Origin of the sequence: Streptomyces yangpuensis (assembly GCF_001005295.1) — a bacterium.
Classification (GTDB): domain Bacteria; phylum Actinomycetota; class Actinomycetes; order Streptomycetales; family Streptomycetaceae; genus Streptomyces; species Streptomyces yangpuensis.
Map to the genome: position 1 here is coordinate 1099128 of NZ_LBMK01000002.1, position 57671 is coordinate 1156798.

The window sequence follows — 57671 nt, forward strand, 5'->3', positions numbered from 1 at the left end:
CCGTGCGGTGTCCGTGTTCCGCTTCGCCGCGGAGGAGGCCCGTCGCTTCAACGGCGGCGAGGCCCAGCGCCTCGACACCGACGCCGGTGGCGTCGGCCGCCTCGCGCTGACCCGTCGCTTCGTCAAGGGCCCGGTCCTCGGCATCGCGCCGTTCAACTTCCCGCTGAACCTGTGCGCCCACAAGGTGGCCCCGGCCATCGCCGTCGGCGCGCCGATCATCCTCAAGCCGGCCCCGGCCACGCCGCTGTCCGGCCTGATCCTCGGTGAGCTGCTCGCCGAGACCGACCTCCCGGCCGGCTCCTGGTCGGTCCTGCCGGTCGCGAACGACAAGATGCCCGCCCTGGTCAAGGACGAGCGCCTGCCCGTCATCTCCTTCACCGGCTCCGACACCGTCGGCTACGCCATCCAGCAGTCGGTGCCCCACAAGCACTGCACCCTGGAACTCGGCGGCAACGCCGCGGCCGTGGTCCTGGACGACTGGTCCTCCGACGCCGACCTCGACTGGGCCGCGACCCGCATCGCGACCTTCTCGAACTACCAGGCCGGCCAGTCCTGCATCTCCGTGCAGCGCGTGATCGCCGACGCCTCCGTCTACGACCGCCTCGTCGAGAAGGTCGTCGCGAAGGTCCAGGCCCAGGTCACCGGTGACCCGAACGACGACGCCACCGACGTCGGCCCGCTCGTCTCCGAGGCCGCCGCCCAGCGCGTCGAGTCCTGGGTCGACGAGGCCGTGTCCGCCGGCGCCAAGCTGCTCACCGGCGGCAAGCGTGAGGGTGCCTCGTACGAGCCCACCGTCCTCGCGCACGTCCCCGAGGGCGTCAAGCTCGCCACCGAGGAGGTCTTCGGCCCGGTCCTGACCCTGCTGCGGGTCGAGAACACCGACGAGGCCTTCGCCGCGGTGAACGACTCCAAGTTCGGTCTGCAGACCGGCGTCTTCACCCGCAACGTCCAGACCGCGTTCCGCGCCCACCGCGAGCTCGAGGTCGGCGGCGTGATCATCGGCGACGCGCCGTCCTACCGCGCCGACCAGATGCCCTACGGCGGCGTCAAGCAGTCCGGTGTGGGCCGCGAGGGCGTCCGCTACGCGATGGACGACTACACCTACGAGCGGGTCCTGGTCCTGACCGGCCTCGACATCTGATCTCGTACGGCCCACAAAGCCGACGGCCGGAGCCCACTGTGCGGGGGCTCCGGCCGTCTTTTGCATGTGTGGCCTGACCTGCGAGAAACCTCCAGATCACGGCTGTTTCTCATGGACGCACGGGAACACCGGCGCCAGGTTTGCGCCTCGGCGGACCACGGCGTTTCTGCTTGCTGCTAAAAGTGGTCGGGGAGCCAGGGTTCGAGGTCGGTCGTGGTCCGGATGAGAACCGACAGGGCTTCCTCAGCCACGGAGTGGACCCCGGCCATGCGGGCGGACGTGGTGGTGCGGTAGCCGCCCGCGTACCAGACCGCCAGATGCCGCCGGGTCAGGGTGACCTTCCCTTCGGTGGACGTAGGGGCGAGTTCGGCAGCGCCGTCCTGGATGTGGAGCACCCAGCGGTCCCAGCTGTCGCCGGTCGCGCTCTCGATCTCGAGGGGGACCGTGGTGGTGAGGCTGGTCGGCCAGCCGCGGAGTCGGATGGCTTCCGGGGCGTCGAGGATGCGGAGCATCCAGGGGTGCCAGGACTCGGCGGTGGTCCGGTGGTGTCGGAGCCCGTGGAGGAGGGTGGGGTAAGGCGGGAGGGTGCCGCGACGGAACTCGATCGTGCGGGCTCGCGTGTTGTGGCGGCCGAGGAAGGTGAGCATGGCCGCGGCGGTGGGTTGGCTGGCTGCCCAGAAGTCATGGACGACCAGGCTCATGCCGTGGCGCTCGTGCCGCTTGGCGGCGAGGGTGAGCAGGCCGGCGGTGGGGTGGCCGGGGCGGTTGAACCGATAGGCGGTGAGGCCGCTCTTGGCCTCCTTCCATTTCGTCCACCAGTTGGGCCGGTGGACGGGGCCGTTCCACTGCCGGGCGAGGTCACGCTGAAGGTCCTGGGCGTCGTCGGTGAGACCGTGCTCGACCTCGAAGTCGTCGCTGGTGAAGGACTGCCTGAGGTCGTCGGTGGCGACGGCCCAGGCGAGAACGGGGACGGGGGCTTCCCAGCCGAGGCGGCGGGCGTAGCCGGTGGAGGAGGTGGTGATGGCTGAGATGACCGCCCCGCGCTCGATCAGGGGGCGGAGCCGCTCGGCTGTCATGGCGGTGGCCAGGTGGTCGCCGCGTTCTTCGGGTGCCACGCAGCCGTCGCCGAGGCAGGCGCTGGGGACGGGGGCGCCGCCGAAGAACTGGTCGACGAGGAGACCGAGGCCGCCCGCGACGACGCGGCCGCCGCGGACGGCGACTTGGAGGTCGGCGTGGTCGCGGAGGTGGGTGATGTCGTGGACAAAGTGGCCATAGGCGCGGGTGGCGAGCTGGTCGTACTGCTGCCAGAGGACGCTGTCGGCCGGGCGGAAGGTCAACTGTTCGCTCATGGTCGCTTCTAGTAGTTGGTGGCGTCGCGGGCGGCGTCGGCGTCCAGGGGGATCAGGAAGACTCGGATGAAGGTCACCACGGTGGCCCCTGTCTGGTTGTGGCCGGTGGTGTGGCAGGTGATGACCCCTTCACCGGGCTGGCTCTGGGAGGGGCGGCGGGTGAGGATCTTCGTCTGCGCGTACAGGGTGTCGCCGATATGGACGGGGGCGGTGAAGCGGACGCGGTCGAGGGAGAGGTTGGCGGTGGTCAGGCCGCTGACGCTGCGTACGGTCATGCCGCCCACGAGGCTGAGGGTGACGCCCGAGCACACCAGGAGTCGGCTGCTGTGGTGGGTGTCGGTGTGGATGGGGGCGACGTTGCCGCTCAGGGCGGCGCCCAGGAGGCTGTCGGTCTCGGTGACGGTCCGGCCGGGCCGGTGCTCGATGACCAGCCCGGGGGTGAGGTCGTCGTAGGCCAGTCCGACGGTCTCGCGGATCCGGTCCTGGCCGAGCGTGCGGTAGCCGTACGGGAGCCCGGGGCTCACGGGGTGCCGTCCACGTCGGCGACGAGCTTGCGGGCGCGGGTGAAGAAGGGGTTGCCGACCATCCGTCCGTCGACGGAGGTGACGCCGCCGCAGCTGGCCTCGGCCGCGGCGACGATCGCGCGGGCGTAGGCGATCTCCTTCTCGGTGGGGGTGAACACGCCGTTGATCACGTCGATGTGGCGGGGGTGGACGCAGCCCTTGCCGTAGAAGCCGAGTTCCTTGGCCCGCTCGGCGTCGCGGCGCAGGGTGTCGGGGTCGTCGAGTTCCCAGGTCGGGGCGTCGATGACGGGGATGTTCGCGGCGGTGGCGGCGTTGATGAGAGCGCTGCGGGCGAAGTGGAGGGCGTCCCAGCCGGTGCTGCAGCGGACGGTGGCGGCGTAGTCGGCGGAACCGAAGATGACGCCGCCGAGCCGGGGCGCTGCCATGATCACGGGGAGGTGGTCGAAGGCCCGGGGGCTTTCGACCAGGGCCCAGATGTCGGGGGTGTAGCCGTCGCTGTCGAGGACGGCGGCGACGAGTTCGATGTCGCGGGGGGATTCGACCTTGGGGACCACGATCAGGTCGGGCCGGGCGGTGTAGGCAGCGAGGGCGACGAGGTCCTTGGTGCCGTCGAGGGTGAGGGGGGAGTTGATGCGGATGCCGAGGGTGCACGGTGGGTCGGGCTGGGCGAAGAACCCTTCCGCGGCGGTGCGGGCGGCCTGCTTGTTGGCAACCGCGACGGAGTCCTCGATGTCGACGACGGCGACGCCGGCGCCGGAGGTCTGCGCGGTGGTGAACCGCTCCGGGCGCCAGCCGGGGGTGATGATCCAGGCCCGTCCGGGCCGACGGTGGCTGGTGTTCATCGGGGTGTTCACCTTCCGGTGCGCTTGGTGTGGATGAGGAGGTCGAGCTGGCCGAGGTTGGCGGCCTCCTTGATCTCGCTGTCGCTGATGTCGAGGCCGTAGCGGTCGGTGAGGAGGACGGACAGCTCGACTATGGCGAGCGAGTCGAAGCCGGCCTGGTCGAGGCTGGCGTCGTCGGTGAGCTGGTCCGTGGGCAGTTTGAGTTCGTCGCGCAGGATGCTGACGAAGTCACCGGTCATACGGAGGTCCCCTTTCCGGGGTGTCGGGGTGGGGTGAGGCCGGGCCAGGTGAGGGTGGTGGCGCCCCAGGTCAGGCCGGCGCCGAACGCGGTGAGCAGGACGCGGTGTCCGGGGCGTAAGCGGCCGTCGGCGGTGGCGTGGGCCAGGAGCAGGGGGATTGAAGCGGCGCCGGTGTTTCCGACGTGCTCGATGTTGGTGAGCTGCCGGTCGCTGGGAATGCCGAGACGTCGGGCGACGAAGGTGGTGATGCGGGCGTTGGCCTGGTGCGGGACCAGGCGGTCGATGTCGTCCAGGTCCCAGCCGGCCGCGCGGGCGGCCGTGGTGGAGGCGGTGCACATGCGGTCCACCGCGTGGCGGAAGACGTCGGCGCCGTCCAGGTGCAGGGTGCCGGGGTGGTGGGCGTGGATCAGGTCGGCTCCGGTGCCGTCGCTGCCCAGGGCCATTGGGCCGAGCGCTCCGTGTTCGTCGGGGTGGCCGCGGCGTAGGAGCACGGCTGCGGCGGCGTCGCCGAAGAGGGGGACCGTCGTCCGGTCGTCGGGGTCGGGAAGGCTGGCGAGCCGGTCCGCGCCGATGACCATGACCGTCTCGGCGGTGGCGGCCGCGAGGTGTCCGGCGGCGGTCGCGAGCGCGTAGAGGAAGCCGGTGCAGCCGGCGGCGAGGTCGTGGGCGGGGATGCCGGTGAGGCCGAGCCGGGAGGCGACGGCGGGCGCGGTGGCCGGGCAGCAGCGGTCCGGGGTGGTGGTGGCCACCACCAGCGCGTCCACGGTCACCGGCGCTCCGGTGGCCAGGGCCTGGCGGGCGGCCCCCACGGCGAGGTCAGCGGTGGAGGCCTCGGCGCCCGCGATGTGGCGGCAGGCGATGCCGGTCCGCGAGCGGATCCACTCATCCGAGGTGTCGAGTCGGCCGGTGAGGTCGGCGTTCGTCACGACGTGCGGGGGCAGGGATGCGCCGACCCCGCACACGACCGCGGCCCGCCCCGGGGCGGTGGCGGTCATCGGGCGGCCGCCTTGAGCTGACGGGTGACGTCGCCGATCAGGTCCTCCTGCCCGGCCACCACCTGGCGCTCGCCGAGTGCGAGGAACAGGTCGACGGGATCCACGCCCGCGCGGAGCGCGGCCTGGAGCACCGGCTTCTTGAAGCCGGAGAACACCCCGGCCACCCCGCTGGCCACGCTGATGGAGTCGATGCGCGGCGGGGCCTCCATCAGCCGCTCCTGGGCAAGGTCGGCCGCCGCCAGAATTGCCCGCAGCCCGATCCCGGTGTCGAAGCCCCGTCGTTCGAGGACGGCCACGAGGACTTCGAGCTGGGTGTTGCCCGCCCCGGCGCCGAAGCCGCGGGCGGTGGCGTCGATGATGGTCGCCCCGGCCTCTGCGGCGGCGAGCGAGTTCGCTACCGCCAGGCCCAGGTTGTTGTGGCCGTGGAAGATCACCGGTACGTCCACTGCTTCGGTGATGGCGTGGATGCGTTCGATGACGTCGGCAGGGAGGTAGTGGCCGGCGGAGTCCATGATGCCGACCGCCTGCGCGCCGAACTTCACCAGCAGGGCGCACTGTTCGGCGAGCCGGTCGGGGCGGGCCATGTGGCTCATGAGCAGGACGCCTTGGGCTTCGGCGCCGAGATCGCGTACGACGCCGAGGTGGCGCTCGGTGACGTCGGCTTCTGTGCAGTGCGCGGCGATGCGGACCACGTCCGCGCCGCGGTCGACGGCGGCGCGCAGGTCGTCGGCGGTGCCCCAGCCGGGCGCCATGAAGACGCCCATCTTCGATGTGGTGAGCGCCTCGCGGACGGTGGTGAGCATGACGGGGTCGGGGAGCTTGGCCCGGCCGATCTGGAGGCTGGAGGCGCCCAGGCCGTTGCCGTGGCCGACCTCCACCACCGGCACGCCGGCGGCGTTCGCGGCGGTGGCGTAGGCGCGGAGTTGGTCGGCGTCGAGCCGGTGGGCGACCGCGTGGTGGCCGTCGCGCAGCGTCGGGTCATGGAGGAGGATCCGGGGCCGCTGGATGGTGTTGGTGTCCATGTGAGGGTTCTCCGATGTCAGCGCGCGGCCGCGTACTGCTCGGCGAGCAGGACGGCGGCGCCGTTGATGATGTCGACGCTTCCGGCGTGGCGGGGCAGTCGGCCACCGGTAGCGGTGACCTCCACCGCGAGGGCGATCCGGCCCGCGTCTACGACGAGGGAGGTCACCTTGAAACCGGGCGCGTACGCGCGTACGGCGTCGGCTGCCGCCGCGATGGTGGTGCGGACCGGTGCCGGGCGGATGCCGTCGGCCAAGAGGGTCATGGCCACCCGGAACGGCGGCTCCGGCCGGGCGGGCGAGAGGTTGACCATCACCTTCGCGTCCCGGGTGCCGGTGAATGTGCGGATCGCGGCTGAGGTGGTGGCGATGTACTGGTCCAGGTTGAGCCGGGTGGCCCGGCCGGCGCTCGCGCTCGCTCCGGTGGAGACCAACTCGATGTAGGAGGGGGCGCAGCGCTGCGAGATCGCGTGCAATAGCGGGATGGCGGCCTGGCCCCCGCAGCTGACCAGGTTCAGGTGCTGATGGGCGGGCGCCTGGGCGCCGTTGACGGTCGGCACGATCACCTTTCCCACCCCGGTGGGAGTCAGGTCGATCAGGGCCGTGCCGGTGCCTCGCAGGGCGGCCCAGTGCTCGGCGTGGCTGTCGGCGTTCGTGGCGTCGAAGACCACATCGAGCGGACCGGCCGCCAGCACGGCGGCGATTCCGTCGGGACTGGTCGCGTATCCCATGTCGGCGGCCCGGTGCAGGCCCAGACTGTCCCGACTGCGGCCCGCCACCAGGGCGAGTTCCAGCTCCGCCGACCGGCTGGCCTTCTCGGCGAGGTCGAGACCGATCAGGCCTGCGCCGAGCACCGCGACACGCAGGCGTCGTTCATCAGCAGCCATCGGCCGCTCCTTCGTCAAAGAGGGGGAGGGATACATCCGCTGCCGACCGGACCGAGCCGGGGCGGGTGCCGGGGCTACAGCACGTGGAGCTCGACCGGCGGCAGGTGCGGGGAGCGGGCGCGCACGGTGGTGCCCGCTTCCAGCGGGAGGCTGGCGTGCACAGCCCCGGCCAGGACCAGCTGCCCGGCCCGCAGGCGGTCTCCGGAGCGGTGAAGCCGCTGCGCAAGCCAGACCAGTGGGCGGAAAGGGTCGTCGAGCACCGCCCGCCCCTCCCCCGTGGCCACCGCCATGCCGTTGACGCTGACCACCACCGGCTCCGCAGCCGGGTCCACATCGGTGCTCAGCGCGACCATGGGGCCGGTGACGACCCGCGAGCAGCTGGCGTTGTCGGCGATGCTGTCCGCGAGCGCGAGCCGCCAGTTGGTGAAGCGGGTGTCGATCACCTCCAGGGCGAGGAGCACCTCCTTGACCGCCGCGCGGGCGGCCGCGGTGTCCACGTCCGGGCCCGCCAGGTCGCAGCCGAGCACGAACGCGATCTCCGCCTCCACACGCGGCTGCAACAGCTCCCTGCGGTGCAGTCGGCTGCCGCTGGGCAGCACCATGTCGTCCAGGAGGACACCGGAATCCGGCTCGCTGACGCCCATCTGCTGCTGCATGGCCTTCGAGGTCAGACCGGCCTTGTGACCGACGACGCGGGCGCCGCTCGCGATCCTCCGCGCCACCGCCGCGGCCTGCACGCGGTAGGCGTCCTCCAGGGACAGGCCCGGCGACCGCACGGTCAGCGCGGTCAGCGGGGCCCGCTGGCGTTCCGCTGCCAGAAGGGCATCCGCCGTATCGGCGATCCACTGATCTTCCCGCTCATCCATAGAGATTCCTCCCAGGGCATGCGGAACCGGGGCCTCGGTTCGCAGAAGTTGGCACCGGAGCAGATCCGGGCCGATGGCTGACGCCGACCGGCCGGGCTCGGGCCTGATGAAGAGTCAACCGCGAGGCCTGTCCCAGCGGTACGGTGGCGGGCAGGCCAAGCGGTATATCGGGTATATCCGGGCAGGTGCTCATGACCACGCGCACGCCGAACGTCCAGCTCAGCGGCCTTGTCGCCGAATCGGGCCTCACTTATGAGGCCCTTGGCAAGGTGGTCTGCGCCGTCGCTGCCGAATGCGGCACGCGCTTACGCACGAACAAGTCCAACGTGGAGCACTGGCTCTCCGGCTCCGTACCCCGCGGGGACACCCCCCCGCTACCTCGCCGTCGTGCTCTCCCGACGCCTGGGCCGGCTCCTGACCCCTGCCGACCTCGGATTCCCTTCCGCGTCCGGGGCCGAAAGTGACACCATCGGACTGTCCCTCGGGAACGACCCGCTGGACACGCTGCTGCCGATGTGGAGGTACGAGTTGGACCGCCGCCGCTTCCTGACGGCCTCCGCCTACTCCGTGGCCGCCGCCGCCCTACCCCTCACACACGTCCACGACATCGCCGCCCGCACCGCCGCCGCCCGCACCGGCCACACCGTCGGGATGGCCGAAGTCTCTGCCGTCCGCGACATGATCAACGCGTTCTCCGAGATGGACGAACGCCACGGCGGGCAGCACGGCCGCAGCGCCCTGGTCACCTACCTCCGCGACGACGTCGCCCCGCTGTGCCGGGCCCGCTTCCGCACCGACGACGTACGCCAGCAGATGCTGTCCGCCGCCAGCCGCGGCGTGCACCTGCTGGGCTGGAAGAGCTACGACGCCGGCCAGCAGGGACTGGCTCAGCGCTACTACCTCCAGTCGTACGCCCTGGCCGCCGAGTCCGGCCTGCGCGGACACGACGGGTTCGTGATGCGCACCATGGCCATGCAAAGCCTCAAGCTCCACCGCCCCGAGCACTGCCTGGGTCTGGCCGAGACCGGCCTCAACCGCGCCAAGGGGCACATCGACGCCCAGACCGAAGCCCTCTTCCGCGTCGTCCACGCCCACACCCTGGCCAAGAGCGGCAAACACCGCGCAGCCCTGGCCGAAGCCGACCACGCACGCGCCCTGCTGACCGCAGCCCCGGGCGACGATGTGCCGTTCTGGGCCCTGGCCTGGGGTCCGCCGGCCGCTTCGGTGTACTCGCGTACGGCCAAGGTCCACGAAACCCTGGGCGACCACCAGACGGCCGCAGAGCAGTACGCGCTGGCCGCCACCGCCCGCCCGGCTAACACCTACGCACGGATCGTTGCCCTGGACCTGGTCGCCGGCGCCGAGATGCACCTCAAGCGCGGCAGCATCGAGCAGGCATGCGCCACCTGGCACCATGCGATCGATCACATGGACGGCGTCCGCTCCGTCCGCACCCGAAAGGCCGTCTCCCGCATGCGCAGCGACCTCGCCCGCTTCCGGGCTCGCGGCCTGCGCTGCGTAGCCGAGCTCGACGAACGCGGCCGCGAATTCCTCACCGGCGCCTGAGTCAGGTGCCAGGCCCCAGCGTGGCCGCGGCGTACCGGCGGAGGATTGGTTCCAAGTAGTCCGCGTGCGGACGCGCCAGGTCGGCCAGCTCATGCGGGGAACGCATCAGTTCGATTACATCGAGCTCGGGTTCGCGGCCCGCCGCGCGCTCTGCCGTGACCACTGTGGCGAACCTCTGTCGCAGCTTTGACTCCGGCAGGGCCGGGGCAAGAAAGGTGAGTCCGACGCTGGAGTTCTCGCCCTGGGTGGCCGCCCAGAGTCTCAGCTCGTCCGGCTTGGCTTCCACGCCGATCTCCTCGGCCAGCTCCCGCGCTGCCTGCCCTCTCAGCCCGCCCTCATCCAGCATTCCGCCCTCCCGGGGCGGTTCCACCGAGCCGCCCGGGAGCTGCCACCGACCAGGCGCAGCCGTCGCGGATGACATGCGCGCCACGAGGACCCTGCCATCGTCCGTCGGCTGAACCACGTTCACGAACAACGACGGCAATGCCTCACCGCCCGGAACCCGGCGCAGGGCGTAGTGGCGGTAGGTCACCGCAGCCCAGCGCAGGAACAACGTGTCCGGCTCTTCCCACCGGAGTTCCGCGCACCCCCCCCCCGGCCCGTCGAACAGCGTCGGATTGGCCGCAACCGCCATCTCCCACACCTGGTCCCGCGCCGCTTCGTGCTCTGCGGACAGCGTGGGTGCTTCGCCTTCGACCAGGCGGAGGCGGTGAACGTCGAAGAGCTCCATGCCTGCAGGCAGCGTCCCGGTCACCGGCCCATCGTAAAGGAGCCCGTCTGCCAGGTGGTCCCGGAGCGTGTTCCCACGGGAACACGGGCGGGGGTGGATGAGGGTTGATGCGGCCGGATGAGGGAAGATGCGGGCCAAAGCGCCGGGGCGTTCACGCAGGTGAGGGAGAAACCGCAGGTCAGAACCCTTGTCGAGGGGCCACTGTGCGGGGGCTCCGGCCGTCCCCTTTTCCCGGGCCGGGTCCGGCCCGGGAGCCGGCCCCCGGTTCAGGCCCCCGCGCCCGGTGATTCCCCCGACTGGTCCGTCCCGGCTTTTCCCGCGGAGCCGGGCGGGGTACGACTCACAGGTAGCACCGGCCAGTAGGCCGGTACACCGACTCCGGCGGCGAGGTGAGCCCCCTCATGTCCGCAACACAGCCCGTACAGCCCAACGGCACGCAGCCCAAGGTGACCGAGCGCGAGGCACGACAGGTCGCGGAAGCGGCCCGGGAACAGGACTGGCGCAAACCCAGTTTCGCCAAGGAGCTCTTCCTGGGACGGTTCCGGCTCGACCTGATCCATCCCCACCCGCTCCCCGCCGACGAGGACGTCCGCCGGGGCGAGGCCTTCCTCGCCCGGCTGCGCGAGTTCTGTGAGACCCGTATCGACGGCGCCCTCATCGAGCGCGAGGCGAAGATCCCCGACGAGACCGTGCGCGGCCTCAAGGAGCTCGGCGCCCTCGGCATGAAGATCGACCCCAAGTACGGTGGCCTCGGCCTCACCCAGGTCTACTACAACAAGGCGCTCGCCCTCGTCGGCTCGGTCAGCCCGGCCATCGGGGCCCTGCTCTCCGCCCACCAGTCGATCGGCGTGCCCCAGCCGCTCAAGATGTTCGGCACGCAGGCCCAGAAGGACGCCTACCTGCCGCGCTGCGCCACCACCGCCATCAGCGCCTTCCTGCTCACCGAACCCGACGTGGGCTCCGACCCGGCGCGCCTGGCCACCACCGCGGTCCCGGACGGGGACGACGCCTACGTCCTCGACGGCGTGAAGCTGTGGACCACCAACGGGGTCGTCGCGGACCTGCTCGTGGTCATGGCCCGGGTCCCCAAATCGGAGAACCACCGCGGCGGGATCACCGCCTTCGTCGTCGAGGCCGACTCGCCCGGCATCACCGTCGAGCACCGCAACGCCTTCATGGGCCTGCGCGGCCTGGAGAACGGCGTCACCCGCTTCCACCAAGTACGCGTCCCCGCCGACCAGCGCATCGGCGCCGAGGGCGCCGGCCTGAAGATCGCCCTCACCACGCTCAACACCGGGCGGCTCTCCCTGCCCGCCATGTGCGTCGGCGCCGGCAAGTGGTGCCTGAAGATCGCCCGCGAGTGGTCCGGCGTACGCGAGCAGTGGGGCCGGCCGGTCGCCCAGCACGAGGCGGTCGGCGCCAAGATCTCCTTCATCGCCGCCACCACCTTCGCCCTCGAAGCGGTCGTCGACCTCGCCTCCCAGATGGCCGACGAGGACCGCAACGACATCCGCATCGAAGCCGCCCTCGCCAAGCTCTACGGCTCCGAGATGGCCTGTCTGATGGCCGACGAACTGGTCCAGATCCGCGGCGGGCGCGGCTTCGAGACCGCCGAGTCCCTGGCCGCCCGCGGCGAGCGCGCCGTCCCCGCCGAGCAGATGCTGCGCGACCTGCGCATCAACCGGATCTTCGAGGGCTCGACGGAGATCATGCACCTGCTGATCGCCCGTGAGGCCGTCGACGCCCACCTGTCGGTGGCCGGCGACCTCATCGACCCCGAGAAGGCTCTCGGCGACAAGGCCAGGGCCGGCGCCCGTGCCGCCGGGTTCTACGCCCGCTGGCTGCCCAGGCTGGCCACCGGCCCCGGCCAGGTCCCCGGCACCTACCGGGCCTTCCACCCAGGCGGCCATCCCGACCTCTCCGCCCACCTGCGCTATGTGGAACGCAGCGCCCGCAAACTCGCCCGGTCCACCTTCTACGCGATGTCCCGCTGGCAGGGCCGCATGGAGACCAAACAGGGCTTCCTCGGCCGGATCGTCGACATCGGCGCCGAACTCTTCGCGATGAGCGCGGCCTGCGTCCGCGCCGAGCACCTGCGTGCCTCCGGCGAGCACGGCCGCGAGGCGTACCAGCTCGCCGACGCCTTCTGCGAGCAGTCCCGGCTGCGCGTCGAGGAGCTGTTCGGCCGGCTCTGGTCCAACACCGACGACCTCGACCGCAAGGTGGTCGCCGGAGTCCTGTCCGGGACCTACGCCTGGCTGGAGGAGGGCGTCCTCGACCCCTCCGGCGACGGCCCCTGGATCGCGGACGCCGCACCCGGACCCTCGAACCGGAAAAACGTGCACCGCCCCATCCGCTGACCTGCGATCATCGCCGCACGTCGGACAGACGTACGAAGATGAGTCACGCGTGCGGATCCGGCACGCGGACGAGCACAGCGCGAGGCGGACGAGAACGATGCCGACGGCCGAGCAGGACCGCACCAGCCGACGGCTGGCCTGGTGCGTGGCGCACCTGCTGCGCCACGCACCGGACCACGTCGTCATCGACACGACCCGCCGGCTCGACCGGCCGACCCTCAAGTACCTCTGCCGCGACGAATGGCTGGCGGCCTCCACCGTCACCCTGCTGCTGCGCCACGGGACCGAGGCCGACCGCGGCTACATCGCCCGCAACCCCCGCGTCGTGGGCCGGCCGCTGCCCGGCCTGCCCGGACCTGCCCGCTACGCCCGCCGCCGCACCCCGCCCGAGCTGCTGCCCGTGCTCCGCGCCGAGCTCGGCCGGGCCCCCGGGGCGCAACCTCTCACCACCGCCGAGCTGATCGCCCTGCTGCGCCGCCACGGCCGCCGCGGACCACGCGTCCCCCTGGACGTCCTGGCGCTGCCCCACGCGGCGGATCCCACGCTGCTGCTCGCCGAGCACACCCGCCGTCCGCTGCCCGCCGGCTCCGTCGAGGCCCTGCTGCTCGCCGCCGGCCTGCCCCGGGAGACCGTCCACGGGCTGCTCGCCACCGCCGCGGCGCCGGCCGACGGCCGCACCTGGCACCGGCCCGCCGTCCGCGCCGTACGGATGGGCCGCCTCACGCACGAGGAACTCGTCGCCCACGTCGCCCCCGCCCGCCACACCCTGCTCCTCGGCCACCTTCCCGGGCGCCGCTCCCTGCGCTGGACCCTGCCCGAACAGGCCGGCATGCAGACCGCCGTGATGCGGGCCCTGCGCCCGCTGGGCGACGACCCGCGCCTGTGGGCGGAGCTGCTGCGGCACGCCCCCGGCCACCCCGGCCCGCTGCCCGCACTGGTGGCCGGCGTCGTCGACGGGACCCTGCCCGCACCGGACGCCGGAGGGGAGCCGGACCCCGAGCTCGCGCGGGCCGTGCGCCGGCTCGCCCCGACCGCGGCCGAGCCCTGCGGGGGCGTGGAGCGCGAACTGGCCATCGCGAGCCTCGCCGTGCCCATGGAGAGCGTCGAGGAGGACATCCGCTGGGTGCGCGACTGCCTCGACCGCGGCCTGATCACCGGCGTCGACGTCATCCGGCACAAGCTGCCTGCCTGCTGGGCCCTCGACGAGGACCACTGGCTCGGCGACGTGGACCACCCCGACCGGCACGACCACCCGGACGCCGTGCTCGCCGCCCACGCCGAGGCGTACCGGCTGCTCACCGTCGCCCTCGGAGAGGACCCGGAGGCATGGTGGCGCACCGCCCGCACGCTCCCCGACTTCGCCGGAACGCTCCCGCACCTCCTTCTGCGGGTCACGGAAGGGGGCTCCCTGTCGGGCCGCCCCTGACTTGCGGCAACAATGGGGGCATGAGCGACCGTCCAGCCCCCCTCGCCGACCCGCACCTCCTCTTCGATGCCGCGGCCGGCCGCCGGGACATCGTGATCCTCGGGTCCACCGGCTCCATCGGCACCCAGGCCATCGACCTCGCGCTGCGCAACCCGGACCGGTTCCGGGTCACCGCCCTGTCCGCCGCCGGCGGCCGGGTGGCGCTGCTGGCCGAACAGGCCCGGCTGCTGCGCGTGGAGAAGGTGGCCGTCGCCCGCGAGGACGCCGTACCGGCCCTGAAGGAGGCGCTGAGCGCCCAGTACGGTCCGGGCGAGACGCTGCCCGAGATCCTCGCCGGGCCGGACGCCGCGACCGAACTCGCCGCCTCCCCGTGCCACACCGTCCTCAACGGCATCACCGGCTCCATCGGCCTCGCGCCGACCCTCGCCGCCCTCCGGGCCGGCCGCACCCTGGCACTGGCCAACAAGGAGTCGCTGATCGTCGGCGGCCCGCTGGTCAAGGCCCTCGCACAGCCCGGCCAGATCATCCCCGTGGACTCCGAGCACGCGGCGCTCTTCCAGGCGCTGGCCGCCGGCACCCGCGCCGACGTGCGCAAGCTCGTGGTGACCGCCTCCGGCGGCCCCTTCCGCGGCCGCACCCGCGCCGAGCTGGCCGAGGTCACCGTCCAGGACGCGCTCGCCCACCCCACCTGGGCCATGGGCCCGGTGATCACCGTCAACTCGGCGACGCTCGTCAACAAGGGTCTGGAGGTCATCGAGGCCCACCTGCTCTACGACATCCCGTTCGAGCAGATCGAGGTCGTGGTCCACCCCCAGTCGTACGTGCACTCGATGGTGGAGTTCACCGACGGCTCCACGCTCGCCCAGGCCACCCCGCCGGACATGCGCGGCCCGATCGCGGTCGGCCTCGGCTGGCCCCGGCGGATCCCCGACGCGGCCCCCGCCTTCGACTGGACCAAGGCCTCCACCTGGGAGTTCTTCCCGCTGGACACCGAGGCCTTCCCCGCCGTGGGCATCGCCCGGCACGTGGGCGCCCTCGGCGGCACCGCCCCGGCCGTGTTCAACGCCGCGAACGAGGAGTGCGTAGAGGCGTTCCTGGCCGGTCGGCTGCCGTTCACGGCAATCATGGATACGGTCTCTGCCGTGGTCGATGAACACGGGACGCCGGAGTCGGGAACCTCCCTGACCGTCCAGGACGTCCTTGAAGCAGAGGCCTGGGCCAGGGCCCGGGCGCGGGAGATGGCGGCTCGGGCCGCCGCGGAGGCGCGCGCATGACACTTCTGATGACGGTGCTCGGAATCGTGATCTTCGCGGTCGGCCTGCTGGTCTCCATCGCGTGGCACGAGCTGGGACACCTCTCCACGGCCAAGCTGTTCGGCATTCGCGTGCCGCAGTACATGGTGGGCTTCGGCCCGACCATCTGGTCGCGGAGGAAGGGCGAGACCGAGTACGGGATCAAGGCCATCCCCATGGGCGGCTACATCCGCATGATCGGGATGTTCCCGCCCGGCGAGGACGGCAGGGTCACCGCCCGGTCCACCTCGCCCTTCCGGTCGATGATCGAGGACGCGCGCTCGGCGGCGTACGAGGAGCTCCAGCCCGGCGACGAGGCCCGGCTCTTCTACACGCGCAAGCCGTGGAAGCGCGTGATCGTGATGTTCGCCGGCCCGTTCATGAACCTGGTCCTGGCCGTGGCGATCTTCCTCACCACGCTGATGACCTTCGGGCTGAACACCCAGACCACCTCGGTCGCCACCGTCTCGGACTGCGTCATCCAGCAGAGCGAGAAGCGCGACAAGTGCCTGCCGGGTGACCCGGCCGCACCCGCCAGGGCCGCCGGCCTCAAGGCGGGCGACAAGATCGTCGCCTTCAACGGCCGCCCCGTCGACGACTGGTCCGCCCTCCAGAAGGACATCCGGGCCACCGTCGGGCCCGCCACGATCACCGTGGTCCGGGCCGGCGAGCGCCTCGACCTCACGGCGAACCTGATCGAGAACAAGGTCGCCAAGACGGACGGCAGCGGCAGGTACGTCAAGGACGAGTACGTCACCGCCGGCTTCCTCGGCTTCGCGCCCGCCTCCGGCTACGTACCGCAGTCCTTCGGCCAGTCCGCCGAGCGCATGGGCGAGATGATGGAGGCCGGCGTGCAGTCGCTGGTCGCCCTGCCGTCGAAGGTCCCGGACCTGTGGGACGCGGCCTTCAACGGGGCCGAGCGCAAGCAGGACAGCCCGATGGGCGTCGTCGGCGCGGCGCGCGTCAGCGGTGAGATCTTCACCCTCGACATCCCCGCCCAGCACCAGCTGGTGTTCTTCCTCAACCTGCTGGCCGGCTTCAACCTCTCGCTGTTCCTGTTCAACATGCTGCCGCTGCTCCCGCTCGACGGCGGGCACATCGCCGGCGCCCTGTGGGAGTCGCTGCGGCGGGGCGTGGCACGGATCTTCCGCCGCCCCGACCCCGGCCCGTTCGACGTGGCGAAGCTGATGCCCGTCGCGTATGTGGTCGCGGGCCTGTTCATCTGCTTCACCCTGCTGGTGATGGTCGCGGACGTGGTGAACCCGATCAAGATCACCTAGCGCGCGGGGGGCGTACCTCAGTCGTATCGGAGCCGGGCACGGATCGTGCCCGGCTCCCTACGTTCGGGTGGCACACCCCCTCGGATGCACGGCCCGCCCCCGGGTTGGCGTAATCTCGAAGCCTGGAGCCCGCCGATCTCGGGACCTTGATCCACACCTTGGGGTTGCACAGCAGATGACTGCCATCTCTCTCGGAATGCCGGCCGTGCCGACGAAGCTTGCCGACCGCAGGGTCAGCCGCAAGATCCAGGTCGGCAAGGTGGCCGTCGGCGGCGACTCACAGATCTCCGTGCAGTCGATGACCACCACCAGGACCTCCGACATCGGGGCGACGCTCCAGCAGATCGCCGAGCTCACCGCCTCCGGCTGCGACATCGTCCGCGTGGCGTGCCCGACACAGGACGACGCCGACGCGCTCGCCGTGATCGCCAAGAAGTCGCAGATCCCGGTCATCGCCGACATCCACTTCCAGCCGAAGTACGTGTTCGCCGCGATCGACGCCGGCTGCGCCGCGGTCCGCGTGAACCCGGGCAACATCAAGCAGTTCGACGACAAGGTCAAGGAGATCGCGAAGGCGGCCAGCGACGCGGGCACCCCGATCCGCATCGGCGTCAACGCCGGCTCCCTCGACGCCCGCCTGCTGAAGAAGTACGGCAAGGCCACCCCCGAGGCGCTGGTCGAGTCCGCGCTGTGGGAGGCCTCCCTCTTCGAGGAGCACGGCTTCGGCGACATCAAGATCTCGGTCAAGCACAACGACCCGGTCGTCATGGTCAACGCCTACCGCCAGCTCGCCGCGGCCTGCGACTACCCGCTGCACCTGGGCGTCACCGAGGCCGGACCGGCCTTCCAGGGCACCATCAAGTCCGCCGTCGCCTTCGGCGCCCTGCTCTCCGAGGGCATCGGCGACACCATCCGCGTCTCCCTCTCCGCCCCGCCGGCGGAGGAGGTCAAGGTCGGCATCCAGATCCTGGAGTCGCTGAACCTCAAGCCGCGCCGCCTGGAGATCGTCTCCTGCCCCTCCTGCGGCCGCGCCCAGGTCGACGTCTACAAGCTGGCCGAAGAGGTCACCGCGGGCCTGGAGGGCATGGAGGTCCCGCTGCGCGTCGCCGTCATGGGCTGCGTCGTCAACGGCCCCGGCGAGGCCCGGGAGGCCGACCTCGGCGTCGCCTCCGGCAACGGCAAGGGCCAGATCTTCGTGAAGGGCGAGGTCATCAAGACCGTCCCCGAGTCGAAGATCGTCGAGACCCTCATCGAAGAGGCGATGAAGATCGCGGCCCAGATGGAGGCCGACGGCATCACCAGCGGCGAGCCGACCGTCGCCATCGGAGTCTGACTCCTTTCTCGGGCTCGCCTCGCGCGGGCGCCGGGAATACCGACAGCGGTCTCTGCCGAGCGCGCCGCAGGCGTCCGGCCCCGGCCCCGTTCCCGCAGTTCGGGAGCGGGGCCGGGGCCTTTTCGTGACCTGCAGACGCGGCATCGCAGGGCGCCGCCGGGTACAGTGCGGAGATCAGCAGACTTGCACGGTGAGGCCCCAGTGTTGACGCAGACCACCACCCGGGTCCTTGAGCCCAGTGATCTCGACGCCGCGCTCGACATCCTCGGACGCGAGCCGGTCGAGAACGCCTTCGTCACCTCCCGGGTCCAGGTCGCCGGACTCGACCCGTGGCGCCTGGGCGGCGAGATGTGGGGCTGGTACGCCGACGGCGAGCTCCGCTCCCTCTGCTACGCCGGAGCCAACCTCGTCCCCGTCTGCGCCGAGCCCGACGCCGTACGCGCCTTCGCCGACCGGGCCCGCCGCACCGGCCGCCGCTGCTCCTCCATCGTCGGCCCGGCCGAGCCCACCCGGCTGCTGTGGCAGCTCCTCGAACCCAGCTGGGGCCCCGCCCGCGAGGTCCGCGCCCACCAGCCCCTCATGGTCATCGACCGTCCGTCCACCACGGTCGCGGCGGACCCGCAGGTCCGCCGGATCCGCAAGAACGAGATGGACCTGATCATGCCCGCCTGCGTGGCCATGTTCACCGAGGAGGTCGGCGTCTCGCCGATGGCCGGCGACGGCGGCCTGCTGTACCAGGCCCGCGTCGCCGAGCTCGTCGCCGGCGGCCGCTCCTTCGCCCGCGTCGAGGACGGCAAGATCGTCTTCAAGGCGGAGATCGGCGCCGCCACCTCCCGCGCCTGCCAGATCCAGGGCGTCTGGGTGGCCCCCGAGTTCCGTGGCCGCGGGCACTCCGAGACCGGGATGGCCGCCGTCGTCGAGTACGCGCTGCGCGACGTGGCGCCCGTGGTCAGCCTCTATGTCAATGACTTCAACACCGCGGCGCGGGCGGCCTACCGGCGCGTGGGCTTCCGTGAGGTCGGCGCGTTCATGAGCGTGCTGTTCTGAACCACCAGGAGACTCGGGCTGCGGCATTCCGGCGCACCCTTACCGCGAAGTAGGGTCAGCGCATGCTGCCTTCCGGAGTCCGTATCGGCCCCCTCGACCTCGCCGGCCGCGTGGACGAGGCCCTGCGCGTGCAGGCCGTTGCCTTCGGCCTCAGCGAGGAGGAGGTCGGCATCCGGCGCTACATCGTCCAGCGCCACATGACCTGCAAGGGCGCCCGCGCCCTCGGGGCCTTCGCCGAGGACGGCGCGCTCACCGGATTCGTGTACGGGATGCCGAACGACCGCACCCACTGGTGGTCCACCATCGTCGAGCCCTACCTGCGGGCCGGCGGGCACGAGGACTGGCTCGACGGGTCCTTCGTCATCACCGAACTGCACGTCCACCCCGGCTTCCAGGGCCACGGCGTCGGCCGCGCCCTGATCACCACCCTCACCGACGCGGCGTCCGAGCCCCGGTCGATCCTTTCCGCCATCGACACCGAGAGTCCCGCCCGCGGCCTCTACCGGGCCCTCGGCTACGTCGACCTCGCCCGCCAGGTGCACTTCCCGAGCGCGAGCCTCCCGTACGCCGTCATGGGCGCCCCGCTGCCGCTGACCAGGCCCTGAAACGGGTTACCGGGGGCCGACGGTGCCCCGGTAACCTCCGGGCATGTCCACACATCACGTACAGCGCATGTCCCGCCTCATGGCCAAGACCCTCCGCGAGGACCCGGCCGACGCCGAAACCCTCAGCCACCGGCTCCTGGTCCGGGCCGGATACGTCCGGCGCAGCTCGGCCGGCGTGTGGACATGGCTGCCGCTCGGCAAGCGGGTCCTGGACAACGTCAGCCGTGTCGTCCGCGAGGAGATGGACGCCATCGGCGCCCAGGAGGTGCTGCTGCCGGCCCTGCTGCCGAAGGAACCGTACGAGGTCAGCGGACGCTGGTCGGAATACGGAGACCTGCTGTTCCGGCTCAGGGACCGCAAGGGTGCGGACTACCTGCTCGGCCCCACCCACGAGGAGATCTTCACCCTGGTGGTGAAGGACCAGTGCACCTCGTACAAGGACCTGCCGGTCATGCTGTACCAGATCCAGACGAAGTACCGCGACGAGGCCCGGCCCCGGTCCGGCGTGCTGCGCGGCCGCGAGTTCCAGATGAAGGACTCCTACTCCTTCGACGTGTCCGACGAGGGGCTGGAGGAGTCCTACCGGCTCCACCGCGAGGCCTACGTCCGCATCTTCGAGCGGCTGGGCCTGGACCACCGGATCGTCTCCGCGGTGTCGGGGGCGATGGGCGGGTCGGCGTCCGAGGAGTTCCTGGCGCCGGCCGAAGCGGGCGAGGACACCTTCGTGGACTGCCCCTCCTGCGACTACGCCGCCAACACGGAGGCCGTGACCTTCGCGCTGACCCCCGTCTCCGCGGAGCACCCGCCGCTGGAGGAGGTCGACACCCCCGACACCCCGACGATCGAGACCCTGGCGGCGCACCTCAAGGTCCCCGCCTCGGCGACGCTGAAGAACCTCCTGGTCAAGGTCGACGGCGAGATCGTCGCCGTGGGCGTGCCCGGGGACCGGGAGGTGGACCTCGGCAAACTGGGCGAGCACCTGGCCCCGGCGGTCGTCGAGCTGGTCACGGCCGAGGACTTCACGGACCGGCCCGACCTCGTACGCGGCTACGTGGGCCCGCAGGGCCTGGGGAAGGTCCGCTACCTGGCCGACCCGCGGGTCGCGCCGGGCACCGCCTGGGTGACCGGGGCCAACAAGGCCGACACGCACGCCCGCAACGTGGTCTGCGGCCGCGACTTCGAGGTGGACCAGTACCTGGACGTGGTCGTCGTGGAGCCGGGCGACCCCTGCCCCTCCTGCGGCGCGGGCCTGCGGCTCGACCGGGCCATCGAGATCGGCCACATCTTCCAGCTCGGCCGCAAGTACGCGGACGCCTTCGGGCTGGACGTGCTGGGCCGCGAGGGCAAGCCGGTCCGGGTCACCATGGGCTCCTACGGCATCGGCGTCTCCCGCGCAGTCGCGGCCCTCGCCGAACAGACCGCCGACGAGCGCGGTCTGTGCTGGCCGGCGGCGGTGGCCCCGGCCGACGTCCACGTGGTGGCCGCGGGCAAGGCGGTACCGCTGGCCCTGGCGGAGGATGCGGCCGCGGCCCTCGCGGGCTCCGGCCTCCGGGTCCTGCTGGACGACCGCCCGGGCCTCTCCCCGGGCGTGAAGCTCACGGACGCGGAGCTGATCGGCGTCCCGTGGATCCTGGTGGCCGGCCGCCGCTCGGCCGACGGCGTGGTCGAACTCCAGAACCGCGCCACCGGCACCCGCGAAGAACTCCCCCTCCCCGAGGCCCTCACCCGCCTCTCCGGCCCCGCAGGCGTTTGAGGCGGCCCGCTCCCTCGGCCCCGCCGGCGGGTGAGGCGCGGGGTCCGGGGCGGCGCCCGGGGAACGGTGGAGGGCGGGGCGGGGCGAAAGCCCCGCGCAGCGGCTGCGACGGCTACGGCGGGGACTCGTCCGGGAACGGCGTCGGCTCCGCGGCCCCGAGGGCCGGCTCCGCCGCCGCCCGGTCGAGAGCCGCCGCCCCGTCCATGCCCGCGGTGTCGACCTCGGCCGGCCCGGGGCCTTCGGAAGCCGGGCCGGCCGAGGCCGGGTCCTCCCGCGCTGCCGCCGCCGGAGGCGGTGGCGCGGCGCGCTCCAGGAAGCGCAGCAGCTCCACCGGGAACGGCAGCACCAGCGTGGAGTTCTTCTCGGCGGCGACGGCCACGATCGTGTGCAGCAGGCGCAGCTGGAGCGCCGCGGGCTGCTCCGACATGACCTCCGCCGCCTCGGCGAGCTTGTGCGAGGCCTGCAGCTCCGCGTCCGCGTTGATCACGCGGGCCCGGCGCTCGCGGTCGGCCTCCGCCTGCCGGGCCATCGACCGCTTCATCGTCTCCGGCAGGGAGACGTCCTTGATCTCGACCCGGTCGATCTGCACCCCCCAGCCCACCGCCGGGCTGTCGATCATCAGCTCCAGGCCCTGGTTGAGCATCTCCCGGTTGGACAGCAGGTCGTCCAGGTCGGACTTGCCGATGATGGACCTCAGCGAGGTCTGCGCCATCTGCGAGACGGCGAAGCGGTAGTCCTCCACCGCCACGACCGCGCTCGCCGGGTCGACGACCTTGAAGTAGACGACCGCGTCCACCCGCACGGTGACGTTGTCCCGGGTGATGCCCTCCTGCGCCGGCACCGGCAGCGTCACGATCTGCATGTTCACCTTGTGGAGCCGGTCGATCACGGGAACGATCACCGTGAAGCCAGGAGGCCGTATCTCCTCCCGCAGCCTGCCGAAGCGGAAAACCAGGCCACGCTCGTACTGCTTCACCACCCGGGCCGCGGCGCCCATGTAGACCAGGGCGCCCACACCCGCGGCGACCACCGCTGTCAGCAGTTCCTCGACCATGACGGCCCCCTGCCGGACATACCTTCCTACCTACGGTATGCCCTACAGCCAGGCCGCGAACTCCAGGAGCAGCTCCGCGTCCCGGCGGCGTCCCGCGGCCAGGGCCCGGTTGCCCGACTCCACCGCCCGGAAGAGCGTCCAGCCCCGCAGCCGCTCCCGGTCCACGTCCAGCGCGTCCGCCAGCTTGTTCACCCGGCGCCGGGCGCCCGCCGCACCCGCCGAGGAGGCCACCTGGTCCTCAAGCCGGTCCCGGACCAGCCGCGCCAGGTCGTACGCCCGCTCGCCGACCAGCGGATCGGGGCCCACCGTCAGCCACGGCGCCCGCTCACCGGCCAGCACCTTGCCCTGCCGGAAGTTCCCGTGGAGCAGCAGTTCCTCCGGCGGGGCCGCCACCAGCTCCGCCCGCAGCGCCAGAGCGGTCTCGGCCAGCGCCCGGGCCTCCGCCGGAGCCGCCCGCAGGGCCTGCGACTGGTGCCCGGTCCGCTCGGCCACCGTCTCCCAGTCGTGCCCGGCCGGCGGGGCCACCCACAGCCGGCGCAGCGTGCCGCTCGCCTCCAGCAGCGCCTTCGCCTCCGGCAGGGACCGCAGCGACACCTCCGGGTGCAGCCGTTCCAGCAGCAGCGCCCCGTCCTCCTCGTGGTGCCGTGTGTCGAGGACCCGTACGGCGCCGAAACCGCCCCAGTGCGCCAGCGCGGCCAGTTCCCGGTCGGGCCGGGCGTGCGGGGGCGCCAGTTTCAGCGCGGCCGGGGTGCCGTCCGCGTAGGTGACGATGACGACCAGACTGCTGCGGCCGCCCGGGGCCTGCACCCGCTGGGCCCGTACGCCCCGCCGGGACAGCGCGGCCTCGGTGAGCCCGGGCAACCGCCCCAGCCAGTCCGCGTCCTGCGCCGTCTCCGGCATCTCGCCGAGCGCCCGTACAAGCCGCTCCGGCGGTTCGAAAGCCATGCGTGCGTGGTCCCTTTCAGCTGGTGAGGGCTCGCTATGCGCGTTCGGTGAGCCCAGGGAAGGCTACGCCGACACCACGCCAGCGCGCCGCGCGCACGGCCGCGGCGCTCAGCGCGTCGGCAGCCTCGCGGCGCAGCGGGCCCTCCGCAGCCCGCACCAGATCGGAGTACGCGCCGGCCACCCGGTCCTCGATCACCGCGGCCAGCCGCTCGGCGTCGGCCGGGGTGCGCACCTCGAACGGCAGGGCGTAGGCGGCCTCCGAGGGCCGGGGCGTACCGCCCAGCTCCCGCACGGTCCGGGCCAGCGCGTCCCGGCGCGCGAGGTGGCCACCGTACGCCTCCCGGGCCTCCGTGGCGCGGGCGCCTGTGCTCCGCGCACCGACCACCCCGTACCCGTACGCGGCCGCGTGCTCGGCGGCGAGAGCGGCCTGGGCGGCCTCCAGGGCCCGTCCGACGGGGGAGGGTTCGGGCTTCACGGCTTGGCTCCGGGGGTCGAGGTCAGCAGGTACACGTGCACGGCGCCGCAGGCGGCCACCGAGGCCAGCATCCGGGCCAGCTCCGCCGGCGCCCCGGCCAGGTCGATGGTCCGGGCCTCGGACAGGCTCCGCTCGGCGTCGGCGAGTGCGGTCAGGGCCTCCTCGGGCTTCGCGGGCACCGGCTCGGCGCTCGCCGCGGGCGCGGCGGCCCCCGTACCGCCGGACGGCGACGCCGAGGGGGACGGCGCGCCCGGGGCGGCGGGGGACAGGGCGGAGACGTGCGCGGCGACGGCGGCGCGCAGCGGGGCGAGCCGTCCGGCCAGGGCCGGATGGGCGGCGGTGGTGCTGTCGTAACGTTCCAGCAGCCGGGCGCTGTCACGAACGGCCGCCTCCCGCATCCGCCGTTCGAGTGAAAACGCCGGATCGGTCGCCTTCGGGCGGCCGTCGGTGCACCCGGTCAGCAGCACGGCACCGGCCGCGCCGGCGGCCCCGGCGAGCAGGCTCCTGCGCGAAGGTCTCGGAGGTCTCGAAGGCAGGGTCCAGGGCACGGCGACGACCTCCGGGGTGATGACGGGGCTGGTGAGCGGGGCAGGGCCTGATCACGGTACCCGGGGCTCTCCTCGCAGGGCGGACGGCAACACCCTCCGACACCGGATACCCTTTGACCTGACACACGACGGAAACCACAACAGCACACGCGGCCGAGGAGTCACCCGGATGAGCACCACCCAGAGCGACAGGCTGCGCGGACTGCTGGAGCCGCTCGTCGCCGCCAAGGGCCTGGACCTCGAAGAGATCGAGCTGTCCCGCGCGGGCAAGCGCCGGATGCTGCGGATCATCGTGGACTCCGACGAGGGCGTGGAACTGGACGCGTGTGCCGAGCTGAGCCGTGAGGTCTCCGACAAGCTCGACGAATCCGACGTGATGGGCGAGGACGAGTACGTTCTCGAGGTGAGTTCGCCGGGCGCGGACCGCCCGCTGACCGAGCACCGCCACTACGTGCGGGCCATCGGCCGTCTCGTGAAGTTCCAGCTGTCCGCCGAGGACGCGAAGGGTGCCGGGGAACTGGTCGCCCGCATCCTCGACGTCGACGACGAGGGCATGGACCTCGAAGTACCGGGCGTGAAGGGCCGCAAGGCGACCGCCCGCCGCATTGCTTTCACCGACATCGCCAAGGCGCGTGTCGAGATCGAGTTCAACCGCAAGGACAAGAAGGAAGAGGAGGCGTAGCCGTGGACATCGACATGAGTGCCCTGCGGGGTCTGGTCCGGGAGAAGGAGATCTCCTTCGACCTGCTCGTCGAGGCGATCGAGTCGGCCCTCCTCATCGCGTACCACCGGACCGAGGGGAGCTTCCGCCGCGCCCGCGTCGTGCTGGACCGCACCAACGGTCACGTGGTCGTGTGGGCGACGGAAGACCCGAGGGATCTCGAAGAGGGCCAGGAGCCCAAGGAGTTCGACGACACGCCGTCGGACTTCGGCCGGATCGCCGCGACGACCGCCAAGCAGGTGATCCTCCAGCGTCTGCGCGACGCCGAGGACGACCTGACCTTCGGCGAGTTCGCCGGCCGTGAGGGCGACGTCATCACCGGCGTCGTGCAGCAGGGCAAGGACCCCAAGAACGTCCTCGTCGACATCGGCAAGCTGGAGGCCATCCTGCCGGTGCAGGAGCAGGTCCCCGGCGAGGAGTACCCGCACGGGCTGCGCCTGAAGGCGTACGTCGTGCGCGTGGCGAAGGGTGTCCGCGGCCCGTCCGTGACCCTTTCGCGCACCCACCCGAACCTGGTGAAGAAGCTGTTCTCGCTGGAGGTCCCGGAGATCGCCGACGGCAGCGTCGAGATCTCGGCCATCGCCCGTGAGGCCGGTCACCGCACCAAGATCGCCGTCCGGTCCACCCGTTCGGGCCTGAACCCCAAGGGCGCCTGCATCGGCCCGATGGGCAGCCGCGTGCGCAACGTGATGGCCGAACTGCACGGCGAGAAGATCGACATCGTCGACTGGTCGGACGACCCGGCGGAGATGGTCGCGAACGCGCTGTCACCCGCCCGGGTGAGCAAGGTCGAGGTCGTCGACTGGGACTCCCGTTCGGCCCGGGTGACCGTGCCCGACTACCAGCTGTCCCTGGCCATCGGCAAGGAGGGCCAGAACGCCCGCCTCGCCGCGCGGCTCACCGGCTGGCGCATCGACATCCGTCCCGACACGGAGGCGTCCCCGGACGCGGACCGTGACCGGGGCGGGGAATAAACCGGTACCGGCCGGGGCTTCCCCGACGGTAGACAGGTTCCACACGGCCGCTGTCCAGGCAGCGGATCAAGACAACACGACAGCCGTTCGATTTTTCCCCCGGCACTCGCCGGGGGAGAGGTCGGTGCGGGGAGGTAGACTTAGGCGTGTCTGGCCGGACGCAAGCCCGCGCATGCCCCGAACGCACCTGTGTGGGGTGTCGGGAGCGAGCGGCCAAGAGCGATCTGCTGCGGATCGTGGCGATCGAGGACGAATGCGTCCCCGATCCTCGCGGTACGCTGCCCGGCCGGGGTGCGTACCTGCACCCTGCCGTGGTCTGCCTCGACCAGGCAGTCCGCCGCCGGGCGTTCCCCCGGGCCCTACGGTCCGCCGGAGCGCTCGACACGACGGATCTGCGCAATGCCGTGGCCGGGAAAGCCGGGACCACAGCGTAAAGAAGTAGTACGGCACGGATACCCCGTGCGGTCAGGTACCTCGCGAGTTGGAAGTAGGTCGAGATTGCGATGAGCACTCGATGAGTACGCGATGAGTACGCCCATGAAGTAGCGACGGTCCGGCGTAACCCGGACCTAAAAGGAGCGAAGTGGCTAAGGTCCGGGTATACGAACTCGCCAAGGAGTTCGGGGTGGAGAGCAAGGTCGTCATGGCCAAGCTCCAAGAACTCGGTGAATTCGTCCGTTCGGCGTCCTCGACGATCGAGGCGCCGGTTGTACGCAAGTTGACTGACGCACTGCAGGGGCCCGGCGGCAACGCCGGCAAGTCCGCTGCAAAGCCCGGCGCGCCCCGCAAGGCCGCGCCCGCCAAGCCCGCAGCGCCGTCCCCGGCCGCTGCGGCACGTCCTGCTGCCCCGAAGCCCGGCGCACCGGCCCCCAAGCCGGCCGCTGCCGAGGCCCCGGCCGCAGCCCCCGTGACGCCGGCCTCCCCCGGCCCGCGTCCCGGCCCGAAGGCTCCGGCCGCCCCGAAGCCCGCTCCGGCGGCGCCCGTGGCGACCGAGTTCTCCGCGCCTCCGGCGGCCCCGGCCGCCCCGGCGCGTCCCGCCGCGTCCCCCGGTCCCCGTCCGGCGCAGCAGCGTCCGGCGGCCCCGGGTCAGGGCGGTGCCCGTCCCGGCGCCCCGCGCCCGGCCGGTGCCACCCCCGGCGCCCCGGCGCGTCCCGCCGGCACCCCCGGTGCCCAGGCCCCGCGTCCGCAGGGTGCCCGTCCGGCCGGTCCCCGTCCGGGCAACAACCCGTTCACCTCCGGCGGCTCCACCGGCATGGCGCGCCCGCAGGCGCCCCGTCCGGCCGGCGCCCCGCGTCCCGGCGCCCCCGGCGCCGGCGGCCAGGGTGCTCCCCGTCCGCAGGGCGGTCCCGGCGGCGCTCCGCGTCCGCAGGGTCCCGGCGGCGCCCGTCCGACCCCGGGCGGCATGCCCCGTCCGCAGGGCGGCGCTCCGCGTCCGGCTCCGGGCGGCAACCGTCCGAACCCGGGCATGATGCCGCAGCGTCCCGCTGCCGGTGGTCCCGGTCCCCGTCCCGGCGGCGGCCCCGGTGGCCGTGGTCCCGGTGCGGGCGGTCCCCGTCCCGGTGGTGCCGGTCGTCCCGGCGGCGGCGGCTTCGCCGGCCGTCCGGCCGGTCCCGGCTCGCGTCCCGCGGGCGGCGGCTTCGGCGGCCCCCGTCCGGGTGGCGGCGGCTTCGGCGGCGGCCCGGCCGGCGCCGGTGGCGGCGGTCGTCCCGGCTTCGGCGGTCGTCCCGGCGGCCCCGGTGCCCGTGGCGGTACGCAGGGTGCCTTCGGCCGTCCCGGAGGTCCGGCCCGTCGCGGCCGCAAGTCGAAGCGTCAGAGGCGCCAGGAGTACGAGGCCATGCAGGCCCCGTCCGTGGGCGGCGTGATGCTGCCCCGCGGCAACGGCGAGACCGTTCGCCTGTCGCGCGGTGCGTCCCTCACCGACTTCGCGGAGAAGATCAACGCCAACCCGGCGTCGCTGGTCGCGGTCATGATGAACCTCGGCGAGATGGTCACTGCCACGCAGTCCGTCTCCGACGAGACCCTCCAGCTCCTCGCGGGCGAGATGAACTACCAGGTTCAGATCGTCAGCCCGGAGGAGGAGGACCGCGAGCTCCTCGAGACCTTCGACATCGAGTTCGGCGAGGACGAGGGCGGCGAGGAGTACCTGCTGCCGCGTCCGCCGGTCGTGACCGTCATGGGTCACGTCGACCACGGTAAGACCCGACTGCTCGACGCCATCCGCAAGACGAACGTCGTCGCGGGCGAGGCCGGCGGCATCACGCAGCACATCGGTGCGTACCAGGTCTCCACCGAGGTCAACGACGAAGAGCGTCGCATCACCTTCATCGACACCCCGGGTCACGAGGCGTTCACCGCCATGCGTGCCCGCGGTGCGAAGTCGACCGACATCGCGATCCTCGTGGTCGCGGCCAACGACGGCGTCATGCCGCAGACGATCGAGGCGCTCAACCACGCCAAGGCCGCCGGCGTCCCGATCGTCGTCGCGGTCAACAAGATCGACGTCGAGGGTGCCGACCCGACCAAGGTCCGCGGTCAGCTCACCGAGTTCGGTCTGGTCGCCGAGGAGTACGGCGGCGACACGATGTTCGTCGACATCTCCGCCAAGCAGGGTCTGCACATCGACTCCCTGCTGGAGGCCGTCGTCCTCACCGCCGACGCCTCGCTCGACCTGCGTGCCAACCCGGAGCAGGACGCTCAGGGTATTGCGATCGAGTCCCACCTCGACCGCGGCCGCGGCGCCGTCGCCACCGTCCTCGTCCAGCGCGGTACCCTCCGCGTCGGCGACACGATGGTCGTGGGCGACGCCTACGGCCGCGTGCGCGCCATGCTCGACGACAAGGGCAACAACGTCGAGGAAGCGGGTCCGTCGACCCCCGTCCTGGTCCTGGGTCTCACCAACGTCCCCGGCGCCGGCGACAACTTCCTCGTCGTCGACGAGGACCGCACGGCCCGCCAGATCGCCGAGAAGCGTGCTGCGCGCGAGCGCAACGCCAACTTCGCCAAGCGCGTCCGTCGCGTGTCCCTCGAGGACCTCGACTCCGTGCTCAAGGCCGGTCTGGTCCAGGAACTCAACCTCATCATCAAGGGCGACGCGTCCGGTGCGGTCGAGGCTCTCGAGTCCTCGCTGCTCCAGCTCGACGTCGGTGAAGAGGTCGACATCCGGGTCCTGCACCGCGGTGTGGGTGCGGTCACCGAGTCCGACATCGCCCTGGCGATGGGCTCCGACGCCATCGTCATCGGCTACAACGTCCGTGCTGCCGGCCGCGCCGCGCAGATGGCGGACCGCGAGGGCGTCGACGTCCGCTACTACTCGGTGATCTACCAGGCCATCGAGGAGATCGAGGCGGCCCTGAAGGGTCTCCTCAAGCCGGAGTACGAAGAGGTCGAGCTCGGTACGGCGGAGGTCCGCGAGATCTTCCGCTCGTCCAAGCTGGGCAACATCGCCGGTGTCCTCATCCGGTCCGGCGAGGTCAAGCGCAACACCAAGGCGCGCCTGCTGCGCGATGGCAAGGTCATCGCGGAGAACCTCACCATCTCCGGTCTGCGCCGCTTCAAGGACGACGTCACCGAGATCCGCGAGGGCTTCGAGGGTGGTATCAACCTCGGTTCCTTCAACGACATCAAGATCGACGACGTCATCGCGACGTACGAGATGCGCGAGAAGCCCCGCGCGTAAGCGCGAGGCGGTTCGCACCGTGTCGTAACTCGGCAGCGACGCTGCGGGGGCCGGGGCCGGTCGGCGGAATATCCGTCGATCGGCCCCGGCCGTTGCGTGTACGGTTCTGGTGACCCGGCCGCGCGAGCGCCGGGTGACCCTGCCGGGCGACGGCCCGGCAGGCCACCGAACCCGCACCGGCGGGATATCCGGCAACTGCATGTACGTGGGGACTCTGTCCTTCGACCTGCTCCTCGGCGACGTCCACTCGCTGAAGGAGAAACGCTCCGTCGTCCGGCCCATCGTCGCCGAGCTCCAGCGGAAGTTCTCCGTGAGCGCGGCAGAGGTGGGCGACCAGGATCTGCACCGCAGGGCCCGCATAGGGGTCGCGCTGGTGAGTGGGGACGCGGGGTTCCTCTCGGACGTACTGGACCGCTGCGAGCGGCTGGTCGCGGCACGTCCGGAAGTGGAGCTGCTGTCCGTACGACGGCGCCTCCACGGTGATGAAGACTGATTGCTTGTCTGCAAGAAAAGAAGGAGACGGACCAGTGGCCGACAATGCGCGGGCGAAGAAGCTGGCGGACCTCATCCGGGAGGTGGTGGCGGAGAAGCTGCAGCGCGGTGTCAAGGACCCCCGCCTCGGTACGCACGTGACCATCACGGACACCCGGGTCACCGGCGACCTGCGGGAGGCCACGGTCTTCTACACGGTCTACGGCGACGACGAGGACCGCGCCAGCGCGGCAGCCGGCCTGGAGAGCGCCAAGGGTGTCCTGCGCTCCGCGGTCGGCCGGGCTGCGGGGACCAAGTTCACCCCCACCCTGACCTTCGTCGCCGACGCCCTCCCGGAGAACGCCAAGACCATCGAGGACCTCCTCGACAAGGCGCGCGCCTCCGACGCCCAGGTGCGCGAGGTCTCCTCCGGCGCGCAGTACGCCGGCGACGCCGACCCGTACAAGAAGCCGGGCGACGACGACGAGGACGCAGCGGCGGAATGAGCACCAACGCAGGGAAGACTCCGGACGGCCTTGTCATCGTCGACAAGCCGTCCGGCTTCACTTCGCACGACGTGGTCGCCAAGATGCGCGGGATCGCCAGGACCCGCCGCGTCGGCCACGCCGGCACCCTCGACCCGATGGCGACGGGCGTGCTGGTCCTCGGCGTGGAGAAGGCCACCAAGCTCCTCGGCCACCTCGCGCTCACGGAGAAGGAGTACCTCGGCACGATCCGCCTGGGCCAGAACACCCTGACGGACGACGCCGAAGGCGAGATCACCACCTCCACGGACGCCACCGGGGTCACCCGGGAAGCCGTGGACGCGGGCGTCGCCAAGCTGTCCGGCGACATCATGCAGGTCCCGTCCAAGGTCAGCGCCATCAAGATCAAGGGCGTGCGTTCCTACAAGCGCGCCCGCGACGGCGAGGACTTCGAGATCCCGGCCCGGCCGGTCACCATCTCGTCGTTCCAGGTGTACGACATGCGGGAGGCGGAGGCCGAGGACGGCACCAAGGTCGTCGACCTCGTCGTCTCCGTGGTCTGCTCCAGCGGTACGTACATCCGCGCTCTCGCCCGCGACCTCGGCGCCGACCTCGGCGTCGGCGGACACCTGACCGCGCTGCGCCGCACCCGGGTGGGCCCGTACAAGCTCGACCGCGCGCGGACCCTGGACCAGCTCCAGGAGGAGCTGACCGTCATGCCGATCGGCGAGGCGGCCGCCGCGGCCTTCCCCCGCTGGGACCTCGACGCCCGGCGGGCCTCGCTGCTCGCCAACGGCGTGCGGATCGACATGCCGGAGGAGTACGAGGCCGGCCGTACGGTCGCGGTCTTCGGGCCGCAGGGCCAGCTCCTCGGGCTCGTCGAGAGCAAGAACGGAAAGGCGAAGTCCCTCGCGGTCTTCGTCTGATCGTTGACGTGGAGCGGTGAGCGCACATGCCGTGCCGCTCACCGCTCCACGACCCCCCTCGGGTAGGTCTCTATCCACCCGGACGCTGCTATTCACCCGTCCGAGCAGGCGCTCGGAGTGAATGGAGGGAGCGTAAGGGGGCGCGTTCGCCACGTGTGCTTTTCGTGCTGATCTTCACCTGCCTACCGTCGTGAGCACGGGGCGTTGCGGGTGGGCGTTGCGGCCATGGCGGAGCTCGTCACCGCACCGCCCGGCCTGGCGCCGGCCCTCATCCGCACCGACGGCCTCGGGATCCGGCCGCTGCCGGTGGCCCGGCGCGAGTCCATCGAACCCGGGACCTACGCAGGGCGCCGAACGCACCGCTGCCCCGCCGCCTATGCGCCACGCCGCTGCGGCCCTGCCGGGACGCCGCGGGCCGGGTGGAACGGTGATCCGGTGCCGAGCCGCAGGGCCTGCGTGGCACAGCGAGTCGGTGCCCGGCTCGGGTGCGACTGGTCCGCTTGCCCGGGGCATCGGGCCGATGACGGGTCTTGGCGGCTCCGCCGGGGCCGGGTGTGTGCCGGGGCGATCCCCGCAGGGCGCCGAACGCACCGCTGCCACACTTTCCGGCCCCGAGAACCGTTCGGTGTCCGAGGAGACGCCCCGGCGCGGACCCGGCCCCACCGGACCCCGCCGCCGGAGCTCGCCCACCGCCTCGGGCCGGGGACCGAGGCCACCAACGCGTGGCTGAGCGGCACCGGGGCCCGGCCGGTCGTCGCCGCGCGCCCCGAGTACTGGGAGTGGGCCGGCGCCCTGCACCGGCCCGAGGCCCGCCGGTCCCGTCCGGCCCGGACGCCGATGCGTGGCACCGGCCCCCGGCATGGCAGTCTTAGACCTGCAATCGGCAATCAGTTCAAGGACCAACCGGGTTCGGGCGAGGAGCGGTCACAGTGCAGCGCTGGCGTGGCTTGGAGGACATCCCCCAGGACTGGGGACGCAGCGTCGTCACCATCGGCTCCTACGACGGCGTGCACCGGGGACATCAGCTGATCATCGGACGGGCCGTGGCCACCGCGCGCGAGCTCGGCGTGCCGTCCGTCGTTGTCACCTTCGACCCGCACCCGAGCGAGGTCGTCCGCCCCGGCAGCCACCCGCCGATCCTGGCCCCGTACGACCGGCGCGCTGAGCTGATGGCCGGGCTGGGCGTGGACGCGCTGCTGATCCTCCCCTTCACCGCGGAGTTCTCGCAGCTGTCCCCGGCCGACTTCATCGTCAAGGTGCTCGCCGACAAGCTGCACGCCCTGGCCGTCATCGAGGGCCCGAACTTCCGCTTCGGCCACCGTGCCGCGGGGAACGTCGACTTCCTGCGCGAACTGGGTTCCACCTACGACTACCGCGTCGAGGTCGTGGACCTTGTGGAGCGCGGCGAGGCGGGCGGCGGCGTGCCGTTCTCCTCGACCCTGGCGCGCAGGCTGGTGGCCGAGGGCGACATGGACGGCGCGGCCGAGGTCCTGGGGCGCCCCCACCGGGTCGAGGGCGTGGTGGTGCGCGGAGCGCAGCGCGGCCGTGAGCTCGGCTACCCGACGGCGAACGTGGAGACGAGGCCGCACACCGCGATCCCGGCGGACGGGGTCTACGCGGGCTGGCTGACGGCGGACGGCGAGCGGATGCCCGCGGCGATCTCGGTGGGGACGAACGTGCAGTTCGACGCGACCGAGCGGACGGTCGAGGCATACGCGATCGACCGGGTCGGGCTGGACCTGTACGGCAAGCACGTGGCGGTCGACTTCCTCGCGTACGTGCGGGGGATGGCGAAGTTCGAGTCGCTGGACGGGCTGCTGGAGGCGATCGCCGACGACGTGAAGCGGGCGCGGGTGCTGACCGACGCGTACGACCTGAAGCGCTGACGCGGAACGGGCGAGGGCCCGTACCGCCCCGTGATCCGACCGGATCCGGGGTGGTACGGGCCCTTCCTGTTGTGCGGGGTGCGGCGCGTTGTGCGGCGCGGCAGGTCAGCCGAGACGCGGATCGCGCGGCGGCTGCTGCGGCTGGGGCTGCTGGGGCGGGGCGGCCGGGGGCTGCTGCCAGGGCTGGCCGGGCTGCGGCTGCTGCGGGTAGGGCTGGCCATAGGGGCCCGGCTGCTGCGGCGGCTGCTGGTACGGGGGCGGGCCCTGGGGCTGGCCGTACGGCTGCGGCTGCGGCGGCTGCTGAGGGTGGGGCTGGTGCTGGTGGGGCGGCGGCGCTCCCCAGTGGTTCTGCGGGGCCTGCTGCTGGGCCCGGAGGAAGTCCTCGGCCACGAGGGCGGAGAGGTTGAAGTACGCCTCACGAGTCTTGGGCCGCATCATGTCGAGGTCGACCTCGGCACCGGCCGCGAGGTGCTCGTCGAAGGGCACCACGACGACACCGCGGCAGCGGGTCTCGAAGTGCTGCACGATGTCCTCGATCTTGATCATCTTGGCGGTCTCGCGGACCCCCGAGATGACGGTGATCGAGCGGGAGACGAGGTCCGCGTACCCGTGGGCGGAGAGCCAGTCGAGGGTGGTGCTGGCGCTGCTGGCGCCGTCCACGGACGGGGTCGAGATGATGATCAGCTGATCGGCCAGGTCCAGGACGCCGCGCATGGCGGAGTAGAGGAGGCCGGTGCCCGAGTCGGTGAGGATGATCGGGTACTGGCGGCCCAGCGTCTCGATGACGCGGCGGTAGTCCTCGTCGTTGAAGGTCGTGGAGACCGCCGGGTCCACGTCGTTGGCGATGATCTCCAGACCGGAGGGCGCCTGCGAGGTGAAGCGGCGGATGTCCATGTACGAGTTCAGGTACGGGATCGCCTGGACCAGGTCCCGGATCGTCGCGCCCGTCTCGCGGCGGACACGGCGGCCGAGCGTGCCGGCGTCGGGGTTCGCGTCGATGGCAAGGATCTTGTCCTGGCGCTCGGTGGCGAGGGTGGCGCCGAGCGCGGTGGTGGTCGTGGTCTTGCCGACGCCGCCCTTGAGGCTGATCACGGCGATGCGGTAGCAGGACATGACCGGGGTGCGGATCAGCTCCAGCTTGCGGCGGCGCTCCGCTTCGGCCGCCTTGCCGCCGAAGCGGAAGAGGCCGCCGCCCCCGCCGCCGTTGTTGTTGCTCTTGGGCTTCTGCTTGTTGCGCAGCAGCCGGTCCGAGGACAGCTCGACGGCGGCGGTGTAGCCGAGCGGCGCGCCGCCACCGGTGGGGCCGGCCGCGTACCGGGGGTCGTGCGGCTGCGGCTGTGGCTGGGGCTGCGGCGGCTGCTGACCGGGGCCTACGGGCCACTGGCCGGAGGCGCGGGGGTCGTACGTGGGCTGGGGCTGCGGCTGAGGGGCCTGCGGCTGCTGGGGCTGCTGCGGGGCGGGCGCGGGGGCCGGCTGCGGGAAGCCGTAGGAGCTCTGCGGGGCGGGCGCGGGCGTCGGCTGCGGGAAGCCGTAGGAGCCCTGCGTCGCGAACGAGGGCGGCAGCGGCGGCAGTTCACCCTGAGGCGCCCCGTACGGGCTGTCCCCGGCGGCCGAGGGCGCTACGGGCACCCCCTCGACGGGGGTGGCTCGCGGGCCGCCCCATCCTCCGGAGGCGGCCTCGTTCCCGGCCGGCGGCAGGTCCGCGAACGGCGCGGGCACGGCGTCGGCCGGCTCCGGGCCGGCCTCCTCCGCCGGGGCCGCGGCGGGAGCCGAGTGCGGCGGCGCCCCGTCGGCCGAGGCCGCGGCAGGAGCCGAGTGCGGCGCCTCGGGCGCGGGCGCCGGAGCCGGGAGTGCCGGAGGGACGGCCTCGACGGGAGCCGGGGCCGGGGCCGAGAACGGCAGGTCGGGAGTGACGATCGCCTCGGGAGCCGAGTGCGGCGGCACCCCGTCGGCCGGGGCCGTGGCGGGAGCCGAGTCCGGCAGCTCGGGAGCCACCGTCGGCTCGGGAGCCTGCACCGGAGCCGGAGCCGGAGCCTGCACCGGAGCCGGAGGGGCTGCCTCGACCGGTGCCGGTGCCGGGGCCGAGAACGGCAGGTCGGGAGCCACGATCGGCTCGGGAGCCGAGGGCAGAGGTGCGTCGGCCGGGGCGCCCGCGAACGGCAGGTCGGGAGCCACGATCGCCTCGGGCGCCGCGTACGGCGGTTCCGGGGCCGAGATCGGCTCCGGCGGCGGCGCGTCGGCCCCGAAGGGCCGGGCCGGACCCGAGCCGTCGGACGGGGGCCGCGGCGCCGGCGGAGCGATCCGCATCGTGGAGGGCGACTCCACGTCCGACGGACGGTGCGGCTCGAAGCCGCTCCCCTCGGGGAGCCCCGGCACCTGCGACGCCGCGGCCGGCGGCGCGCTCTGCGTGTACCAGGCCGGCGGTGTGTAGTCGATGGTGAACTCGCCCGTCATCTCGGGCTCCGCGTCGGACTGATCGTCCGTCGGGACGTCCCACGTCCCGCCGCGCCTCTCGTTCCGATCGCCGCTCACTGGTCCTCCTGGTCTGTCGAACACTGCTCCGGCGCCCACCCACGCCGCGCCGGCGTCCAGCCTAATCGGGGCACGTCGCCCCTGTCCGCCGTGCCCCGCTCCACGGGGAGGGCGGGCGGTCCGCCCACCGGGGCGCGCCGCGCATCAGTCGATGCGGCGCGCCGCACCGAGCAGACCGGTCTCCGCCTCGGTCCCCTGGGTCATCACGAACTGCCGGTCCCGCGGGGTGCACCACAGGGTCACCCCGTCGCCCAGGGTCGGCAGGGAGGCCACGGCCTGACGCGGCAGTCGCATCAGGCGGCCGATCTGCTCCGCCTCGTCCGGGGAAACCCGCTGCACACCCACCAGCGACGCCTGCTGCAGCAACCGCGGCGCCGTCGGGCTCAGATACGGCAGCAGGGTCAGTACCGACTGCCACGGCCCGGCCACCACGCGACCGCGCGGCGGCCGCATCCCGCAGTCGCGGATCACCAGCACCGGGCTGCCCGCGGACGCGCCCTGCGGCGGGATCCGGCCCACCTCGTGCAGGGTCACGCACTGCTGCCCGCCACCGGCCGCCTGGGCCAGCCCGGACCACACCTGCCCGCGCCCGGTCTCCACCGCGACGCGCGCACCCGTGGCCGCCGCGCGCAGCGCCAGCACCTGCGCCGTCCACAGACCGCCGATCAGCGTCACCTCGTACGGCGTCGGCCGGTTGATGCCGAGCACCGCCGGCCGCCCCTCGGCGTCCACACCGATGACGACCCCGTCGTCCCCGACGGGCACCGCCAGCACGTCCAGGTCCGTCGCGGGCACCACATGCCGCTCCCGCCGCGGGCCGACCAGCCCGAAACCACCCCTCATCGCGCGCCTCCCAGTGGCAGCGAAGCCAGCAGCCCCGGCACCTGTTCGCGGTCGAGCCGGACCAGCCCGGTCTTCACGCCCCGCGCCGTCCTCTCCAACTCCCGCCGTGCCGCGACCAGTTCCTCGTCGCTGCGCCCTGTCACCCGTACGTGTCCGGTCAGGGTCACGCCCTGCCGCTCCGCCGGGGCCATCGTCAGGCTGAAGTTCGTGGCGAGCGCGGGCAGCGAGGTCAGCAGCGCCACGAACTGCGGCAGCGCCGCCGCCCCGGAGCCGCCCAGCTGCGGCCAGCGGCCTATCCAGTACGTCGTGTGCCGGCGGTCGTCGCAGCGCCAGGTCCGCGAGGTCTCCTCGGTGCGCCGCCCGGTGCTGGCCGACCGGCCGGCCTGGGTGATCGCCATCGGGTTCGCGCACGAGGACGTGGCCAGCGCCGCCGTCAGTTCCTGCTCGGTCAGCACGGTGGCCCTGAACCCGGCCCCGGCCAGCCGGCTCGCCAGCTGGTCCGCCGCCCGCACCACGCACCGCTGCGCGCCGGCCAGTCCGCCGCCGCGGGCGGTGACCGCCTCGGGGCACAGCTCCGGGTCGAGCTTGAGCGCGATCCAGGTCAGCCGTACCGCGGGGGTGCCCGTCCGGGCCTGGAGCGGTGCGTAGTTGAGCGTGGCCGTCGACCGGGCCGGCAGATGCGGGGCCGGCGCCGGCTGGGTGTGCTGCACCAGCTGCGCGGACTCCAGCCGGATGCCGTCCACTTCGAGGACGTCCCGTACGACGGCGAGCGGCAGCGGCCGTGCCGCCCGGTCCGGCCGCAGCGCGGTGGCGTCCGTGTCCACCTGGACGACCGCGGTCAGGAAGGTTCCGTCGCCGACCATCCCCACGGGACGCCGGTCGCGGTCGCTGAACGTCAGGGTGCGCAGGGCCGGATCGGCCTCGACCAGCGGCGCCAGCCCCGGTTCGGTGCCCGCCGGTACGGCGCAGGACGCGGCCCGGCGGCGCCGTGCGCGCAGCGCGAGCACGCTGCCGATCCACTCGGGCAGGGAGCGCTGGTGGCGGCGTACGACCGCGAGCACCACCAGCACGAGCGCGAGCACGCCGACGGGCGCCAGGAGCAGCGGCTCGACCACCCAGGCCACGAGCAGCCCCGCCGCAGCGACCTGGAGCAGCACGAGTTGTTGCAGTCGGAACGGACCGAAGCGGCCCGGGCTCGACTTCGGGTGTGGCGTCACCCCGCCGCGTGCGGGTGCGGGCGCGCCGGTCTGCGGCTCCGTCGCCGTGGCCATCACTCGCGCACTTCCCCTCTCATGGGCTGGACCTCACGAGTTCCGGCGCTGCGCGACACCCGTCGCGGGGCCCCGGAATCTCCCCAATCCACCCCAACAAGCCCTGATTACCCCGGTGTGGAAGGCCCTGAGGGGCCGCCTCACCCTACCCGGCCCCTGCATACCGTCCGTCAAGAGGCATAGTAGGTGCCCGGTCCGACTATCGAGGCCCGGGGACCGTACTCACCGGCCGGGCCGTGCGGGGAGAAGCAGACGGTCATGGCATCACGACGTGATGAGCTCAACGCGTACACCTTTGCGAAGCGGCGGACGGTGGCCGCGTTCCTCCAGCCCTCCGCCACGGGTACCGAGGAGGGGGCGCCCCGCCCCCTGCGCGCCGTCCTGCCCGGGGTGATCGTCGGAGCCCTCGTGCTCGCCGGATTCGGTGCCTGGGGCATGTTCAAGCCGACCGCCCCCAAGGGATGGGACGAGCCCGGTACGAGGGTCATCGTCGGCAAGGACTCGACGACCCGGTACGTGGTCCTGACGACGAAGGTGGGCGGCAAGAACCAGACGCGTCTGCACCCGGTGCTGAACCTCGCCTCCGCCCGACTCCTGCTGGATCCGCAGAAGTTCAAGGTGGTGCAGGTCGAGGACAAGGTCCTCGACGCGGGCAAGCCGCCCCGCGGCCCCATCATCGGCATCCCGTACGCCCCCGACCGGCTCCCCTCCAAGGCCGAGGCCGGCAAGGCCAAGCGGTGGGCCGTCTGCCAGCAGCCCGGCGGCAACGGCCGCGGCGTGCAGGCCGCCACCTTCGTCCTCGCCGACCGCGAGGCGTCCGTGACGGACGACGCCCGCCGGCTCACCGACACCCAGTCGCTGTACGTGGAGAGCACCGGCCCGGGCAAGGAGCGCTACCTCGTCGACGCCACCGGCGCCAAGTACAAGTTCCCCGAGGGGACCCCGGCCGCCGGAACGATGACCAACGCCCTGGTCGGCACCGGAGCCACCCCGCAGCAGGTCAGCCCGGAATGGCTGGGGACCCTCAACTCCGGTGACGACCTGGCCTTCCCGTCGATCCCCGGCAAGGCCGGGGCGGGCGCCGACGTCAAGGGCCTGAGCACCGCCGACAACAAGGTCGGCATGGTGCTGAAGGCCCAGACCGGCTCCGGGACGCAGCACTACGTGGTCCTCCCCGGCAAGGTCGCCCCGGTCTCCGACTTCGTCGCCTGGCTGCTGATCTCGGCGCCGGCCACCGACGGCCTCAACATGCACGGCAAGGCCCGCGAGGTCGACCTCCAGTCGCTCGACCCGGACGCCACGCCCTTCGCCGGCGACGTCAGGTGGCCGCAGAAGAAGACCGAGCGGATCAACCAGACGACGCCGCCCGCCGGTGCGCGGGCCGGCAGTCCCGACAACCGCGACACCGTCTGCAACGTCCTGCGCTCCGTCGACGGCCAGGGCAACCAGACGCTGAGCACCTGGGCCGGCACCGGCTACCCCGTCGACATCACCGCCAGCGGCACGAGCGCATACGTCACCCCCGGCTCCGGCCTGCTCTACACCCAGGTCCAGGGCAAGCAGACCACGGCCGGCGGCTCCCTCTTCCTGGTCACCGACACCGGCCTGCGCTACGCCGTCCAGACCAACGGCGACAGCGACTCCGAGCAGTCCAAGATCGGCGCCCCCGACCCGACCAAGGCGGGCGGGGACGGCCGTCCCGAGGCCAGCCAGGCCCAGGTCAGGCTCGGCTACGGCGGCGTCACCCCGGCCATGGTGCCCATCGCCTGGTCGGAGTTCCTCTCCAAGGGACCCCGACTGGACACCAACTCCGCCCGTCAGCCGCAGGGTTCGTGAGGAAGCCGCCGATGCCCCAGAACCGTATGCCCCGGCGCGCGATCCTCGCCGGCGCCTTCGCCCTCACCCTGACCGCCGGCGGCGGGACGGGAACGGCCGCCGCCGCCACCGCGGCCGGGGCCGCCCCGGCCGCCGCCGTGCCGCACCCCCCGTACGCCCTGCGCCTCGACGGCGCGGGGGAGTGCACCTTCCCCATGAAGAAGCAGATCGAGGACCGGCCCTGGGCCCTCCAGCGGCTGCTCCTCGACGAGCTCTGGGCGCAGACCAAGGGCAAGGACAAGAGCGGCGCGAGCGTCCGCGTCGCCGTCATCGACACCGGTGTCGACCGGGCGAACCCGCAGCTCAGCGGCGCCATCGACGTCGGCGCGGGCAAGGACTTCGTCGACCCCAAGGGCGGTGACGGCACCACCGACACCGTCGGCCACGGCACCAAGGTCGCCGGGCTGATCGCGGCACGCCCCCAGCAGGGCACCGGCTTCGTGGGCCTCGCCCCGGACGCCACGATCATCCCCATCCGGCAGAACGACGGCCAGGGCAAGGGCAACGCCCTCTCCCTGAGCCAGGCGATCGACCACGCGGTGGCCAAGGGCGCCCAGGTCATCAACATCTCGCAGGACACCGACGTCCCGCTGTCCGCGGACTCGGAGCTCGGCAAGTCCGTCCAGAAGGCCGTGGCCGCCAACATCGTCGTCGTGGCCTCGGCGGGCAACGACGGCATGAGCGGCCAGAAGCGCAAGACGTATCCGGCCGCCTTCCCCGGGGTCCTCGCGGTGGGTGCCTCGGACCGCAACAACGAGCGCGCCGCCTTCTCCCAGCCCGGCGACTTCATCGGGGTCGCCGCGCCCGGCGTCGACATGGTCTCCACCGTCCCCGGCTTCGGCCAGTGCATCGACAACGGCACCAGCTTCTCCGCGCCCTACGTCGCCGGCGTCGCCGCCCTGCTGCGCGCCGAGCACGGCGACTGGTCGGCGCAGCAGATCGTCTGGCAGATCCAGAACACCGCCGAGCGCACCGTCAACGGCCGTGACGACTACGTAGGTTGGGGGGTCGTCGACCCGGTGCGCGCCCTCAGCCAGGACCAGCAGGCCCCGAAGGCCCCCGTACCGGACCCGGGTCCGCCCCCGGCGACCGCGCCGCAGGCGGCGGCCCTCCAGCTCACCGAGACGGCCCAGGAACGTCAGGAGCGCTACGGCACGTACGCTCTCGGTATCGGCGCCGTCCTGATCGCCGTCATCGCGGGCACGGCGACGGTCGTCCGGGATGCCCGGAGCCGCCGACGTCGTTTGCAGTGAACAGTCACAGTTCGTCTACGGATGCGGCCCACCGGTGTTGGGACTGCTCCACGAACTGGCTAGAGTGGCACCAGGCTTCACGAGTGTGATCGGGGGATCGCGTGAAGCGGAGGGGGACGATCCGGAGCGCGTGACTGACATCCGCGCCAGGTACGCCCGCCCCGCTGCGCAATCCGCCGGTTCTGCCGGCGAATTGAGAAGTGAGGAGCTTCGATGAGCACGAACACCTTCGGACTTGCGGACGATCCGGTCGTCCAGGCGAAGAACAAGATCCAGGAGACGGGAACCGCCGTCTCCAAGCAGGCCCGTGAGCTGGCCGACATCATCGCCACCGTGAGCGCCGGCTGGACCGGTGTGGGCGCCTCCGGCTTCATCACGGCCCAGACGACGCTCAACGACAGCCACGACGAGATCCGTCGGCTCCTCGGCGTCCTGCACAACGCCGTGGCGCAGACCAAGAACCTCAGCAACGCGCAGGACGACGAGGTGCGGGCCGCGTTCAAGAACGCCGTCCAGCCGCCGTCCGGCTCCGGCCCCCGCTCGGGCCTCGACGGCATCTGAGCAACGCCCCCTCATCCATTCGTCCGCAGCGAGAAGGAGAAGAACATGACGGCGAACGACGGGACCCGGGTCCGGTACGAGACCGTTCAGCAGATGGCCGACCGCATCCGGATCGTCTCCGGGAACATCCTCAAGGACCTGGACCAGATGGAGCAGGCCGTGAAGGTGGTCACGGACACCTGGGACGGTGAGGCGCACCAGGAGTACCTGAACCTCCAGAAGAAGTACAAGGGCAAGGCCGACGTCATGCACGCCGAGCTCGAGAAGGTCGCCAAGCTCATCGAGCGCGGCAAGGACGACTACCGGGCCACCGACAAGCGGGCCTCGACCCTCTTCACCGAGGCCTACTGAGCCCGCCGGGCCCAGGGTCACCGGGTCCCGAGACGCCGAAGGGGCGCGCCCGCAACGGGTGCGCCCCTTCGGCGTGTACTGCCGCCCCTCAGGGCTCCTGGCGGTCCAGGTCGAACTCGCCGTCCCGGGCACCGAGTACGAAGGCCTCCCACTCGGCGGCCGTGTAGCGCAGCACCGTCTCCCGGTCCAGCGAGGACCGCATCGCCACCGCCCCCTCGGGCAGCCGCGCGATCTCCACCCGCTCCTCCTCCGGACTGGTCCCCGGCGGCCCTTCCCACTCCACACCGCTGATGTCGAGCGCGTACAGCTCGTCCTTCTCCTGCTGGGTGCCCATGAGCGGCCTCTCCCTCGGTGGTGCGGTCTTCCCCGCCGATTATCGGGGCTGGGCCGCCGGCCGCGACCGTTTTCCCGCCGATCCGCCCGGTGGCCGGCCCGCGCCGCGGCCGGCCACCGGGCGGCGGCTCACACGCCGCCCGGCATCCGGCCGAGCTGGACCAGCGACGTGCCCCGCTTGCGCGAGGCGAAGTAGCCCCGGCCCGGCGGCATCGGACGCGGCCGGACCGTGCCGACCAGATCGCCCTCGGCCGGGTCACCGGACAGGACGATGCCCTGCGCGCCCAGCTCCTTGATCCGCTGCATGAACGACTCGTACATCGAGCGGGAGGCACCCGCCGAGCTCCGCGCGATGATGAAGCGCACACCCGTGTCGCGGGCGAAGGGCAGGTACTCCACCAGCGGCGCCAGCGGATTGCCCTGGCTCGTGGCCACCAGGTCGAAGTCGTCGATGATGATGAACACGTCCGGGCCCGTCCACCAGCTGCGGTCGCGCAACTGCTGCGGCGTGACGTCCACCGGGGGCTGCCGGCGCGAGAACACCCCGCCCAGCGCCTCCATGTGCGTCTGCAGGGAGCTCGCCATCGGCGCGTACTCCAGCAGGTGCTCCTCCGGCAGCGACCCGAGCAGGCTCCGCCGGTAGTCGCCCACGACCAGGCGCGCCTGGTCCGGCGTGTACCGCTCCGCGATCTGTTTGGCGATGAGCCGCAGCAGGTTCGTCTTGCCCGACTCGCTCTCGCCGAAGACCAGCAGGAAGGGGTCGGTCTCGAAGTCGACGAACACCGGCTCCAGATCGGTCTCGTCGATACCGATCGCGATCCCGCGCCCGGGGAACTCCCCGCCCTTGGGCAGCTGGTCGGAGTGGAGCAGCCGCGGCAGCAGCCGTACGCCCGGAGCCGCCGGCCCCGTCCAGTTCTGCCGGACCGCCTCCACGAAGGCCGCCGTGGCCTCCGACAGGTCGGCTGCCTCGTGCGAACCGTCGATCCGCGGCAGCGCGCCCAGGAAGTGCAGCTTCTCCGGCACCTGGCCGCGCCCCGGCATCCCCTGCGGGACGTTCGCCGCGACCTTGCGGTCGAACTCGGAGTCCATGGTGTCGCCGAGCCGCAGCTCCAGCCGGCCCAGCATCTGGTCCTTGAGCGCGGCCCGCACCTCCATGTACCGCGCCGCGGTGATCACCACGTGGATGCCGTAGCCCAGACCGCGGGCGGCGATGTCCGTGACGACCTGCTCCAGGACCTCGTACTCGCCGCGGAAGTTGCCCCAGCCGTCGACGATCAGGAACACGTCGCCCCACGGCTCGTGCGGCAGGTCGCCCGCCGCCCGCCGACGCCGGTACGTACCGATCGAGTCGATGTTGTTCGCGCGGAAGAACTCCTCGCGGCGGTTGAGGATGCCCCCGACCTCCGCGACCGTGCGCCGCACCCGCTCCGGGTCCAGACGCGAGGCGACACCGCCCACGTGCGGCAGGTCGGCGATGGCAGACAGGCTGCCGCCACCGAAGTCCAGCCCGTAGAACTGCACCTCGCGCGGGGTGTGCGTCAGCGCGAAGGACGACACCAGCGTCCGCATCAGCGTCGACTTGCCCGACTGCGGACCCCCCACCACCATCAGGTGGCCCGCCGCACCCGAGAAGTCGCGGTACAGCACCTCGCGCCGCTGCTCGAACGGCTTGTCGATGAGGCCGAGCGGCACGATCAGCCCGCCCGGCCGCGTGTAGCCGTCCGCGTGCAGCCCGCGCTCCGCACTCGGCGCCAGCGCCGGGAGCAGCTGGTCCAGCGGCGGGGCCTGGTCGAGCGGCGGCAGCCACACCTGGTGCGCCGGTACGCCCTGGCCCTCCAGCCGGCTCACGATCACGTCGAGCACGGTGTCCGCGAGGGCGTCGTCCTCCCGCCCCGACCGCGCCGCCAGGTACGCCGGGTCCGGGGCCGCGTACACCACCGGCACCGGCGCCGCCGTGAACAGCGCCGGGCGCCGCTCCACCGGGAACTGCCCCACCGAGAGGTCCGGCCCGCCCGAGCGGTAGGTGCCCGACACGTACGCCGCCTTGAAGCGCACCATCTCGTCCGTACCGAACTTCAGATAGCCCGAACCGGGCACCGACGGCAGGTGGTACGCGTCGGGCACGCCGATCGCGGTGCGCGACTCCGCCGCCGAGAAGGTCCGCAGGCCGATCCGGTACGACAGGTACGTGTCCAGGCCGCGCAGCTTCCCCTCCTCCAGCCGCTGCGAGGCCAGCAGCAGGTGCACGCCCAGCGACCGGCCGATGCGGCCGATCTGGATGAACATGTCGATGAAGTCGGGCTTCGCCGTCAGCAGCTCGCTGAACTCGTCGATGACCAGCACCAGCGACGCCAGCGGCTCCAGCGGCGCACCGGCCGCACGGGCCTTCTCGTAGTCGTGGATGTTCGCGTAGTTGCCCGCCGACCGCAGCAGCTCCTGACGGCGCTGCAGCTCACCGCGGATCGAGTCGCCCATGCGGTCCACGAGCGTCAGGTCGTCCGCCAGGTTGGTGATGACCGCCGCGACGTGCGGCATCTGGCCCATGCCCGTGAAGGTCGCACCGCCCTTGAAGTCGGCGAGCACGAAGTTCAGCGTCTCCGAGGTGTGCGTGACCGCCAGACCCAGCACCAGCGTGCGCAGCAGCTCCGACTTTCCGGAACCGGTCGCACCCACGCACAGGCCGTGCGGGCCCATGCCCTCCTGCGCGGCCTCCTTCAGGTCCAGCATCACCGGGGCGCCGTCCTCACCGACACCGATCGGCACGCGCAGCCGCTCACCGGCGGACCGCGGCCGCCAGGTCCGCGCCACGTCGACCGCGGCCGCGTCGCCCAGGTTCAGCAGGTCGGTGAAGTCCAGGTTCGCCAGCAGCGGCTCGTCGTCGTCCCCGCCACCCGTGCGCAGCGGCGCCAGCTGCCGCGCCAGGGCCTCCGCCGCGGGCAGCGACAGGGTGTCCGGGACACCCTCGTACGCGACCCCGCCGCCCGACTCCAGGCGCAGCCGGCCCGGCCGCACCACGACCGACAGACCACCGCGCGGCTCGTCCAGCTCGCCCGCGACCACCTCGATGATGGTGACGCCCTGCAGCCCCTCGGCCGCCGCGAACACCGAGTCCGGGGGCACCATCCCACCGTCCAGCACGACCACCAGATGCGGCTGGTCCAGTACCGGCGACACGTCCCGGCTGAACCGCGGCCGCCCCTCCAGCCGGGACGCCAGCATCCCCTCCAGCTCGGCGAGGTCGTCGCCGAACAGCCGCTTCGTACCGGCCCCGTCGACCTGGCCCGGCAGCTGCGTGTGCGGCAGCCACTTCGTCCAGTCCCACGAGAGCACCGCACCCGGCGCGGCCACCACGGCCACCATCAGGTCCTCGGGGGAGTGCAGCGTCGCCAGCTGCGCGACCATCGCCCGCGCCGCACCGCGCGCCGACTCCGGCTCCCCGGACACCGCCACGTGGTAGAAGGCGCGCATCGACACCGCCATCGGCAGCCCGTCCAGCGAGGAGTGCACCTTCAGGAAGCGCTGCATCGCGCCCGCCGTCAGCGGCTCCAGCTCGTCCACCGGCGCCGTCTCCGGCGCCACCAGCGGTGTCGACAGGCGCTGCGCACCCAGCCCCAGCCTGGCCTGGCCGAAGTCCGGATCGCCCACCCGACGCTCCCACAGCCGCGAACCGTCCGCCACCACCGACCACAACTGCTCGGGCGACGGGTGCAGGTACAGCTGCGCGTCGCGCTGCGCCCGCGCGGTCCGCCGCACCTGACGGCGCGTCTGCGCGAGGTACTTGAGGTAGTCCCGGCGCACATCGGCCATTTGCCCCTGCGTACCCCGCCGGTGGCGCACCAGCTGCGCCACGACCATGGCCACCGTCGACGCCAGCATCAGCACGCCCATGATGCGCATGAAGGGCGCCGCGCCCGGCATGAAGAAGAAAACGACGGAGGAGCCCATGCCGAGCATCGGCAGGAGCTGCATCAGCATGCCCTCCTGCTGCCCGCGCGGAAGTTCGGGAGGAGCCTCGAGCCGCAGCTCCTCCGAAGGAACCTCGGGCGGCAGGGACCGCGGCGGGCGTTTGACGACGATCTGGCTCACCGGAGCATCAATCCCTCGAAAACGGACGGGACGTCGCAACCGGCGCCCCCAAGTCCCGGGCGCGCAGGGGGTATCCCCAGCGCGACGGTGATCCTACTTGCCGACTGTCGCTCATACGCCCGGTAGGGTGTCGCGCGCAGCATGCGCATCCGCGAATCGAGCACGGGCGCGGACACCAACCAAGGGGGTCACGCAGGTGAGTACGGCCGGGACGACGGGTTTCTGCAGGGTCACCGTCGTGGCCCCCGACAGTCGCATCGACGTCGCCCTCCCCGAGGACATCGCCGTCGCCGACGTCTACCCCGAGCTGCTGCGCCTCACCGGCCAGACCCAGCCCGTGGGCGCTCCGACCGGCTTCCACCTCGTACGCCGCTCCGGGACCGTCCTCGACGGCGCCCGCACCCTCGCCGCCCAGCAGGTCCTCGACGGCGAGGTGCTGAGTCTGCGCCCCTTCGCCGAGTCCCTGCCGCCGGCCGTCTTCGACGACGTCTCCGACGCCGTCGCCTCCGCCGTCGTCCGCGACCGGCACCGCTGGAGCGACGACATGCTGCGCGGCGCGGGCCTCGCCGGCTCCGCCGTCCTGCTCGTCATGCTGGGCTTCGTGCTCTGGTACGCCGACCCCGTCCGCCACGACATGCACGGCCTGCCCGGGATCATCGCGGGCGCCGTCGGCGTCCTGCTCACCGCCGTGGCCGGGGTGCGCGCCCGCGTCTACCGCGACCGCCTCTCCGCCGTGGCCCTGGGCCTCGGAGCCCTTCCGCACCTGCTGATCGCCGGATCCGGGATCGTCGGCCCCGCCGCCGGCCAGGGCCCCGGCCGGCTCCAGTTCCTCCTCGGCTGCGTCTGCGTCCTGGTCGCCTCCGTCGCCCTGGTCGCGCTCACCCCCAGCGGCGACGCCCCCTTCGTCGCGGCCACCTTCGTCGCCGCCACCGGCACCCTCGCCACCTTCGCCGCGATCGCCACCGAGGCCTCCGCGACCTACACCGCCGCCGTCTGCGCGCCCGTCGCCATCGGCCTCGTCGCCTTCCTGCCCGGCCTCTCGGCCCGCTTCGCCCGCCTGCCCATCGGCTACGCCGCCCCGCAGAGCGCCACCGAGGATTACGAGACCCCCGACCGCTACGAGACCGCCCCGTACGGCGACCAGGACGCCGACCAGCACGAGCAGGGCACCCCGCTCGACGCCGAGGCGATCGCCGCCCAGGCCCGCCGTGGCCACGAGATGCTCCTCGGCCTCGTCGGCGGCTGCGCCGCCGTCGCCGTCGGCGCCGCCGCGGTCCTCGGCTTCTCCGACAACACCTGGGGCCGCCTCCTGGCCCTGGCCACCGGCCTCGCCATGCTGCTGCGCGCACGTCTCTTCCGCTACACCTCCCAGGTGGTCTGCGCCCTGACCGCCGGCCTCGCCGCCGTCGCGCTGCTGATCCTGGGCCTGTCCCTGCACCCGCCGCAGGCCCTGCTCGAAGCCCTCGTCGTGGAGCACGACCGCAGCGGCCTGGACCTCCGTACGATCTGGCTCACCGCGGCCGTCGCCGCCGGCGCGGCCCTCCTCGCGGGAATTGCGCTTGTCATCCCCCGCAAGGGCCTGTCACCCTTCTGGGGAAGGCTGCTCGACCTCACCGAGGCGGCGGTCCTGCTCAGCCTGGTGCCCCTGGCCCTAGCCGTGCTGGACGTGTACGCCCGGGCCCGCGCTCTCACCAGCTGAGACGGGAGCCGAGCGGCAGCCTGGTACGCTGTGTGACGGCCGTTTGTGTACGCGTCCCCGGATTCCCTGCGAAGGGGTCTGTGGACTGCGCCCAGCGGACCCCGCCTCCCGAGTAACGGAAGCTCCCCAGAGACTCAGACCTGGGGCACTCGGTGGCAACGAAGACCAAACGAGGAGTACGCGTGCCGCTCGACGCCGCTACGAAGAAGCAGATCATCACCGAGTTCGGTGCCAAGGAGGGCGACACCGGCTCCCCCGAGGTCCAGGTCGCCATGCTGTCCCGCCGCATCTCGGACCTGACCGAGCACCTCAAGACCCACAAGCACGACCACCACTCCCGTCGTGGTCTGCTGATCCTGGTCGGCCAGCGTCGCCGCCTGCTGCAGTACCTGGCCAAGAAGGACATCCAGCGCTTCCGTACGCTGGTCGAGCGCCTCGGCATCCGCCGCGGTGCGGCCGGCGCCAAGTAAGACGCCGTGAAGGGAGCGGTTCCCACATCCGGGGGCCGCTCCCTTTGCTGTACGTGCGGTACGGACCGGTCCCTTTGTAGTCTGGAACGGACGCACGTGTACGTCCGACGACGAGACGTGCACAACTGAAGAGGAGGAGCGCCCTCCCACGCCGCCGGTCCTCGGTAGTGGCACCCGGAATGCCCACGCGGGCAACGAACCGGGTGCTTCGATCGAAGACCGGCCAGCACGCCAGGAGCGCTTCTCCGCAACCGTCCTCCGCCACACGGGCGGCGGACGGAGACGACGAAAATGGAGAAAACGCTAGTGGAGAACGAGACCCACTACGCCGAGGCCGTCATCGACAACGGCTCCTTCGGCACCCGCACCATCCGCTTCGAGACGGGCCGCCTGGCCCGCCAGGCCGCCGGCTCCGCCGTTGCCTACCTGGACGACGACACGATGGTGCTGTCCGCCACCACCGCGTCGAAGAAGCCCAAGGACCAGCTCGACTTCTTCCCCCTGACGGTGGACGTCGAGGAGCGGCAGTACGCGGCCGGCAAGATCCCCGGCTCCTTCTTCCGCCGTGAGGGCCGGCCCTCCGAGGACGCGATCCTCACCTGCCGCCTCATCGACCGCCCGCTGCGCCCGTCCTTCAAGAAGGGCCTGCGCAACGAGATCCAGGTCGTCGCCACCGTCATGGCGCTCAACCCGGACCACCTGTACGACGTCATCGCGATCAACGCCGCGTCCGCGTCCACCCAGCTGGCCGGCCTGCCCTTCTCCGGCCCGATCGGCGGCGTCCGCGTCGCGCTGATCCGCGGCCAGTGGGTGGCGTTCCCGACGCACACCGAGCTCGAGGACGCCGTCTTCGACATGGTCGTCGCGGGCCGCACCCTGGAGGACGGCGACGTCGCGATCATGATGGTCGAGGCCGAGGCCACCGAGAAGACCATCGCCCTCGTCAAGGGCGGCGCCGAGGCGCCGACCGAGGAGATCGTCGCCGCGGGCCTCGAGGCCGCGAAGCCGTTCATCAAGGTCCTCTGCAAGGCCCAGGCCGACCTGGCCGCCAAGGCCGCCAAGCCCGAGGGCGAGTTCCCGGTCTTCCTGGACTACCAGGACGACGTGTACGAGGCCCTCGCGGCCGCCGTCAAGGGCGAGCTCTCCCAGGCGCTGACCATCGCGGGCAAGCAGGACCGCGAGGCCGAGCTGGACCGCGTCAAGGAGATCGCCGCCGAGAAGCTCCTCCCGGCCTTCGAGGGCCGCGAGAAGGAGATCTCCGCCGCGTACCGCAGCCTGACCAAGGCCCTGGTCCGCGAGCGCGTCATCAAGGACAAGGTCCGCATCGACGGCCGCGGGATCACGGACATCCGTACCCTCGCCGCCGAGGTCGAGGCCATCCCGCGCGTGCACGGCTCGGCGCTCTTCGAGCGTGGCGAGACCCAGATCCTGGGCGTCACCACCCTCAACATGCTCCGCATGGAGCAGCAGCTGGACACCCTCTCCCCGGTGACCCGCAAGCGCTACATGCACAACTACAACTTCCCGCCGTACTCCGTCGGCGAGACCGGCCGCGTCGGTTCGCCGAAGCGCCGCGAGATCGGCCACGGCGCGCTCGCCGAGCGCGCGATCGTGCCGGTCCTCCCGACCCGCGAGGAGTTCCCCTACGCGATCCGCCAGGTGTCCGAGGCCCTCGGCTCCAACGGTTCGACGTCCATGGGCTCGGTCTGCGCCTCCACCATGTCGCTGCTGAACGCCGGTGTGCCCCTCAAGGCCCCCGTCGCCGGCATCGCCATGGGCCTGATCTCCCAGGAGATCGACGGCAAGACCCACTACGTCGCCCTCACCGACATCCTCGGTGCGGAGGACGCCTTCGGCGACATGGACTTCAAGGTCGCCGGCACCAAGGAGTTCGTCACCGCGCTCCAGCTGGACACCAAGCTCGACGGCATCCCGGCCTCCGTCCTGGCTGCCGCCCTCAAGCAGGCCCGCGACGCCCGCCTCCACATCCTCGACGTGATGATGGAAGCGATCGACACGCCGGACGAGATGTCCCCGAACGCCCCGCGGATCATCACCGTCAAGATCCCCGTGGACAAGATCGGTGAGGTCATCGGCCCCAAGGGCAAGATGATCAACCAGATCCAGGAGGACACCGGCGCCGAGATCACGATCGAGGACGACGGCACCATCTACATCGGTGCCGCCGACGGCCCGGCCGCCGAGGCCGCCCGCGCCACGATCAACGGCATCGCCAACCCGACCATGCCGGAGGTCGGCGAGCGCTACCTGGGTACGGTCGTCAAGACCACCACCTTCGGTGCCTTCGTCTCCCTGCTCCCCGGCAAGGACGGCCTCCTGCACATCTCGCAGATCCGCAAGCTCGCCGGTGGCAAGCGCGTGGAGAACGTCGAGGACGTGCTCGCGGTCGGCACCAAGGTCCAGGTCGAGATCGCCGAGATCGACCAGCGCGGCAAGCTCTCCCTGATCCCCGTGATCGAGGGCGAGGACGCCGCCGACGAGGCTGACAAGGACGACTCCGACAAGTGACGTCGCGTAGTTCCCGTGTGACGGCCCGCCCCTCTTCGGAGGGGCGGGCCGTCGCCCGTACCCAAACCCTGCTCAAGGGGCAGAACGGCATCGGCACCGTCCGCCGCACCGTCCTGCCCGGCGGACTGCGCGTCGTCACCGAGACGCTGCCCTCCGTCCGCTCCGCCACCTTCGGCATCTGGGCACACGTCGGCTCCCGCGACGAGACGCCCACGCTGAACGGCGCCACGCATTACCTGGAGCACCTCCTCTTCAAGGGCACGCGTCGCCGCAGCGCCCTCGACATCTCCTCCGCGATCGACGCGGTCGGCGGCGAGATGAACGCCTTCACGGCGAAGGAGTACACCTGCTACTACGCACGGGTGCTCGACACCGACCTGCCGCTCGCCATCGACGTGGTCTGCGACATGCTCACCGGCTCGCTGATCCGCGAGGAGGACGTCGACGCCGAGCGCGGGGTCATCCTCGAAGAGATCGCGATGACCGAGGACGACCCGGGCGACATGGTCCACGACCTGTTCGCGCAGACGATGTACGGGGACACCCCGCTGGGCCGCCCCGTTCTCGGCACCGTCGACACGATCAACGCTCTCGGCGCCGACCGGATCCGCCGCTTCTACAAGAAGCACTACGACCCGACCCACCTGGTCGTGGCCGCCGCCGGCAACGTCGACCACAACAAGGTCGTACGCCAGGTCCGTGCCGCCTTCGAGCAGGCCGGCGCCCTCACCCGCACCGACGCCGAGCCGATCGGCCCGCGCGGCGGCACCAAGCGCATCCGCACCGCCGGCCGCGTCGACCTGGTGAGCCGCAAGACCGAGCAGGCCCACGTGGTCCTCGGCATGCCCGGCCTGCACCGCACCGACGAGCGCCGCTGGGCGCTGGGCGTGCTGAACACCGCCCTCGGCGGCGGCATGTCCTCCCGCCTCTTCCAGGAGGTCCGCGAGAAGCGCGGCCTCGCCTACAGCGTGTACTCGTACACCTCGGGCTTCGCCGACACCGGCCTCTTCGGCGTGTACGCGGGCTGCCGCCCCAGCCAGGTCCACGACGTCCTGCGGATCTGCCGTGACGAGCTCGACAAGGTCGCCACCGAAGGCCTCGGCGACGACGAGATCAAGCGGGCCATCGGCCAGCTCTCCGGCTCGACCGTCCTCGGCCTGGAGGACACCGGCGCCCTCATGAACCGCATCGGCAAGAGCGAGCTGTGCTGGGGCGACCAGATGTCGGTCGACGACATGCTCACCCGGATCGCCGCGGTGACCCCGGACGACATCCGCTCGGTCGCACAGGATGTACTGGCCCAGCGGCCCTCGCTGGCGGTGATCGGCCCGCTGAAGGAGAAGCAGGCCGCCCGCCTCGACGAGGTCGTCGCCTAGATCCGTACGGTACGCAGGTAAGGAAGAGACTATGAGCAAGCTGCGCGTGGCAGTCCTCGGCGCCCGGGGCCGTATCGGCGCCGAGGCCGTCAAGGCGGTCGAGGCCGCGGAGGACATGGAGCTCGTCGCCGCCCTCGGCCGCGGCGACAAGCTGGAGACGCTGACCGAGGCCGGCGCCCAGGTCGCGGTCGAGCTGACCACCCCCGCCTCCGTGATGGAGAACCTCGAGTTCCTCGTCCGCCACGGCATCCACGGCGTGGTCGGCACCACCGGCTGGACCGAGGACCGCCTCGCGCAGCTCGACACCTGGCTCGCCGCCTCCCCGAAGACCGGTGTCCTCATCGCCCCGAACTTCTCCATCGGCGCCGTCCTCACGATGAAGTTCGCCGCCCAGGCGGCCCGGTACTTCGAGTCCGTCGAGGTCGTCGAACTGCACCACCCCAACAAGGTCGACGCCCCCTCCGGTACCGCGACCCGTACCGCGCAGCTCATCGCGGCCGCCCGCGCCGAGGCCGGCCTCGGCGCGCAGCCCGACGCCACCGCCACCGCGCTCGACGGCGCGCGCGGCGCGGACGTCGACGGCGTCCCGGTCCACGCCGTGCGCCTGCGCGGCCTGCTGGCGCACCAGGAGGTCCTCCTCGGCGGTGAGGGCGAAACCCTGACCATCCGTCACGACTCCCTGCACCACAGCAGCTTCATGCCGGGCATCCTGCTCGGCACGCGCCGCGTGACGCAGACCCCGGGCCTCACCTTCGGCCTGGAAAACTTCCTCGACCTGGGCTGACCGGACTGATTCACGATGCGCGCGAAGATCACGTACTTCATCACGGCTGCCGTACTGGTTGTCTACTTCGTCCTGGTCGGCAGCCGGGGCCTGCTGCTGATCCAGCAGGGAACATGGCTCACCGTCACCTTCGGGGTGGCCGTGCTGATCCTGCCGGTCATCGGCATCTGGTTCCTCTGGAAGAACACGCAGTTCGTCACCAGGGCCAACCAGCTCGCCGGTGAGCTGGAGGCCGAGGGCGGACTGCCCGTGGACGAGCTGGAGCGCGACCAATACGGCCGGATCCTGCGGGACTCCGCCGACGAGGTCTTCGCACGCCGCAAGGCCGAGACCGAGGACGCGCCGGGGGACTGGCGCAGCTGGTTCCGGCTCGCCGTCGCCTACCACGACGCCCGGGACACCCCGCGGGCGCGCAAGGCCATGCAGCGGGCCATCGCCCTGCACGACAAGAAGCCCGTACAGGTCTGACACCTGTACGGGCTCCACGCGGCACGTCCCGGCACACCCGGGACCCGGGTGTCAGGCGGGCACGGGACGGTGCTCCTCGGCCCAGGCCTCGACCGTGTCCGCCGCCCGGTCGAAGGCCTCGGCCCGCGACAGGAAATCGGCGTTGTGGTCGGTCAGCAGCACCGGCGGCTCCGCGACGCCCCGGGCGGACACCGTCAGCGCCTGCCCCTGCACGGTCCTCGGCAGCCCCAGCCAGCGCACCGGCTGCTGCACGGTGCGGATCTCGGTGACCTCGTTCCACGCGATCGTACGGGTCACGAAGAAGCCGACCCGGCGCAGACCCGTCCGGCTGACCCACACGCCGACGCGCAGCATCTGCAGCGCGGACCCGAGGACGGCGAGAGCGGCGACCAGGCAGGCGACCGCCCCGCCCCAGCCGCTGCCCGCAAAGGCGACGATCATCGTGGCCAGCAGCATGAAGGCGGACAGCAGAAGCAGTACCGCGGAGATGGCCACGCGCCAGGGGCCGGGCCGGTAGGGCCGTCGCCAGCGGTCGTGGTCGGCGTGGGCCAGGACCTCGTCGCCGTCGTCGTCCGCGTCGGACACGCCGTCGGCCGTCAGGAAGGGCAGGGGCACGGCTGGACCTCACTCACATGCACGTTCGGTAGGGCTGTGCCCGTGAGGCTACCGTCCCTCGGCCGCGGTCGACTGCTGCGACTTCTCCGGCGCCTTGTTCGGCTGGAGCGCCGGTATGCCGAACAGCAGTGAGCCGGCGAGCCCCGCGACCACGGTCAGTCCGACCAGACTACGGGCGGCCAACTGGGCTTTGCCCAGCCGCTCACGCGGCGGCGGGGTGACGTTGCTCCGGAAACGGTCGGCCTCGGCGACGAAGGCGAACGGAACGGGTTCGCGCCGGCGAAACATGAGAGGGAATCTCCTCGGGCTCGATGCGGGTGCGTTCTGTTCTGTAGGACGTACGGGCCGCCCAATCGGTGCCGGATTTCGGGACATTCACCAAAATTCATGGCTGTGCGTCAGCTGTGCGGATGCCCCGGTGGCGGGTGAGCATGCGTGGGGACCCGTGAGGGGCGCCGTAGAGTGGGCGCGCCCCAGGACGCACGTTTGGAAGGACCCCCGGTGAGCGAGACCGCCGCTTCAGATCTGAAACCCAGCTTCCGCAGCGACGTGACGGTGGAGCTGGTGAAGCACTCCGCCGCCGACTCCGACGTGCTGTGGGCGGCCCGCGTCTCCACGGCCGGCGAGCAGTCCCTGGAGGAGCTGCAGAAGGATCCGGAGCGCTCCAAGGGCCTCATCAACTACCTGATGCGGGACCGCCACGGCAGCCCCTTCGAGCACAACTCGATGACCTTCTTCATCAGCGCCCCGATCTTCGTGTTCCGCGAGTTCATGCGCCACCGCGTGGGCTGGTCCTACAACGAGGAGTCGGGCCGCTACAGGGAGCTGGAGCCGGTCTTCTACGTTCCCGACGCGGAGCGCAAGCTCGTCCAGGAGGGCCGTCCCGGCAAGTACGTCTTCGTCGAGGGCACCCAGGCGCAGCAGGAGCTGACCGCCCGCGTCATGGAGGACTCCTACGTACAGGCGTACGAGGCCTACCAGGAGATGCTCGCCGCGGGCGTGGCCCGGGAGGTGGCCCGTTCGGTCCTGCCGGTCGGCCTCTTCTCCTCGATGTACGCCACCTGCAACGCGCGCTCGCTGATGCACTTCCTCGGGCTGCGTACGCAGCACGAGCTGGCGACCGTCCCGTCCTTCCCGCAGCGGGAGATCGAGATGGTCGGCGAGAAGATGGAGCAGCACTGGGCCCGGCTCATGCCGCTGACGTACGCGGCGTACAACAGCAACGGGCGCGTTGCCCCGTAAGGGCTTTTGCGCCCATGCCGTACAGATGTACGGAGCCAAGTCCGAAGTGTCCGTATTGCGGCGTTTCGTAAACTTCATCTAGGCTGATCAAACGGACCCGGCACTGCTTGAACCCCCGAGCAGGCAGTGCCGGCGTCCAACACTCCCGGTCACCACCGGGAGCCATCCCCCGGTTGACGTCCCCCGAGGGGACACCGCGAGCATGGCAGCGAGTAGCGTGTTACCCATGGCTCCGATCTCGACTCCGCAGACCCCCTTCGGGCGGGTCCTCACCGCCATGATCACGCCGTTCACGGCGGATGGCGCACTCGACCTCGACGGCGCGCAGCAGCTCGCCGTCCACCTGGTGGACGCAGGCAACGACGGCCTGATCATCAACGGCACCACCGGTGAGTCGCCGACCACCACCGACGCGGAGAAAAACGACCTCGTACGAGCCGTACTCGAAGCCGTCGGAGACCGTGCCCACGTGGTCGCCGGCATCGGCACCAACGACACCCGCCACACCCTCGAACTGGCCCGCCAGGCCGAGCGCACCGGCGCCCACGGCCTGCTCGCCGTCACCCCGTACTACAGCAAGCCGCCGCAGGAGGGCCTCTACCGGCACTTCACGGCGATCGCCGACGCGACCGGGCTGCCGGTCATGCTCTACGACATCCCCGGCCGCAGCGGCGTTCCGATCGAGACCGAAACCCTGGTCCGGCTGGCCGAGCACCCCCGTATCGTGGCCAACAAGGACGCCAAGGGCGACCTCGGCCGTGCCGGCTGGGCGATCGCGCGGAGCGGCCTGGCCTGGTACTCCGGTGACGACATGCTGAACCTGCCGCTCCTGTCGGTCGGCGCCGCCGGCTTCGTCTCCGTCGTCGGCCACGTGGTCACCCCCGACCTGCGCGCCATGCTGGAGGCGTACCTCGCCGGGGACGTCCAGAAGGCGGCCGAGATCCACCAGAAGCTGCTTCCCGTCTTCACCGGCATGTTCCGCACCCAGGGTGTGATGACCACCAAGGGCGCGCTGAACCTGCAGGGCCTGCCCGCCGGCCCGCTGCGGCTCCCGCTGATCGAACTGACCGACGAAGAGACGGCTCAGCTCAAGATCGATCTTGCCGCGGGCGGGGTACAGCTCTGACAACAGACTTCACAACTGAATAAGCACCACCGGACAAATACAGAGCAGACAACAGCAAGTGCACGAATGACATGCGCGCCACGTGCCTTCCGGGTACGTGGCGTGCGTGGTGAGGAGACACTTTTGAGCCATCCGCATCCGGAACTCGGTCCGCCGCCGAAGCTGCCCAAGGGCGGCCTCAGGGTCACCCCTCTGGGTGGTCTCGGCGAGATCGGCCGCAACATGACCGTCTTCGAGTACGACGGCCGCCTCCTGATCGTCGACTGCGGCGTCCTCTTCCCCGAGGAGGAGCAGCCAGGCATCGACCTGATCCTGCCGGACTTCTCGTCCATCCGGGATCGTCTCGACGACATCGAGGGCATCGTCCTCACGCACGGCCACGAGGACCACATCGGCGCCGTTCCGTACCTCCTGCGGGAGAAGCCCGACATCCCGCTGATCGGCTCCAAGCTGACGCTGGCCCTCATCGAAGCCAAGCTCCAGGAGCACCGCATCCGCCCCTACACCCTTGAGGTGAAGGAGGGCGAGCGCGAGGGCCTGGGCCCCTTCGACTGCGAGTTCATCGCGGTCAACCACTCCATCCCGGACGCCCTGGCGGTGGCGATCCGCACCGGCGCGGGTCTGGTCGTCGCCACCGGCGACTTCAAGATGGACCAGCTCCCGCTGGACAAGCGCCTCACGGACCTGCACGCCTTCGCGCGGCTGAGCGAGGAGGGCATCGACCTCCTGCTGTCCGACTCGACGAACGCCGAGGTCCCGGGCTTCGTGCCGCCGGAGCGCGAGATCTCCACCGTGCTGCGGAACGTCTTCGCCAACGCCCACCACCGGATCATCGTGGCCAG

51 protein-coding genes (2 of these 51 cut by a window edge) are annotated in these 57671 nt (G+C 71.9%); 31 read left to right on the plus strand and 20 right to left on the minus strand.

The genetic code is table 11. The features are described from left to right. Positions 1-1141, plus strand: the 3' portion of a protein-coding gene (locus tag AAT21_RS10340; protein ID WP_046776365.1) for an aldehyde dehydrogenase family protein. 305 nt of this gene lie to the left of the window's left edge; only the last 1141 of its 1446 coding nucleotides appear in the window; its start codon lies off the left edge, out of view; it ends in the stop codon at positions 1139-1141. Between the two features lie 176 nt (positions 1142-1317). On the opposite strand, the gene AAT21_RS10345 is transcribed toward AAT21_RS10340, so the two are convergent. The 8 genes from AAT21_RS10345 to AAT21_RS10380 form a co-directional block, all read right to left on the minus strand. After that, complete coding sequence (locus AAT21_RS10345; protein ID WP_046776366.1) at positions 1318-2490, minus strand: GNAT family N-acetyltransferase; 1173 nt, start codon at positions 2488-2490, stop codon at positions 1318-1320. A gap of 8 nt (positions 2491-2498) precedes the next feature. Further along, positions 2499-3014, minus strand: coding sequence for a MaoC family dehydratase (locus AAT21_RS10350; RefSeq protein WP_046776367.1), 516 nt, complete (start codon positions 3012-3014; stop codon positions 2499-2501). Continuing rightward, positions 3011-3856 (minus strand): HpcH/HpaI aldolase/citrate lyase family protein, encoded by an 846-nt coding sequence (locus AAT21_RS10355; RefSeq protein WP_046777221.1) that lies wholly within the window; start codon positions 3854-3856, stop codon positions 3011-3013. Before AAT21_RS10355 ends, AAT21_RS10350 begins: the two co-directional genes overlap by 4 nt. An 8-nt stretch (positions 3857-3864) precedes the next feature. After that, entirely contained in the window at positions 3865-4095 is a 231-nt protein-coding gene (locus AAT21_RS10360) for an acyl carrier protein (protein ID WP_046776368.1), read from the minus strand. Next, positions 4092-5090 carry a beta-ketoacyl-ACP synthase 3 gene (locus tag AAT21_RS10365; RefSeq protein WP_046776369.1) on the minus strand — a complete coding sequence of 333 codons (999 nt, stop codon included), beginning with the start codon at positions 5088-5090 and terminating at the stop codon, positions 4092-4094. Before AAT21_RS10365 ends, AAT21_RS10360 begins: the two co-directional genes overlap by 4 nt. Then, a complete protein-coding gene (dmpG, locus tag AAT21_RS10370) occupies positions 5087-6112 on the minus strand; it encodes a 4-hydroxy-2-oxovalerate aldolase (protein ID WP_046776370.1) in 1026 nt (341 codons plus the stop codon). The genes AAT21_RS10365 and dmpG overlap by 4 nt, the downstream gene beginning before the upstream one ends. A gap of 17 nt (positions 6113-6129) precedes the next feature. Beyond that, complete coding sequence (locus AAT21_RS10375) at positions 6130-6996, minus strand: acetaldehyde dehydrogenase (acetylating) (protein WP_107081236.1); 867 nt, start codon at positions 6994-6996, stop codon at positions 6130-6132. A 74-nt stretch (positions 6997-7070) separates the two neighbouring features. Beyond that, a complete protein-coding gene (locus AAT21_RS10380; protein WP_046776372.1) occupies positions 7071-7862 on the minus strand; it encodes a 2-keto-4-pentenoate hydratase in 792 nt (263 codons plus the stop codon). A 387-nt stretch (positions 7863-8249) separates the two neighbouring features. On the opposite strand from AAT21_RS10380, the gene AAT21_RS36620 reads away from it, so the two are divergent. After that, positions 8250-9428 (plus strand): hypothetical protein, encoded by a 1179-nt coding sequence (locus tag AAT21_RS36620; protein WP_157879659.1) that lies wholly within the window; start codon positions 8250-8252, stop codon positions 9426-9428. Position 9429: 1 nt separating this feature from the next. Here AAT21_RS36620 and AAT21_RS10390 read toward each other — a convergent pair whose 3' ends face one another. Further along, entirely contained in the window at positions 9430-10182 is a 753-nt protein-coding gene (locus AAT21_RS10390; RefSeq protein WP_235438730.1) for an NUDIX hydrolase, read from the minus strand. A gap of 377 nt (positions 10183-10559) precedes the next feature. On the opposite strand from AAT21_RS10390, the gene AAT21_RS10395 reads away from it, so the two are divergent. From AAT21_RS10395 to AAT21_RS10430, 8 genes are all read left to right on the plus strand, one after another. Next, positions 10560-12518, plus strand: coding sequence for an acyl-CoA dehydrogenase family protein (locus tag AAT21_RS10395; protein ID WP_046776374.1), 1959 nt, complete (start codon positions 10560-10562; stop codon positions 12516-12518). Positions 12519-12615: 97 nt separating this feature from the next. Continuing rightward, complete coding sequence (locus tag AAT21_RS10400) at positions 12616-13944, plus strand: hypothetical protein (RefSeq protein ID WP_046776375.1); 1329 nt, start codon at positions 12616-12618, stop codon at positions 13942-13944. Between the two features lie 20 nt (positions 13945-13964). Continuing rightward, a complete protein-coding gene (gene dxr, locus AAT21_RS10405; protein ID WP_046777222.1) occupies positions 13965-15218 on the plus strand; it encodes a 1-deoxy-D-xylulose-5-phosphate reductoisomerase in 1254 nt (417 codons plus the stop codon). Then, positions 15215-16516: a M50 family metallopeptidase gene (locus AAT21_RS10410; RefSeq protein WP_046776376.1), complete on the plus strand. Its 1302-nt coding sequence runs from the start codon at positions 15215-15217 to the stop codon at positions 16514-16516. The genes dxr and AAT21_RS10410 overlap by 4 nt, the downstream gene beginning before the upstream one ends. A gap of 175 nt (positions 16517-16691) precedes the next feature. After that, the gene (gene ispG / locus AAT21_RS10415; RefSeq protein WP_046776377.1) at positions 16692-17849 is read left to right on the plus strand and encodes a flavodoxin-dependent (E)-4-hydroxy-3-methylbut-2-enyl-diphosphate synthase; all 1158 of its coding nucleotides are present in this window, start codon (positions 16692-16694) and stop codon (positions 17847-17849) included. Positions 17850-18050: 201 nt separating this feature from the next. Beyond that, the gene (locus AAT21_RS10420) at positions 18051-18896 is read left to right on the plus strand and encodes a GNAT family N-acetyltransferase (protein WP_200904365.1); all 846 of its coding nucleotides are present in this window, start codon (positions 18051-18053) and stop codon (positions 18894-18896) included. Between the two features lie 62 nt (positions 18897-18958). Continuing rightward, a complete protein-coding gene (locus AAT21_RS10425; protein ID WP_030958636.1) occupies positions 18959-19501 on the plus strand; it encodes a GNAT family N-acetyltransferase in 543 nt (180 codons plus the stop codon). Between the two features lie 43 nt (positions 19502-19544). Further along, positions 19545-21254, plus strand: coding sequence for a proline--tRNA ligase (locus tag AAT21_RS10430; protein ID WP_046776379.1), 1710 nt, complete (start codon positions 19545-19547; stop codon positions 21252-21254). Positions 21255-21366: 112 nt separating this feature from the next. Here the strand turns inward: AAT21_RS10430 and AAT21_RS10435 are convergent, their stop codons facing one another. Genes AAT21_RS10435 through AAT21_RS10450 form a run of 4 tightly spaced genes read right to left on the minus strand, consistent with a single transcriptional unit; the run spans position 21367 to position 24276 of the window. After that, positions 21367-22308, minus strand: coding sequence for a slipin family protein (locus AAT21_RS10435; protein WP_235438731.1), 942 nt, complete (start codon positions 22306-22308; stop codon positions 21367-21369). 42 nt (positions 22309-22350) lie between these two features. Next, complete coding sequence (locus AAT21_RS10440) at positions 22351-23253, minus strand: aminoglycoside phosphotransferase family protein (protein ID WP_046776380.1); 903 nt, start codon at positions 23251-23253, stop codon at positions 22351-22353. A gap of 34 nt (positions 23254-23287) precedes the next feature. Further along, entirely contained in the window at positions 23288-23728 is a 441-nt protein-coding gene (locus AAT21_RS10445; protein ID WP_046776381.1) for a ferritin-like domain-containing protein, read from the minus strand. Then, positions 23725-24276 carry a hypothetical protein gene (locus AAT21_RS10450; RefSeq protein ID WP_046776382.1) on the minus strand — a complete coding sequence of 184 codons (552 nt, stop codon included), beginning with the start codon at positions 24274-24276 and terminating at the stop codon, positions 23725-23727. Before AAT21_RS10450 ends, AAT21_RS10445 begins: the two co-directional genes overlap by 4 nt. Before the next feature lie 169 nt (positions 24277-24445). On the opposite strand from AAT21_RS10450, the gene rimP reads away from it, so the two are divergent. The 8 genes from rimP (at position 24446) to AAT21_RS10485 (ending at position 33415) form a co-directional block, all read left to right on the plus strand. Then, entirely contained in the window at positions 24446-24958 is a 513-nt protein-coding gene (gene rimP, locus AAT21_RS10455; RefSeq protein WP_030031619.1) for a ribosome maturation factor RimP, read from the plus strand. Between the two features lie 2 nt (positions 24959-24960). Further along, a complete protein-coding gene (gene nusA, locus AAT21_RS10460) occupies positions 24961-25971 on the plus strand; it encodes a transcription termination factor NusA (protein ID WP_046776383.1) in 1011 nt (336 codons plus the stop codon). A 146-nt stretch (positions 25972-26117) separates the two neighbouring features. Then, a complete protein-coding gene (locus AAT21_RS35300) occupies positions 26118-26405 on the plus strand; it encodes a YlxR family protein (RefSeq protein WP_079025542.1) in 288 nt (95 codons plus the stop codon). 149 nt (positions 26406-26554) lie between these two features. Next, positions 26555-29647, plus strand: coding sequence for a translation initiation factor IF-2 (infB, locus tag AAT21_RS10465; protein ID WP_046776384.1), 3093 nt, complete (start codon positions 26555-26557; stop codon positions 29645-29647). A 199-nt stretch (positions 29648-29846) separates the two neighbouring features. Continuing rightward, positions 29847-30140: a DUF503 domain-containing protein gene (locus AAT21_RS10470; protein ID WP_030651158.1), complete on the plus strand. Its 294-nt coding sequence runs from the start codon at positions 29847-29849 to the stop codon at positions 30138-30140. 34 nt (positions 30141-30174) lie between these two features. Beyond that, positions 30175-30624 carry a 30S ribosome-binding factor RbfA gene (gene rbfA / locus AAT21_RS10475; RefSeq protein WP_030030356.1) on the plus strand — a complete coding sequence of 150 codons (450 nt, stop codon included), beginning with the start codon at positions 30175-30177 and terminating at the stop codon, positions 30622-30624. Next, a complete protein-coding gene (gene truB / locus AAT21_RS10480; RefSeq protein WP_046776385.1) occupies positions 30621-31529 on the plus strand; it encodes a tRNA pseudouridine(55) synthase TruB in 909 nt (302 codons plus the stop codon). Before rbfA ends, truB begins: the two co-directional genes overlap by 4 nt. A gap of 929 nt (positions 31530-32458) precedes the next feature. Further along, the gene (locus AAT21_RS10485) at positions 32459-33415 is read left to right on the plus strand and encodes a bifunctional riboflavin kinase/FAD synthetase (protein ID WP_079025543.1); all 957 of its coding nucleotides are present in this window, start codon (positions 32459-32461) and stop codon (positions 33413-33415) included. A 105-nt stretch (positions 33416-33520) separates the two neighbouring features. On the opposite strand, the gene AAT21_RS10490 is transcribed toward AAT21_RS10485, so the two are convergent. The 3 genes from AAT21_RS10490 to eccE form a co-directional block, all read right to left on the minus strand. Beyond that, the gene (locus AAT21_RS10490) at positions 33521-35947 is read right to left on the minus strand and encodes an SCO5717 family growth-regulating ATPase (protein ID WP_046776387.1); all 2427 of its coding nucleotides are present in this window, start codon (positions 35945-35947) and stop codon (positions 33521-33523) included. A 144-nt stretch (positions 35948-36091) separates the two neighbouring features. Further along, positions 36092-36790: a hypothetical protein gene (locus tag AAT21_RS10495; RefSeq protein WP_046776388.1), complete on the minus strand. Its 699-nt coding sequence runs from the start codon at positions 36788-36790 to the stop codon at positions 36092-36094. Then, positions 36787-38061 (minus strand): type VII secretion protein EccE, encoded by a 1275-nt coding sequence (gene eccE / locus AAT21_RS10500; protein ID WP_046776389.1) that lies wholly within the window; start codon positions 38059-38061, stop codon positions 36787-36789. Before eccE ends, AAT21_RS10495 begins: the two co-directional genes overlap by 4 nt. Positions 38062-38319: 258 nt before the next feature. On the opposite strand from eccE, the gene eccB reads away from it, so the two are divergent. From eccB to AAT21_RS10520, 4 genes are all read left to right on the plus strand, one after another. Further along, positions 38320-39897 carry a type VII secretion protein EccB gene (gene eccB, locus AAT21_RS10505; protein WP_046776390.1) on the plus strand — a complete coding sequence of 526 codons (1578 nt, stop codon included), beginning with the start codon at positions 38320-38322 and terminating at the stop codon, positions 39895-39897. 11 nt (positions 39898-39908) lie between these two features. Then, entirely contained in the window at positions 39909-41189 is a 1281-nt protein-coding gene (gene mycP / locus AAT21_RS10510) for a type VII secretion-associated serine protease mycosin (RefSeq protein ID WP_235438732.1), read from the plus strand. Between the two features lie 213 nt (positions 41190-41402). Then, positions 41403-41750, plus strand: a complete 348-nt coding sequence (locus tag AAT21_RS10515; protein WP_046776391.1) for a WXG100 family type VII secretion target — start codon at positions 41403-41405, stop codon at positions 41748-41750. Between the two features lie 45 nt (positions 41751-41795). Beyond that, positions 41796-42101 (plus strand): WXG100 family type VII secretion target, encoded by a 306-nt coding sequence (locus AAT21_RS10520; protein ID WP_046776392.1) that lies wholly within the window; start codon positions 41796-41798, stop codon positions 42099-42101. 88 nt (positions 42102-42189) lie between these two features. On the opposite strand, the gene AAT21_RS10525 is transcribed toward AAT21_RS10520, so the two are convergent. Then, positions 42190-42435 (minus strand): DUF397 domain-containing protein, encoded by a 246-nt coding sequence (locus tag AAT21_RS10525; RefSeq protein WP_030844357.1) that lies wholly within the window; start codon positions 42433-42435, stop codon positions 42190-42192. Between the two features lie 128 nt (positions 42436-42563). Then, positions 42564-46520 carry a type VII secretion protein EccCa gene (gene eccCa, locus AAT21_RS10530; RefSeq protein ID WP_046776393.1) on the minus strand — a complete coding sequence of 1319 codons (3957 nt, stop codon included), beginning with the start codon at positions 46518-46520 and terminating at the stop codon, positions 42564-42566. Positions 46521-46716: 196 nt separating this feature from the next. On the opposite strand from eccCa, the gene eccD reads away from it, so the two are divergent. From eccD to AAT21_RS10560, 6 genes are all read left to right on the plus strand, one after another. After that, positions 46717-48219 (plus strand): type VII secretion integral membrane protein EccD, encoded by a 1503-nt coding sequence (eccD, locus tag AAT21_RS10535; RefSeq protein ID WP_046776394.1) that lies wholly within the window; start codon positions 46717-46719, stop codon positions 48217-48219. Between the two features lie 182 nt (positions 48220-48401). After that, on the plus strand, positions 48402-48689 hold the full coding sequence (rpsO, locus tag AAT21_RS10540) for a 30S ribosomal protein S15 (RefSeq protein ID WP_030011220.1): 288 nt from the start codon (positions 48402-48404) through the stop codon (positions 48687-48689). 306 nt (positions 48690-48995) lie between these two features. Then, a complete protein-coding gene (locus tag AAT21_RS10545; RefSeq protein WP_046776395.1) occupies positions 48996-51218 on the plus strand; it encodes a polyribonucleotide nucleotidyltransferase in 2223 nt (740 codons plus the stop codon). Beyond that, positions 51215-52594 (plus strand): M16 family metallopeptidase, encoded by a 1380-nt coding sequence (locus AAT21_RS10550; RefSeq protein ID WP_046776396.1) that lies wholly within the window; start codon positions 51215-51217, stop codon positions 52592-52594. The genes AAT21_RS10545 and AAT21_RS10550 overlap by 4 nt, the downstream gene beginning before the upstream one ends. 31 nt (positions 52595-52625) lie before the next feature. Continuing rightward, on the plus strand, positions 52626-53378 hold the full coding sequence (dapB, locus tag AAT21_RS10555; RefSeq protein WP_046776397.1) for a 4-hydroxy-tetrahydrodipicolinate reductase: 753 nt from the start codon (positions 52626-52628) through the stop codon (positions 53376-53378). A 15-nt stretch (positions 53379-53393) separates the two neighbouring features. Beyond that, a complete protein-coding gene (locus tag AAT21_RS10560) occupies positions 53394-53846 on the plus strand; it encodes a tetratricopeptide repeat protein (RefSeq protein ID WP_046776398.1) in 453 nt (150 codons plus the stop codon). Between the two features lie 51 nt (positions 53847-53897). On the opposite strand, the gene AAT21_RS10565 is transcribed toward AAT21_RS10560, so the two are convergent. After that, a complete protein-coding gene (locus AAT21_RS10565; RefSeq protein ID WP_046776399.1) occupies positions 53898-54461 on the minus strand; it encodes a hypothetical protein in 564 nt (187 codons plus the stop codon). A 48-nt stretch (positions 54462-54509) separates the two neighbouring features. Further along, positions 54510-54749: a hypothetical protein gene (locus AAT21_RS10570; protein ID WP_030958676.1), complete on the minus strand. Its 240-nt coding sequence runs from the start codon at positions 54747-54749 to the stop codon at positions 54510-54512. 213 nt (positions 54750-54962) lie between these two features. Between AAT21_RS10570 and thyX the strand changes: the two genes are divergently transcribed. From thyX to AAT21_RS10585, 3 genes are all read left to right on the plus strand, one after another. Beyond that, a complete protein-coding gene (thyX, locus tag AAT21_RS10575; RefSeq protein ID WP_046776400.1) occupies positions 54963-55703 on the plus strand; it encodes an FAD-dependent thymidylate synthase in 741 nt (246 codons plus the stop codon). A gap of 226 nt (positions 55704-55929) precedes the next feature. Then, a complete protein-coding gene (dapA, locus tag AAT21_RS10580) occupies positions 55930-56829 on the plus strand; it encodes a 4-hydroxy-tetrahydrodipicolinate synthase (protein WP_046776401.1) in 900 nt (299 codons plus the stop codon). Positions 56830-56952: 123 nt separating this feature from the next. Further along, positions 56953-57671, plus strand: partial view of a ribonuclease J gene (locus tag AAT21_RS10585; protein WP_046776402.1) — the start only. The gene runs 967 nt beyond the window's last position; the window shows 719 of its 1686 coding nt (coding positions 1-719); the start codon lies at positions 56953-56955; its stop codon lies beyond the right edge, outside the window.

What these genes read in the sequence shown, in the direction of transcription:
- AAT21_RS10345 (WP_046776366.1), bottom strand. Translation starts at nt 2,490, where the DNA reads ATGAGCGAACAGTTGACCTTCCGCCCGGCCGACAGCGTCCTCTGGCAG.
- AAT21_RS10355 (WP_046777221.1), bottom strand. Translation starts at nt 3,856, where the DNA reads ATGAACACCAGCCACCGTCGGCCCGGACGGGCCTGGATCATCACCCCC.
- AAT21_RS10360 (WP_046776368.1), bottom strand. Translation starts at nt 4,095, where the DNA reads ATGACCGGTGACTTCGTCAGCATCCTGCGCGACGAACTCAAACTGCCC.
- AAT21_RS10365 (WP_046776369.1), bottom strand. Translation starts at nt 5,090, where the DNA reads ATGACCGCCACCGCCCCGGGGCGGGCCGCGGTCGTGTGCGGGGTCGGC.
- dmpG (WP_046776370.1), bottom strand. Translation starts at nt 6,112, where the DNA reads ATGGACACCAACACCATCCAGCGGCCCCGGATCCTCCTCCATGACCCG.
- AAT21_RS10375 (WP_107081236.1), bottom strand. Translation starts at nt 6,996, where the DNA reads ATGGCTGCTGATGAACGACGCCTGCGTGTCGCGGTGCTCGGCGCAGGC.
- AAT21_RS10380 (WP_046776372.1), bottom strand. Translation starts at nt 7,862, where the DNA reads ATGGATGAGCGGGAAGATCAGTGGATCGCCGATACGGCGGATGCCCTT.
- AAT21_RS10395 (WP_046776374.1), top strand. Translation starts at nt 10,560, where the DNA reads ATGTCCGCAACACAGCCCGTACAGCCCAACGGCACGCAGCCCAAGGTG.
- AAT21_RS10400 (WP_046776375.1), top strand. Translation starts at nt 12,616, where the DNA reads ATGCCGACGGCCGAGCAGGACCGCACCAGCCGACGGCTGGCCTGGTGC.
- dxr (WP_046777222.1), top strand. Translation starts at nt 13,965, where the DNA reads ATGAGCGACCGTCCAGCCCCCCTCGCCGACCCGCACCTCCTCTTCGAT.
- AAT21_RS10410 (WP_046776376.1), top strand. Translation starts at nt 15,215, where the DNA reads ATGACACTTCTGATGACGGTGCTCGGAATCGTGATCTTCGCGGTCGGC.
- ispG (WP_046776377.1), top strand. Translation starts at nt 16,692, where the DNA reads ATGACTGCCATCTCTCTCGGAATGCCGGCCGTGCCGACGAAGCTTGCC.
- AAT21_RS10425 (WP_030958636.1), top strand. Translation starts at nt 18,959, where the DNA reads ATGCTGCCTTCCGGAGTCCGTATCGGCCCCCTCGACCTCGCCGGCCGC.
- AAT21_RS10430 (WP_046776379.1), top strand. Translation starts at nt 19,545, where the DNA reads ATGTCCACACATCACGTACAGCGCATGTCCCGCCTCATGGCCAAGACC.
- AAT21_RS10435 (WP_235438731.1), bottom strand. Translation starts at nt 22,308, where the DNA reads ATGGTCGAGGAACTGCTGACAGCGGTGGTCGCCGCGGGTGTGGGCGCC.
- AAT21_RS10440 (WP_046776380.1), bottom strand. Translation starts at nt 23,253, where the DNA reads ATGGCTTTCGAACCGCCGGAGCGGCTTGTACGGGCGCTCGGCGAGATG.
- rimP (WP_030031619.1), top strand. Translation starts at nt 24,446, where the DNA reads ATGAGCACCACCCAGAGCGACAGGCTGCGCGGACTGCTGGAGCCGCTC.
- AAT21_RS10470 (WP_030651158.1), top strand. Translation starts at nt 29,847, where the DNA reads ATGTACGTGGGGACTCTGTCCTTCGACCTGCTCCTCGGCGACGTCCAC.
- truB (WP_046776385.1), top strand. Translation starts at nt 30,621, where the DNA reads ATGAGCACCAACGCAGGGAAGACTCCGGACGGCCTTGTCATCGTCGAC.
- AAT21_RS10495 (WP_046776388.1), bottom strand. Translation starts at nt 36,790, where the DNA reads ATGAGGGGTGGTTTCGGGCTGGTCGGCCCGCGGCGGGAGCGGCATGTG.
- eccE (WP_046776389.1), bottom strand. Translation starts at nt 38,061, where the DNA reads ATGGCCACGGCGACGGAGCCGCAGACCGGCGCGCCCGCACCCGCACGC.
- eccB (WP_046776390.1), top strand. Translation starts at nt 38,320, where the DNA reads ATGGCATCACGACGTGATGAGCTCAACGCGTACACCTTTGCGAAGCGG.
- mycP (WP_235438732.1), top strand. Translation starts at nt 39,909, where the DNA reads ATGCCCCAGAACCGTATGCCCCGGCGCGCGATCCTCGCCGGCGCCTTC.
- AAT21_RS10515 (WP_046776391.1), top strand. Translation starts at nt 41,403, where the DNA reads ATGAGCACGAACACCTTCGGACTTGCGGACGATCCGGTCGTCCAGGCG.
- AAT21_RS10520 (WP_046776392.1), top strand. Translation starts at nt 41,796, where the DNA reads ATGACGGCGAACGACGGGACCCGGGTCCGGTACGAGACCGTTCAGCAG.
- AAT21_RS10525 (WP_030844357.1), bottom strand. Translation starts at nt 42,435, where the DNA reads ATGGGCACCCAGCAGGAGAAGGACGAGCTGTACGCGCTCGACATCAGC.
- dapB (WP_046776397.1), top strand. Translation starts at nt 52,626, where the DNA reads ATGAGCAAGCTGCGCGTGGCAGTCCTCGGCGCCCGGGGCCGTATCGGC.
- AAT21_RS10560 (WP_046776398.1), top strand. Translation starts at nt 53,394, where the DNA reads ATGCGCGCGAAGATCACGTACTTCATCACGGCTGCCGTACTGGTTGTC.
- AAT21_RS10570 (WP_030958676.1), bottom strand. Translation starts at nt 54,749, where the DNA reads ATGTTTCGCCGGCGCGAACCCGTTCCGTTCGCCTTCGTCGCCGAGGCC.
- dapA (WP_046776401.1), top strand. Translation starts at nt 55,930, where the DNA reads ATGGCTCCGATCTCGACTCCGCAGACCCCCTTCGGGCGGGTCCTCACC.